We start from the raw sequence: 57671 nt of genomic DNA on the forward strand, positions 1-57671 counted from the left end.
ACGGTACGCAACGCCCGCGGCAACCCGGACGACCCGCTGACCACCGACGAGGTGGCCGCCAAGTTCCGTCGCAACGTCGAGGACGTCCTCGACCCGACGACCGCCGACGCGGTGGTGGCCGGGCTCCTCGACGGCGCTGACGGCGACACCCTGTCACGCGCGGCTACCGAGGTGATCGGCCGGTTCTGCCCGTAGGGCCCGCCCGCCGGCGCTCGTCAACCTCGGAGCGACGCCCGCCACGGCGACGTCGGACCTGTCCCGCAGGTCCTCGGCGGCCGGCGGGTGCACAGGTCCGCCGGGTCGGGGTGGCGCAGGTGATAGACCTTCCCCCATGCGCGGCCTTAGCGAGCTGATCGGCTCAAGGGTGTGGCCACGCCCGGCCAGCACCGGCTAACCCTCACACACGTATCCCCGGGTTTCCCGTGCCCCCACCTGCCAGCTCAGCTCGGGTACGGCGTGGCGGACGCACTCGGCGCCGTAGACCGCCACCGCGTCCGTCGGGCGTTGGAAGACGCTCCGTTTTCAAGGATCCCCTTGTCTGGAGGAGCATCGGCGGGCACAGTTCGAGGCGACCGATGGCCCAGATCGGGGCCAGGCTGTCGCGGGAATGGTCGAGCCGCTGCGCCCCGCGGGTGTGGGCGGCCTGGTCATGCAGCCAGGCGAGCCGTTCGTCTCCGGCGGCCAGGTAGCGCCGCGGGAAGTCCTCGTCGGACTCAGCCGTGGTGCTGAGAACCTTCCCGGCAGGTGTCCGTTCGTCCTCGTCCGACGAGATCATGTCGAGGACTTCGCCGAACGGCGCGCCGGCGACATCGCCCTCCTCGACGACGAACCGACCGCCGGCCGCCTGCGCCACCTCCTGCAACACCTCGAGGACCCGCGTCACCTCGGCCCGGAATCCGGTGGCCGGCAGCAGGGGGAAGGCGCGGCGCGTCACCGCTGCTTCGCGGGCTGGCCGAAATACTTGACCGTCGGGTCCGCGTCGCCACCGGACCGCAGATATTCCGCAAACCGGTCGGCGTTCGTCTCATGCACGAAGTTCCACGTTATCGACACGCTGGGCGTGAGGGCGACAGCCGTGTGGTACCAGCCGGCGGGGATGAAGATGGCGTCACCCGGAGAGAGCGTCGCGTCCACGACGGGCTCTATCGACCGCCACCGCGGAAAGCGCACGTCGTCCGGGTTCTCCACGTCGATCAGGGTGTCCCCGTCCGACAGGAACTCCGCCGCCTCCGGGGGATACATGACGAACCGCTTCTCTCCGGTGACCTGGCAGAGGACGGCATCACTCGCCCACGGATCGACGTGCAGCCGGGTACGACCGCCAGCGTCGCAGATGAACAGGCCTTTGGCCGGGAAGCTTTTCCTGACCGGATCGGCGTCCTGCCGGATGGCCGGAAACACGTAGTCAGTCGACGGCAACCAGGACGGAGCGGACCAGTCTCCGGCCAGTTCCTCGAACGCCTTGTCCGCGCAGATCATCTGGAACCGACGCTGCCGAACGTACCACCGCATGTACGGCACGGGCTCGTCGCCGCGCGCCCGCTTCTCCATCATCGCCACGAATTCGCTGAAATCGACCGTCCGCTGCATCTCGAACAGCGTGTCGAAGACAGGGACACGGTGGTGGCCGAATCTCTGCGCCAGCAGGTCCAGCTGCCACGGCGGCGCCATCGACCACGAACGCAGGAAGCAGTTCCGTGCGACAAACGGCCTGTTCCTGGATAGGTAGGTGTCGATGAACTCGCTCTGGTCAATGCCGGACGCCGATCCATGATCGATCATTGGGGTGTCCCTTCGTCAGGGCAGGGATCATTGGCCACCGCGACCGCCACCACCAGGTCCGCCTCGTGCGTGAGCGTCACCGTCATCTCGCCCACGCCCAGTTCCCGGGCGATCCTGCGGGCACCGCCGTGCAACGTCACGACGGGCCGGCCCCAGGAATCGCTGAGCACCTCAATGTCCCGCCAATGGATCCCCTGCCAGAATCCCCGGCCGAGGGCCTTGCAGGTCGCCTCCTTGACGCAGAAGCGGCCGGCGAGGCGCTCCACCCGACGCTCCGGCCCCATGGCGTCGGCCTGAGCGAGTTCCGCCTCGGTAAAGACCAGGGAGCAGTAACGCTGGTGCCGAGCGATCCGGGAGAACCGCCGGATGGCAAGCAGGTCGATGCCTATTCTCATGCCGGCCTGCCAACCGTGCCGGCGCGCATGCTCGGGGTTTTCACGCCACCGCGTCCGGGACCCCGGCTGTCAGGTAGTTGGCCAGGGTCCCGACCGTCCGGAAGACGTCGGGTTCCAATTCCTCCACGTCTACCTCCAAGCCGGTGGTGTCCTCAAGAGCCATCAGCAGCTCGATGACGCTGGTGGAGTCCAGGGAAAGGTCCTCGACGAGGCGGACGTCCTCACTCACCTGCGGGATCTGTCGGTCGAGCACCGTGGAGAGCGCGACCCGGATGTCCTCGATGGTCTGTTCGCGGTTCATGGGGCCTCATTCCTTCGCGCTTGCCGGCGATGCGGCGGAGCCGTACAGGTGCTGGTTTCTTAGCAGGTCTTCGGGCAGGTCACGACTGCGCACCAGGTGCGCCTCGCCGTCACGGACGAGAACCTCCGCGGGGAAACCGTGGCCCAGGAACATTCCAGGTGAGGCCGAAGGCCCGTAGGCACCCGATCGGGTGATGCCAAGGAGGTCACCCACCCGTAGCGGGGGCAGGGCGGCACGCTTGAGCAACGTGTCGTTGGGCGTGCAGAGCGGCCCGGTGACGTTCCACCTCCGCAGCTCGTCGCCGGCCGTCTCGCGGTTGAGCAACTGCACCGGGAAGTTTCGTTTGGCGAACGAGCCGATTCCGACGGCGGCCATGTGGTGGTTGGTGCCCCCGTCCGCGACGGCGAACGACTCCCCCATCGACTCCTTCACGTAACGCACGGACACGACATAGACGCCTGCCAAGGCGGTCAAGTAGCGGCCCGACTCCAGCATCAACCGGGTGCCCGGGTGGCTCCGTGCGAATTCCTCGACGAGCGGGTTGATCTCCTTGGCCACCGACGCCGCGCTGAGATCCTCCTCCCCCTCGAAGTAGGCGACCCCCAGTCCACCGCCGATGTCGACCGCCTCCAGCGGGATGCCGGTGACTGCCGCCACCCGGTCGGCCAACTCCAGGACGTACCGCGTGTTCTTCCCGACGACCTCGGCATCGAGGATCCGGGTGCCCATGTAGACGTGGACGCCGGCTAGCTGGGCGTACCGGTAGCGCGCCGTCAGGTCTCCGGCGGCGAGCACCTGGTCCTCGTCGATGCCGAACTGCCGTGGCTTGCCGCCCATGGTCAGCCGGGATCCGCTGACCAGATGCGCCGGGTTGATCCGTAGCAGGACACGCTGCCGGATGCCCCGCTCGGCCGCGAGATGTTCGATCCTGTCCACCTCGTCGAAGGACTCGGCGACGATGGCGTACACCCCCGTCTGCAGGCACGCCTCCAACTCCTGGTCGCTCTTGCCGGGGCCCAGGAAGATGACGTCCCCCGGCTCCGCCCCGCCCAGCAGGGCGGTGCGCAGCTCGAGCAGCGAGCACACCTCAGCCCGTGCGCCACCGCTGTGCAGGGTCTTGAACACGCTCACGTTCGGGTTCGACTTCAGCGAGAAGAAGATTTCGAGAGCGGGATGAAGGGCGTTGGACAACTCGGACAGACGCTCCAGCAGAACGTCACCGTCGTAGACGTAGAGCGGAGTGCCGAAGCGCTCCGCCAACTCGGTACAGGAAATCCCTTGGATCCTCACGAGCTGCTCCCGCTCTCTGCCATGACACGCAGGCACTCCTCGGTTTGGCTCCGCAAGGCGAGTGCCTCACCAGGGTCGGCAGCGATGCACACGCCATAGACGCGCCCGTGGAACGGCCCGGGCCCCGAGCCGAAACCCGAGTTCAGGGTGGCGAAGTTGTTGATCAGTACGCCCGGCAGGTTGGTCCCGTCGAACAGATGGCAGCCGAGCGCCGCGGCTACCTCCGCGAAGGAATGCGTCCTCGACAGCTTCAGGTTGAAGGTCGCGGCGACGGCGTGCCGCCCGTCACCGATGAACCGCTCCGCGAGCCGGCTCTGGTAGGTCGACATGTTGAACCGGGCGTTGATCTCCAGGCATGGGTACAAGGTCCCGTCCGGGCCGATCATTGCGTCCACGCCGGCGATCCCGTAGTAGCCGTCCGCGTGCAGCGCGCGGCCGATCACCTGAGCCGCCTCACGCAACTGGGCATTGTGCTTCTCGGACAGGGACACCGGGAAACGATGCCCCTGGTGCACGTTGTTCTGCAGCACCGCCTCCTTGACCGCCTCGAAACCGACGCGTCCGGAGCGGCTCACCAGGATCTGGTAGTTCAGTTGAACCGCGTCCTCGATCCAGGACTCGACCACCATGTCGACCCGCGCCTGTGGGCCGCGGCGGCCGATCAATCGAAGCAGCCGGTCTGCAGCGCTCGCATCGGGCACGACCGCCATACCCCGCCCGGAGACGCCCAGCGACTCCTTCACCACCGCCCGGCCGCCACCAGCGAGCTGGGCCCTGAGGGCGTCGGCCAGATCCATGACTCGCACGCACACCACACCTGGCACGGGCGTCAGTCCGAAGGCGTCAACCAGGCGGCGGCTGTAGATCTTGCCGTTCACCCTCTTGCACACTTCGGCACGCGGGCCGGCCAACGGCAGGCCCACCATCTCCGAGAGCTGTTCCTCCGCCGCGGAAATCCCCATCGGCATCAGGTGGGTCCGACCGTCCGCCAAGCCACGCAGAAAATCCAGTGTCTGGGGCGACTCCAGCACGTCCTCGGTGATCGTGCGCGACGGCAGCGACTTCTCCACCGCGACCACCTCGCCCGCCGAAGCGTCGAGCGCCCGAAGGTATGCGCCGTAGCCGTCGTCCATCGCCGACTTGAGCAGCACGATGTCCGAATCCTCGGCGAGCAGGGCGCCCATCTCCTCCATGCGGTTAACCGTCGCCGAGGCGAACGAGATGCCCGCACCGGGGAGTTTGGGTTCACCGACAGCCCAACTGCGCTCCACTTCGAAATTGTTGAGATAGACGAAGCGGGCGTTCTCGTCTTCCACGAGATCCCGCCTCAACCGTTTGGCGAAACCCACTACAACTCCTCGGTACCGCAACAGGGTCCTGCGAGACATGGCACCGCATGCAGGTGTCGACCATGCCGGGCGGGGGCACCAATCCGATACTGGCACCTGTCAGTACCTGGACGACGTGACACAGCGTCACCACTGAGCTGCCGCCCCCCGAAGCAGGACCGGCGTAGAATCACGGTGCGTGATACGAGCCCACCTTCTTCGCTGGGCGGTGCCTTCAAAGGATCTTGGTGTCGGATGATGTAGCGCGTGGGTCGTCGCTACGAGTTGTCTGACGTCGAGTGGGAAGCGCTGTCGAGGTATCTGCCGTCGGCGGTGACCGGTGGTCGGCCCCGGGTCGATGACCGGCGGGTGCTCAACGGGATCGTGTGGAAGATCCGGGCCGGAGCGGCGTGGCGGGACGTGCCCGCCCGCTACGGGTCCTGGCAGTCGATCTACACCCGTTTCCGCAGGTGAGCCCTCGACGGGACGTTCGAGCGGATGCTCGCCGGAGTGCAGGCCGACGCGGACGCGGCTGGGGACATCGACTGGCTGGTGTCGGTCGACTCGACGATTGTGCGAGCCCACCAGCACGCGGCTGGCGCTAAAGGGGGCGCCGAGAAGCGGACGAACCACAAGATCACGCCCTCGGACGAAGTCGAGGTGGGCTGATCACCAAGATTCACCTCGCCTGCGACGGCCTCGGCCGGACCCTGGCCTTCGTGCTCTCCGGCGGCAACGTCAACGACTGCACCCGCTTCACCCACGTCATGGCCGCCATCCGCGTCGACCGGGCAGGACCAGGCCGGCCCCGAGTCCGCCCGGACCACGTCATCGCCGACAAGGGCTACAGCTCCAAGGCCATCCGCGCCAACCTACGTCGACGCGGCATCGGCACACGATCCCCGAACGCGCTGACCAGCAGGCCAACCGCCGTCGGCGAGGCAACCGCGGCGGCCGGCCACCGACGTTCGACAGACAGCTCTACAAGCGGCGTAACGTCGTCGAACGCTGCTTCAACCGGCTCAAACAATGCCGCAGCGTCGCCACCCGCTACGACAAGACCGCCACGTCCTACCAGGCCACCGTCACCATCGCCGCGCTACTCCAATGGTTGTGAACCTTTGAAGACACGGCCTAGGGCGACGAGAAACTCGGGGGAACCCTCGATCGCGGATCGCCCGTGCGCCATGGTGATGTTGTCGGTTATCAGCAGATCTCCGCGGCGCCACGGAATTTCGACCTTCGTCGCGTCGTACGCGTCGTCGATCGCCGCCAAATCCTCCTCGGACAACGGCGAGCCGTCACCGAAGAAGGTGTCCATCGGGAGATGCCTGCCGAAAGCCTTGGTCATGAACCCGCGTTCCGCCGCATCCAGGCTGCCCGCGTTGAGGAAAGCAAGCTGGTTGAACCAGCATTCCTCTCCGGTCTCCGGATGCTTGACAAAGCCGGGTCGCCTGCGGACCGTATGCAGCAAGCCGCTGGGGAACCATTCGGACTGGATCTCCTCCGCTTCGAAGAGGTCCTCCAGCGCTGCCCGGTCCGGGACGGAGAACGCCTCGCGCCAGGAGAGGCCGAATCCGCCGTGGAAGTTCCGCACCATCGTCCAGCCGCTGGACCGCACGGCGTCGGCGAGATCAGTGGGCAGGTGCCGGACCATCTGGCGGGCGTCGCTGAGGTGAGCCCGCCCCGCCCCTTCCGGCGGGGTGACGCAGGCGGTGAGCACCACCGACGGGTACGTCGTGCTGAAGGAGCTCTCCTGGAGCGGGCAGATGTGCCGGTTCTGCGGCCAACTGATCGGCGAGAGGATGCCGTTGCCGAAGTCGGTGCGGCGGTTGAACACCTCGGTCGGCGTGAAGCCGCCGAACCCCAGCCGCTCCCGCGCCCGGGCCAGACTGTCCGGTCCTTCCATCGGCATGCCGTGCAGCAGGACCGCCCCGCGCGCCAGCAGCAATTCATGAATGGTCGCCGCCATGTCCTGCAGCCACGACATCGGTGAGTCGTCCGGGGCCTCGAAGGAGGGAACCGGCGCCTCGTCCGGTGACATGGGGACGATCTTGGTCACGTGACTTCTCCTGTCGACTCGGCCCGTCGATGCCCGCTCCGGTGAGACTCACTCGGCAGCCCTCGGCCGGGTTGCCCGCCGACGGCCGCACGCCGGATCCGCGCCCGGCGCCAACGACAGCCAGGCGGGCCACGGCACCGCCAGACCCATGGCCCGCCTGGTGAAGTACCGGACCGAGCAGACTAGTAGCCGGGGCGAGTCGCGCCGGTCCACCAGGAACACCAGGCGATCCATCGCCGGTGCGCGCGCCCGGGCCTCGGCCGACCCACAACCGGTGCCCGCTGCCGGGAGGGCGTTCGGCATCAACCACTTCAGTATGGATGCGGCGCACGGGCGGGACACCCTGGCAGGTGTTTGGGTGTACATCCCGGGACCAAACGGTCGCCCGCCCGTGACGTTGGGCTGGTCAGCTCATCATCAGCTATGGCACAGTACCCCCGGCGCCCGATGCCGAGCGGGGTCACCAGCCGGGTACGCCCCACAGGCCGGGCAGGCCGCCCGGCACGCCCACCAACGGCGCGGTGGATCCCACCAGGACGAGTCGTTTCGGGCTCGCGCCAGCAGCCGTCGAGCTCACTTTCTCCGCGGGGGACACAGTGGTGATGCCCACCTTCCTGAAGATCGCGACGTGGAACATCGGAGGCGGAATCCTCGGGGAATCCCATCAGCAGGGCGTAAGCCCCTCGATGGACTACTACGCATCGGTCCTGCAGCAGCACCGGCCCGACGTGATCTGCCTGCAAGAGGCGCACGATTACCACGGGAGCCGGATGGGGCAGGCTGAACACCTGGCGGGGGACCTCGGATATCCGTACTTCGCGTCCTTCCCCACCAGCGCATCCCACATGGCGGAGGATGCCTCACTGGCGCTCGGGATCGTGTCCCGCTATCCCGTCCGCGATGCCAGGTACGTGCAGTTTCCCAACCCTGAACTGCACGTGGTCGGACCGAACGGGCAGAGCTGGAAGCTGCACGACAAGGGCTATGTCGTCGGACGGCTGGAGCTGGGCGACCGTACCCTCGGCCTCCTCAACGGGCACTGCTTTCCGCTGCGCCGCTTCGGCATCAGTCCCACCGACCCGATCTTCGCCCCGATGTGGGAGATGCTGCGGACAGAACTGCTGGCCATCGGCGCGGCAGGTCCGGCGGTCGCCGCCGTCGACCTGAACCATGCGCGGCCAATGGACCTCCTAGCCGAGGTGCTGCTGCCGGGTCACTATTTCAGCGCCTTCGACGCCACCCCCACGACGCCCAACGGCATGCAGAAGGACTACATACTCTACGGGCAGACGATCCGGCTGCTCACCACCACGGTGGCGACGACCCGCTCCGACCATTCGTACTGCCAGGCGAGTTTCCTCCTGTGAGCCGGCTCGTCTCACAGGCGCGGCATCCACCCGCGCGGCGTCGTGACCACGGCGGGGGCGCAGGGGCGCACGCTCCGGCAAGCCGGTGCGGCATGGCGCGCCCCCGGCCCCGGGACTGTCCTGGCCAGCGCCGTTCAGACGGCGGAGCTGTTCAACGCCGAACGCGATGACCGCTCCGCCACCCGGTATCGGCTGCTCAGCCGCTGGTGGGACAGACTCAGGGATCGGTACCTGCCCGTCCTGACCTGACCTGACGCGCCACGCCGATGATCGCCAGTTCGTCACCGGCCTCGCTTGACTCGGGCTCGTCCTCCAAGTGGTCCTGGTCCGGCTGCCAGAAGTGGTCGTGCGAGGTTCGCCGGACCGAGCCGGACAGGTCGCCCCCGCCGTACCGCGGCGCGAGCGCATCGACGTAGAGAACGGAACCGGGACACGGGCTCATCACCGAACTCATTGCGGACGTAGAAGGCGACAACTTCCATCCGCAGCCGCTCGTTCCGTTCCCGCAGGCCTCGACTCGTGTTCGGCCGGCGCCACCGGTCGGCTTCAGTCGAGCCAGGTCAGGAAGCGTGTCAGCTCCTCCCGCAGTTGGGCCACGGACGGCCGCTGCACCTCGATCTCGGTCCTGGCCTGTTCGCCGACCGGCGACGTGCGGTAGACGTTCGTGAAGTCCTCTGCGGCAGGCTGCTGAAGGACGAGCGACGCCGCCGCCCTGCCGGCGGACCGCGAGATGCAGTGCAGTACCCGGTGATCGATGTGGTACACGGTCCCCGCAGGTAGGAGGGCCTCGAAAACCGCACTCAACTGCTCCTTGCCCTGCGCCTCCAGGGAGAAGGTGCTGGTCCCCTTCCCGATCGGCAGGTACTTGAAGTGGTAGTACTCGGTGCCCGGGCCGATCCTGAACTCCTGGGCGAAGTACTCGCCGACCACGAGTGCGGTCGTGAAGTCCCACCGATGCGAGTGGATGTCCTCTGTGATGAGGCCCGAGTCGTTCGGTTGTGGGTGCCACATGTGGAGCCGCAGCTTCCAGGGATTCTTCTCCCCGGCAAGCAGCACGATCTTCAAGAAGTTGTTCGCGTGGTAGTACGAGCTTTTGGCTATCTTGGCCAGCAGGTCGTCGTCCGAGATGACCTGACCGATCAGGGATCGCAGTTCTCCGGGCTCGGCAAGGTGGCGGACCACCGACTCCGACCCCTGGAAAGTCGACCCTTTCCCACTGCCCACGACCGATTCCAGATGGTGCCTGATCTCTTGGAGCGTGGCGACAGTCCCGATCACATGCTTTCCTTCCGTTGGCTCGCCGGTGATTCGGCTCAGCGACGTGATGCAGCGACACCGTCGACGGCAGTGCCGATTGCCTGGAGGATCTCCGCCGTGTCGGCAGCGGTGAGCGTCAAGGGCGGCGCGATGCGGATGACGCCGCGCTCGTGGCGCGTCATCACCCCTGCCCGCGCCGTGGCCTCGGCCAGGGCGGCAGCGGACTCCGGGCTGTCGGTCTCGATGGCGACCACCAACCCGAGGCCGCGGACATCGGCCATGAGGGGGGACTCGATCTTCTGCAGGCCCTCCAGCAGAGCAGCGCCCTGAGTCGCCGAGTTCTCGACGAGCCTCTCCTCGGCAATGACGTCGAGCACGGTGTTGGCGACGGCGGCGGCGACGGCGTGGCCCCCCGTGGTGTGTCCGTAGCGAAGCCCCTGGGCGACCGGCTCCTGGGCGAACGTCTCCTTCACCGGGGTGGTGACCGTCAACGCGGCCAGCGGGAGGTACCCGCCGCTGATCCCCTTGCTCATCGTGACCAGGTCCGGGGTGATGCCGTCGTGCTCGAACCCGAACATGCGTCCGGTGCGGCCGAAGCCACAGAACACCTCATCCAAGATGAGCAGTGCGCCGTGATCGTCACAGAGCCGTCGGAGCCGGGCGAGGAAGCCGGTGGGGAGCACGATGCAGCCACCGAGACCCAGCAACGGCTCGACCATGACCGCCGCGGCGGGCGGGCCGTTCTCGAGTTCCTTGGCGAACAGTGCGATCAACGCGTCCGCGCTCTCCGCGGTCCGCATCTCGCGAGGCGACGCGGGTAGTGCGACGTGGCTGATCGGGAAGGGTGCGGCCCACTCGCTGACGGTGAACGGCAACCCGGACAGCTGCTGGGCCAGGTGGGTCGTGCCGTGATAGGCGGCCGCGAAGGTTATGACCCGGTTGCGGTCCTGGCCGATGTTGCGCCAGTACTGCAACGCGATCCGCATGGCCGCCTCGGTGGCCTCGGAGCCGCTGTTCAGCAGGACGGTCTCGTTGAGCTCTCCGGGCAGGATCTGGGCGAGTCGCGAGGCCAACGTCTCCGCGGGTTCATGGGTCGACACCATGGGGTCATAGTGGACGAGCTGCTGGAGCTGCCGGGTCGCCGCCTCGATCAGCCGCGGGTGCCCATGGCCGCACGACGCGTTCAGGACGCCGGATATGCCGTCGATGTACCAACGGCCCTCCGCGTCGCGGACACGGTTGCCCTTCGCCTCGACGATCCGCGTCGAACCGGCCTGCTGGGTGATTGGCGTCCAAGGCCGCCACAAGGAACTCGTTGACGTGGCACTCTGCACTGTCTGCCTCTCCAAAGGACGGAGCGTCGGGTATTCGAGACTTCCGTTCGAAAAGCACCGAGCTGCTGCCGGAATTCAGGGCTCCCCACCAGCGATCTCATCGCAGAGCGTGAGCCGACCGCAGTTTTCCGCACGACGCCGCCAACCGCCGTGATGACGGCACTACGCCCCTCCCCGCTGGCAAGCCCAGTCTGCCCCAGATCTGTTTTCTAAAGTCCTAACAGGTAACAGGACCGGAGCGCCGAGTCGCACGGTGGAGGTGCGGGGCGGACGACCGCAGTGTGGCCGCCGGCGGGGCACCCGTGACGCCTCTGCCCCCGCCGGCCGGCACGACCGGTGCCGCTCAACGAATCAGTCGATGCGGCACTCGCTGTCCTCGACGAATCTGACATGCCGTTCATCCTGTTCGACGAAGGCCGGCGCCACGGTCAGGACCATCTCCATCGTTCCGAAGTAGTACACGCGGGTGTTCGGCGGTACCACTATCAGGTCGGTGGCGCCGACAGCGATGGCCTCACTGTTCAGGTGGAACACACCTCGACCGCTGACGATGTAGTAGATATAGGCACTTCGAACGTTGTAGAACTCCTGGAAATGACCTCGTTCGACGTGCACATGGACAACCGTTGCGGATGGATTTTCCTGACCGTAGACGGTCAGGTCGATGCCGTGCTTGGTGAACTTCTGCGCGTCCTGGGCCGCGTACCTGTACTGCACCTGCGACGCCTCCTGTCCCTCGGGCCGGTCATCGTCCGGGCGGGCCAAGAGCGCCGGCAAGCGACCCACAGGCCGAGGACGCAGGTGCCGGGCGCAGGCGACGGCGATGCCTCCCGTGCCGGCCGGCAGTCCGAGCATGCCGCACCCGAGGCACGTTCTCGTACTGATACCTGTCAGTACCTCGGCACGAGGTTCAGCCGCGTCCCGGGCGATTGAGGTCGGGCAGCAGAGCGAGGTGCTCCTCCCGCACCAGGTCGAACCGGAGCGCGAAGGCGACCAGCGCCTCCCGCTTGGAGTGCATGCGTCCCTGGTCGACATACTTGGCCCACTGCCGGACGGGGAGCTTCTGATCCGCCAGGTAGTCGATGTGGTAGTTGATGCTGCTGCGATTCGCGTCCCGGAACTGGTCGATACTCTTGAGCCGTTCCACCGCCTCCCGCACCGAGGGCACGGCAGCCATCGACGATCCGCGTAGGCGCGGTTCGCACAGGGCCACCAGGACGGCGAAGTACATGCTCGTCGCGTCCAGCTTGGATATGGCGGACTCCGACTCCAAGGCCGCCTGCTCGGGCAACAGCAGGCGAGGCGGCGGACCGAAGACGGTCAGTTCCGATATGCCCGTGCCGGTCGGAATGAGAATGCGCGAGAGTTCAAACGGCACAACTACTCCGAGTTGCCGGGGTCGCGCCTTGACCAATTCGGTCCCGCCCTCTAGATTCTCAATCACATAGGTGGTGCTGGTGGTGAGATTTGAGATGAGCAGGTGGCGGTCGGTGACCTCAAAGGCTCCGATGATCGGGGCCGCCCCGGGCTGAAGTTCGCCAGTGTATCGGGATATGCCGAAGTTCAGCTGATCACCGTCTTTGAGGTTAACGCGCTCCTTGATGCTGGTCCCGCCGGGATGGCGGGCCCTGCTTCGCCATGTCACGATAGCCTCTACTTCGGCCTCGATCGTCGTCTGCATGAAAAGCGCCCCCGTACAGAAACCCATTATGCCGGCTTTACGATTTCTCTGCCGGCGATCCGGTTGGACGTGGTCGATGTGACAACGGTCGGCACAACCGGCGACCCATTGACATGCCACCCGACCAACAGATTGATCATCGTAAGGCATGGATGCAACCTGTCAAGACCATCTCCTGGTCCGTTTTCGGCGAATTATGCACCGGTTTGCTGCCACTTCTTCGTGTGTGTGCTCGGGATCTCCCGTCCTCGCCGCCCAACCTCAGGACGGAGGAGTGCGAGCACCCACCTTGAGGGCGTCAGCGAGATCCAGCACCAGGTCGAGTGCGGCACCGCGCGGCCCCGACACGGTCACGTGCGCGCCGCCGGGATGGGCGCCGACTGATCGAAGAGCCTCGACGAACGCCCGCAACCGGGCGCCCGGCTCGAAGGGACCGGGATCACCCACCCAGCAAACCTCGGCACCCGTCGCGCGTACCTTCTCGACCAGCGGGGGCAGCAGATCCGAGGCCATCCCGGCCACGAACGTCAACCGGCCAGGCTCTCGGCAGGGATCGAGCCAGTCGATCAGCCGCAGGATTCTGTCGGGTTCGACCTCCACCCCGAGCCGGATCGCCAGGGCGTTGGGGGCACGGACCAGCGCGTCCAGCCGGTCGGGATCGGTCAGGCCGGCGTCGAGCCACAGTAGATGCCCGGCCGTGGCACAGCCCGCACAACCCGGACAGTCGTGCCCAGCGAACACCTCTCCGCCTCGGCTGAGGCGAGTCAGGCCATACCCCTTCAAAAAGGCGAGGCCGCGCGCGATCCTGGACATTTGGTCCCGGTGGCGGGCGTCGACCTGCGCACCGGCACTGCCCCACGGGATCTCCCCCAGGTCGGGACCTAGACCAGCCGTCAGCGCCCGAACAAGGTTCAGCGCGGCCGCCTGATGGTGGTATGCGCCCGCGATCAATCCCACCTTCACCACGGGCAGGCCGGTGACGTACGTCAGGATGACCTGCATCTGGGTGAGCGTGCGCAGCTGCTCGCGGACGGCCTCCCGGCCGATCTGGCCGTCCGCTTCAACGGGGCCGCCCACGTGGAGCAGCACGGCCCTCCCCGCTGCTACATCGGCGGTCCGCTGCCGCAACAGCTCACACTCGCCATCGGCGACCAGCGGGGGCAGGGCCGTCGCGCCGGTCATCGCCGGTACGCCGTCCCGCGCGCTCGCCTGGCTCAAGCTGCCCGCCCTCCCCCGCGACCTCGGCGATCGGAACCGGCTCGCGACCGGACCGCCTGGCATCGCGGGCACGACCCCCGCAGGTCGGTCACTACCGCAGAAGATCTCAGGCTTCGACGGCGTACGGCGAATCGTCTTGGACGGTCGTGAAGAACTCGCCGAGGAAGTCCTCCAGATGAGCCTGCGATTCCGCCACGAAAAGCACCTGCTGCTGGGCGTGCGAGTTGTAGTCCTGGGCGGCCATGTCGGCCACGCTCAGCGGCCTGATGTTGGCGTTCCGGAACTGTGTGAGCTCCTTGACGGAGGACATCAGGCTGGCACCCCATGCCTTCACCTCGCCCCCCTCGTTCACGAGCCCGCACTCGACACCGAACCAGAAGACGCGCGAGACGAGATCCACCGCCCTGGGGTCCTGCAGCCGCCGCACGGCGTCTCCCGCGAGCTGGTACAGCTGCGTCCAACGCTCGTTGACCAGGTGCGGGCCGTGCCCTACGACCTCGTGAATCATGTCGGGTTCGGGAGAGAACTCCGGTCGGGAGTGATGGCGGATGTATTGAGTGGCCCGGAAGCTCCGATCGGCGAGACTCTCGTAGAAGGTCCTGGCCTGGATGCTGCCGGCGACGGCAGTCATCCGGAAACCGGTCTCCTTCTCGATGGTGTCCGAGACGTCGCGAAGCTGCGGCGGACGGTGCGAGGGAAGCTGGAGCGCGCTCAGCGATTCGAGGTACGCCGCGGTCGCGTAGCTTCGGTGGAGGTCACGCAACTTCGCGGTCACCAGCTGCCAGACCTGGCGGTCACCGTCGGAGTACGCGACGTGTGAGGGCGGATCGCCGGGTCGCGCGTACAGCGCCAGGGCAGCGATCCAGCGGCGGTGCTCGATGTAGTGCTCGTCGCCGTACCCCGGATGAATGTCGGGCAGGGTCACCGACACCTCGCCGTCGCTGTTGCGGACAATTGCCGGCCCCGGCCGATTCGTCGACACCATCGAGTCAAGAGCTTGGTCAGTCATGTTGGCCACCGTAATTTTCTCGTCCTGAAGCTCGGTCCCGCTGTTTGTGGGAACTGCGGCGCCGAGCGTGAATGGGACCTGCGACAAGCGAGTCCGAGCCTCACGACGCCAGCGAGGCGTCCGGGGCAATGAAGATCTTGGGTCCGAGCGGCTCGTCCAAGCTGGCCGCCAATGCCTCGCCGAACCTGACCATCGGGTAGACCGGGCCCATCAGGTCGTCGATGTCGAGCTCGCCGACCAGGCGTATCGCATCGTCGAGCGGGCCGTAGGAGACCGAGGCCAGCGTGACGTCGTTGCGTACGGCCCGGGTAACATCCAGTGCGAGGGGCACCGCCGGGCGGCTCTTCAACACGACCACCCCGCCGGGTCGGACCAACCGGAGCGCCAGGTCGAGCGCCTCGTCGGTGCCGGCGGCCTCGACCACGAAGTCGTAGTATCCGCGAGAGGACCCGTCGGTCGCGATCTCACCAAACCGCACACCCTGCTGGCTGCCGAGGGACGGCGCGGCCTCGACGTCGGCGAAGCCGCGGGCCCGCATGATTCGGGTCGTTAGGTCCGCGATCCGTCCTGAACCCAGCACGATTCCCCTGGCGTCGGGCCGGATCGGAGCCCCGAGCACCGCGGACATCGCGGCGATCGGCTCCACGCACGCCGCCCGTTGCAGCGGCAACTCCGGCGGCACGGCACGCAGGCTAACCTCCGGCACGACCACCTGCTCCGCGAACGCGCCGTCGACGTCCACACCCAACATGAGCCGGCGTGCGCAACGGTCACCGTCCGCGCACGCCTTGCAGTCCCCGCACGGGATCAGTGGTTGCGCCACCGCCAGCCGGTCGCCGACCCGGTACCTGCTCATCGGGTCGGTTTCGACGACCTCCCCGACCACTTCGTGACCGAGGGTCCTGGTGCCTCCGAGCGGCAGGAGTCCGGTCGCCGCTTGGACGTCGGTGCGGCAGATGGCCGCCAGCAGCACTCGAAGCCTGAGCCAACCGGCGGGTCGTGACGGCACAGGAATGTCGCCGAGCTCGACACGCGTAGGGCTCCGAACGACAGCCTTCATGAAATCCGTCCTCCTGAAGGTTGATCGATGCACCAGTTCACGAAAGGAATTCCCGGCCATTCGCAGGGAGGTCATGACTGATCTTTTCCGTGGTTCGCGCTGGCCTCGCCCCAGACGTTGTACTCCATTATGGACACCATAGCCGCACCTCATCGGGCCTCGGTCCTAGCGTTTGTTAGGACCTCGGTGCCGAGCGGCGGCACCGACACCGACTCCGCCGCACGGGACGTGGACCGGTCCGAACACCCCGAGCCCAAGCCACCTCGGCTCGAATCGCGGCCCCCGACGACCGTGGCAGCGAGGCATGAGCGCGAGCCGAATCGCCCACCACCTCCGGCCTCGCCGTCAACCTAATCTTGACAGCTTGACGGCGGACCCTGATGCCCGTTAGGGCCTCGGCCGGGCGTCTCCACAATGGCCACGACATCCTGACCGGTGTCAGTACGTGCGCCATGCGCCACTCGCTAGCCTGAAGATTCGTCACAGTCGGCACCGTGCCAGATCGGGAGATCACGCGGCATCGTGAGGAGTCCCATATTCGACCCCGGAACGAGTTGGCGTCGTCGACCGTATCTGTTGCCAATTCTCTGAAGGGCCCGGTCCGACAGGTTGTCCGACGCTTTCGGAACGAGGAGTTTCCTTCGGAGGAGCAGGTGCCGATGCTCCGGCGCACAAGACACCGCGTCCTGACACCGGCAGGCGTCACGCGCATAGAGGGACCGTTGTCAGTACCTCACCCCCACGCCTCCCGGGGACCGGGTTCACCCGGCGAAGAGGCACGACCTGCCGCAGGGCCCGTCGCGAGAATCGCCCGCCGATGACCGAATTCACCGGGGAGTTCTGGCGAAAGGGCGACGCGGGGTTCGAGGACGCCGCCACCGCGCGGCTCTTCAACAGCCGCCGGCCGTCCCGTCGGCCGATGGCAGTGCTGCGCGCTGCCCACACCACCGACGTGGCAGCCGGTGTACGGCTGGCCGCGGCGCAGGGCTGGAAGGTCGCGGTCCGCGCTGGCGGGCACAGCTGGGACGCCTGGTCACTGCGCGAGGACACCCTGCTCATCGACCTGGTTCAGTTCAGCGGGATGTCGTACGACCCGGCCAGCGGGATCGTGGCGGTTGGCCCGGCGGTGCGCGGCGGGCTGGACTTGGACCCGTACCTCGCCGCGCACGGCCGGTTCTTCCCGGTGGGCCATTCCCCCACCGTGGGCCTGGGCGGCTTCCTCCTACAGGGTGGCATCGGCTGGAACTGTCGCGGCTGGGGTTGGGCCGCGGAGGCCATCGACTCGATGGATGTGGTCACCGCCACCGGAGAGCTGGTGCGGTGTTCAGAGACAGAGAACGCCGACCTGTTCTGGGCGGCGCGAGGCGGGGGCCCCGGCTTCTTCGGTGTGGTGACCGAGTTCCGGCTGCGTACACGTCCGCGGTTCGCCGAGCTGATCCAGTCGAGCTACGTCTACCCCGCCGACCTCGCGTCGGAGGTGCTGACCTGGTACCACACCGCACGCCACGACCTGCCGCCGTCCGTGGAACTCGCCGCCGTTGCCTGCACGACGCCGGGACTCGACCGGCCGGTGCTGATCATCGACGCGGTCTCGTTCGATGGCGGCCCGACCTCGCTGGCCGCCCTCGGCGCCTGCCCCGTGGCCGGCAAGGCGCTGACGGCCAAGGTGGCCCAGCCGGTACGGTTCACCGACCTGTGCGCGGAACAACTGCGGGCCAACCCCGAGCAGCACCGCTACTTCGCGGACAACGCCTTCCTCACCGGATCTTCCGCGGAGCTGGTCGCGGCGCTGCTGCCGGCCTTCACCGACTTGCCCACCGCCAGAACCTTCACCATGCTGGGCGACTTCAGCCCGCTGTGGTCACGCCGACCACCGGACATGGCCGTCTCGCTGCCGTCCGACCTGTACTTCGCGGCGTACGTGATCGGCCAGACCACGGCGGAGGACGCCCACTGCCGCTCGTGGCTGGACGTCACTATGAGTCGAGTGGCGGCGTACTCAGCAGGCTGCTACCTGGGCGACAGTGACCTGACCGTCCGGCCCGACCGGATAATGTCCGACGCTGCCTGGCTGACGTTCCAGCAGATTCGTGCCACCCGGGACCCCGAGGGCCGCTTTCCCGGCTACCTCGGCACTCCGACGCCGAGCTCCGCGACCCTGACAGTAGCCGACGGGTCACGGACCGAGGCGAAGTCGACCAGTAGTCGGTCTAGGTGAAGGTGGGGTTGACAAGGTTATGTCACTAACGTTGGCCGATCGGTTCCTGCGCGGATTGACGTTGTCCGCCGACCGTCCCGCCGTGCGGGTCGGTCCGGACGTCGTCACCTATCAGCAGCTGCACGACACAGCCCTGAGCTGGGCGGGTTCGCTCGTGTCGAACGGGTCCCCGCGTGCGGTGGGTGTCCTGGCGGGTAAGAGCGTGACCGGCTATGCGGGCCTACTGGCGGTGCTCTACGCGGGCGCTACGGTCGTTCCGCTGCATCCGAGCTTTCCCGCCGCACTCACCCGCCGCATGATGAAGGTGGCCGGGGTGGACACGGTGATCGCGGACGAGCAAGGTCTGGCGGTTCTCGGGGAGGTCACCGATCAGGAGACGCACATCCGGGTACTGGACACCGGCGGTGTCGCCGGCAGCTTCCCGACGATCCCGGTGGCGCCGCACCCGGAATTCGTGGCACCGATCCCTGTGGTGCCGTCGGACCGGGCGTACATCCTCTTCACGTCGGGTTCGACGGGGACCCCCAAGGCGGTTCCGGTCCTGCACCGCGGGTTCACGCACTACTTCGAGCAGCTCGACAGGCGGTGCGACTTCGGGCCCGACGACGTGCTCGCCCAGACGTACGACCTCAGCTTCGACCCTGCCATTCATGACGTCTTCGCGGCCTGGGGGGCGGGCGCGACGATCGTGGTGGTGCCGCCGGCGGCGTACCGGGATCTTCCCTCGTTCATCGCCGAGCACCGAATCACCATCTGGCACTCGACGCCCAGCGGGATCTGGATGGCTCGGGAGATGGGTGGGCTGGAGAAGGGCGCGCTGGGCGGACTCAAGTGGTCGATCTTCGGCGGAGAGGCGTTGCGCTGTCAGGACGTCGAGGACTGGTTGGCGGCCGCTCCCGACTCGAAGCTGGAGAACCGTTACGGGCCGACGGAGCTGTCGATCGGCATCTCCTATCACCGTTGGGCCGGCGAGGAGTCGGTCAGGCGAGGCATCAACGGAACCGTGCCGATCGGCAGGGTGCACGCCGGCCACGACTTCCGCCTCGTAACCGAGCAGGGGCAAGAGTCGTCCATGGAGGGTGAGCTGTGGGTCACGGGTCCGCAGATGACCGGTGGGTACCTCGACCCGGCTGACGACGAAGGACGGTTCGTCGAGTTCGACGGCCGGCGCTGGTACCGCACGGGTGACCGGGTCCGGGCAAACCCGGACGGCGTCCTGGCCTACATCGGCCGGATGGACTCCCAGGTCAAGGTGCACGGGTCACGCATCGAGCTGGCCGAGGTCGACCACGTCCTGCGCGAGTGCGAGGGGGTCCATGACGCGGTCACCGTCGCGCGGGCCACGGACCACGGAACCGAGCTGATCACGTTCTACACCGGCAGTGAGGTGCCGGAGTCGAAGCTGGCGGACGGTGTACGTGCCGTGCTGCCGAGCAGCGCGGTGCCGGGGCGCTACATCCACCTGGAGACGTTGCCGTTGAATGCCAACCGCAAGGTCGACCGCTTGGCGTTGCGGAAGCGGGCCGAGGCGCTGCCGGGCTGAACGACAAGTCGTGCCCGCCCGGTCCGGGGACTTGGCGGGCACGACTGTAAACGATCACACGGCTGCCAGGTCCGCCGATTCCCGGTCCCTCGCTGACGCCACGATGTCCTGCTCCGCCGTCAACTGCCCACCCAGACGTACGCCGAGCAGCGCCACGCCGACACAGCCCGCGCAGAGCAGCGCGATCCAGCCAGCCCCGAGGCCGATGGAGATCAGCCCCGTGGACAGCGCCGGGGACGCCACGAATGCCAGCGAGACCGTCCCGCTTGCCATCGCGTTGGCGCGGCCTCGGACCCGGTCGTCGGTGAGGGTGTTCACCAACGGCATGAGCGTCGGCGCGAGGATCGTCTCGCCGAGCCCGAACAGCCCCGCGAAGGCGAAGACCAGCGCGATCCGCACCCAACCCGGTGCGGGCAACGCCGACAGCCCGAAGACCGCCCAGGCCACGCCCCAGATCAGACCGATCAGCGCGAGCGCCCTACTGCGTCGCAGCGACCGCACCAGCCGGAGCATGGACAGTTGTGCGACCACGATGACGATCGTGTTCACCGTCAGCGCCAGGGCGACGGCGTTCACCGGCACCCCGGCGACCACCGAGGCGTAGGCCGGCAGTCCGGAGTCGAGGGCGGCGTAGCCAGTGAAGGAGAGCACGAGCGTAGCGATCATCACCGAGCGCAGGCCACGAGACGCGAGGACATCGCGGTATCCGGCCTTCTCCTGGGCCTGTTCGCGTGCCGGCCGCCGCACGTTCGGCAACCGGAGGATGATGCCGCAGGCCACGATCTCCAACACCGCGCAGGCCAGGAACATGGCCTGGAACGATGCGGCATGCCGCACATTCGCCACCACCCCGCCGACCGCGGCGCCCAGGCCGATCGCAGCGTTCATCCAGGTGAAGCTGACCGCGAACGCCCGCTGCTGCCGCTCCGGGTCCTCGTCGATCCCGGCCAGCAGCATGCTGAACGCCGGGAACGAGGGACCGAGCGCAGCACCCTGCAGCAGCAGGACGAGAAGCGCCGTCAGGGTGCTGTGCACCCACACCAACCCGACCGCGGCGAGCGCCTGCCCGGCGATGGCCGCGACGAGCACGGGCCGTGCTCCCACCCGGTCCAGCAACGCGCCGGCGAACGGGACGGTGACGAGACTCATGACGGCCATGGCGGCGAACAGTGACCCGATGACCGCCAGCGGGATGCCGCGAACCTGGTGCAGATAGATGAGGGTCAGCGGCACCACCAAGCCGTTACCGATGGCCAGTATGACCCTACCGGCGATGAGCAGCCGCGCGGCTCTCGTCATTCGATTCCTAACCATCCCCGCAGGATCGCAGCTTTCGGACATCGCCGACCCTGACGAACATGAGTAGCGGGCGTCGGCATGGCCGAGCGGACCGAACTGTGGGCAGCAGCCACCCCCGGACCACGGCGAGCCTCCGGACCCTGGCACCCGGACGGGGTCCAGCTACGCGGCGGAACGCATCGGCGGGGTTCCGCCTACCGGAAGGCCGTTATCCTGGCTCGATGCTGTCGGTGAGCGCCCGGCGACCGCACGCGGGGCGATCGGGTGTTCGACGACGTCGGCCGCGTCCGGCAGCGAGGTCTGCGCGAAGCCGGCGTACGCCAGCGGGCCCGGGGCCACGGCGGTGAACGTCGCCGGCCGGAGGCCCGAGATGGCCGTCGACCTCGAGCCGACCGGCCTGACGACCTCGACTCAGACGAAGGGGGCGACTGGTGGTCGCAGGCCGAGCCACTGCTCCGCCCCCCAGGCCTCGAACCGCTCCAGCTCGGAGAACCCGAGCTTCGCCGCGAGACGCATCGAGCGGACGTTGGCCGACTGGGTGGTGAGCACCACCGGCTCGCCGGGCAGGACGCCGCCGAGCCAGTCGAGTGCTGCCGCGCACGCCTCGGCGGCGTACCCGAAGCCCCATGCTCGCGGCAGGAACAGGTAGCCGAGATCGGCCTTCCCGACGGCCGCCGGCCTTCGGTGTTCCGCCGCTCTCCGGAGCAGGAGCTGGCCGATCATCACCCCGTCGAGCTCGACGACGAAGCTACCGGGCCACCGCTCGGGCACCTCGGGTAGCTCACGCTGGAGCTCGTCACGCGGCCGGGGGCCGCCGAGGTAGGCGTTCACCTCGGGCGAGGCCAGCAGTTCGATGAACGCCGCCCGGTCCCGGGCCTCGGACGCGCGGAGCACGAGCCGTTCGGTCTTGATCGGCTCAGGTGGCCAGGCTGCGAGTCCCAGATCTGACATGCGCCCAGGCTAACAGCCGAGGCGACGTCACCAAAGCCGTCAAGGATGGACCCCGATCACCGTCCACAGTGGCGGCGCACCCGTCTACGGACTCCTTCCCGGTCGGTCTCATGTCATGATTTGGCCAGCCGGATTCGGCTGTGCGCGGCATACCCGAATCCCCCACGGCCCGCTCGACACCTAAGACTCTGGTCGGGCATCAACAGGAGGAAAGAGTGGCATTGACTGTCCGCAGCCGGACTGTGACCCGTGTCCTTCTCGTCGGGGTCCGCCACCCCGGGGTCGTCCGAGCGGCCCGCAAGGCAGGGCTGCGGGTGCAGTATCTCGGCCCGCGGGAGGGCGCACCCGACTGGCTCGCCGACGGGGCGGACTCGGTCTGCCTCCTCGACGACCCGTCCTCCGAGTCCTTGCTGGCCGCCGCCTGCCGCATCCACGCCGAACAACCCTTCGGCGTGGCGGTCTCGTTGAACGATCTCTATGTGCAGATCACTGCGGAGATCAATGATGCCCTCGGACTCCACGCCAACAGCCCTGACGTGCCGCGGGCGACGAACGACAAGGCACGCATGCGTGACACCCTGCGTGACTCCACGGTCGGAACGGTCATCGCCGCCCGCGTCTCCACGATCGACGACCTGAAGGCGTTCGCCAGCGAGGTGGGGTACCCGTTCATCGTCAAGCCCGCCGACGGGATGGGCAGCCGGGGTGTGACCCTGATGTCGAGCGAGGAGGGCCTGGACGACGTCGTCGCGCGGATCAGGGGTACGGCAGGCTGGGTGGCCGAGGAGTACCTGAGCGGGCCCGAGTTCAGCGTCGAGACGTTCAGCACCGAAGGGGTGCACCACTTGCTGGCGGTGACCGGGAAGTTCAAGGGCCCGAACTTCGTGGAGATCGGACACGTCGTACCGGCGCCCCTGCCGTCGGAGACCGTGCAAGCGCTGACGGCCGAGGTGACCGCGTGCCTGGACGCCATCGGACTGCTGGAAGGTCCCGCGCACACGGAGGTCGTACTCACCGACCGGGGCCCCCGCATCGTCGAGACACACTGCCGGCCCGGCGGCGACGGGATCGCCGAGCTCGTCCGACTCGCCGTCGGGCCGGACATCCATCAGCTGGTCTTCGACTGGCTGGCAGGTCGTCCGCTGGGCCTCGACGTGGCGACCGAGACGCGGGCCGCCGCGACCTGGTTCCTGACGCCCGAGGCCGGTACGGTCACGAGCGTCGACGGCCTGCCGGAGGCGCGATCCGCAGCGGGCGTCACCGAGGCGTACGTAACTGTTTCGCCTGGTGACAGCGTCGGCGAACTGCGCAGCTCTGACGACCGCTTGGGAGCTGTCATCGCCACCGGCGACACCGCCGAGCAGGCGCTGCAACGAGCACGCGGGGCTGCCGCGCTGCTCGAGGTCACCGTCAAGTCCGACCCGGTGGTCGTCATGTGAATCCATGGCGGACCGAGCGGCCCCTGTCGGCAATTCGCGCTGTTGGGTGCGCGAGAGTCCAGCGTGGGGCCGCTCCGGTCACGGCCACCGACCGGCCCGGCGTCGTCGCCGGCACAGCTGCCCGGCCGGGCACCCCGGATTCAGCCCGGGCGCCCCTCGCCGGCGAGCCGCTTCGTCTCGGTCAGGTCGAGCAGACCGCCATGACATCGTGTGAAGACCGCGCCTCGAGCGACTTTCGTTGACTCGGACGTGCTGCCGTAACGGATGTGGTTGATCCCCCGGGCCTGCGCGTACCGGAACGGCTGGTGGAAGCCCACGCTGACGTACACGGCGAGCCGCTCATCGCTGTTCTCGCCGTGCAGGCCGACCTCGCACACCTCCATCTCGTCCTCCCAGACGACAACCGTGGCCAAGCCGCGCAGGTTGGGCGACCGGCCCGTGAACACGAAGACCTCGAGGTCCGTGTTCTCCTGCAGGTCGGAATAGCGGAAGTTAACGAACTCGGGCATCTCGGGGTCGCCCTTGACGGCGTGCTGCTCGGAAATCAACTCGGCAGCCCAGGCGCGGACCTCGTCCCAGGGCACACCGTCCGGAGCCCCTTCGGCGACGGGCGCGGTCGCGATCCGGCGTCGGTCCTGGCGGAGCGTATGCCGGACCTTACTCGGAAGTTTGCTCTCCCAGTCGGGTTCGGACAGTCCGAAAACATGGGCCTCCGATGCCATGTCGGCCCAGACGATGCGGTCATCCGTCGCCGCTGCGAGCGCGTTCCTGGCGTCCGAGTGCAGGTAGGGGAAGGCCAGACACCGATCGTCGTCGACGGCGAGCCGGGCGAGCTCCACCAGGAGACGCCGGAGGACGTCCGGCGTCCTCGCCTCCGGGTCGACGTGGAGCCCGGTGCGCCGGTCACCGCAACCGCCCACCAGCAGTGCGGCCTTCGGAGCGCACTCCTGACCGACACCGTCGGGTAGCCCCCAGGCTCGTGGGTCGTACGCCGCGTCGGGCCACGAGTTCATGCGGGACCGGTAGACCGGGACGACCGCCCGGAGCAGACTGCCCTCGGTCCACACCAGATAGCGGCCGATCCACCGGGGATCCTGCTCCTTCTGCCGAAGCCGGGCGTAGGAGGAGGCGAACCCGGCTGCGCGGTCCAGGGAGTCAAACTGCTTCTGGTCGAGGTCAGCGATCGTCGAGGTGAAGCCGATGGCCATGTGCCATCCTCCGTGAACTCGTTTTCCCGGCAGCCCGGACGGTGGTGGCCGAGGCGCAGGCGTCACCTCGAGCGGATCAGGAGCCGGCTGGACGCGGCCACGAAGCGCTGCGCCCGGCGCCGCTGTCGAGCCCAGCCCTCCCCGCAGGCGCGAAGCTAGCGGTTCATCTCCTGAAGGATCTTCAGCGAACCGTCGATGTGGTACTCGTTGAAGACGGCGGAGCTGTTGACGTGCGGTAGGGCCGCCTGCGGGACGGGAACGTCCAGGAAGGCGCAGAGCGGCTCCCAGCCGTCCTTCGGCGACCATTCCAGCAGTCGGTCGGCGGAGATGTGCGCGCGTACCTCCTTGATGTGCCGGTCCATGACCGCTGCCACGGTGTCTTCGTCGAACACCTCCGGGTGGGGACCGAACAGCTCGGCTCGCGCGTACATGCCCCGCAGCATCTTCGAATTCCGCCGTATCTCGGGATCTACGGTTTCCACGGCCGCCGCCAGGTGCCGGCTCACGGTGTCGCCGTAGGTGATACCCCAGATCGTGTCCCGTACGCTCCGGGCCCACGAGTGCCCGTCTCTCACGCTGAGCAGGACCTTCGCTTCGGGATAGGCGTCGGCCAACTCCCGCCAGTAGAACGAGGCCGGGTAGTCGACGGCCGCCGAGAATCCGGCGAAGATGGCCTCCCAGTCGGGATTCCCCTCGTATGCCGCTCTCCACTCGGACATGTGGTCCCGATTGGCGGCTACCGAGAACATGTGATAGCAGGGACCGATTCCGAGCATTTCGAGTGCGATCTTCTGAGTCAGCGTCGCCGTACGCGGGAGCCCTGCCCCAATTACCTTCATCTGACCTTCTTAGGCTCTGGTGAGTAGCAGTCGGGCGGGAGTAGCAATGGAAGGCACACTAGGCCCCACGCGCGAGAAGACGTACTGACAGGTATCAGTACCGAAAGTTGGCGTGTTTGCCGCGCAGCGGAACCACCCCGCTCGCTGGTGGCGCGCCCCTCCGCCGAGCACCGACGGTAGCGGCTCCTCCGGCCGGGAGCCGACGCCGCCGAATCGACGACAGCCGGCACGTGACCCGGGCTCGAACCCCTGCCGGTGGTTCCCTTTCCCAGCGAGGAGGAAGGCCCGATCCTGACTGTTGTCAGTACCCGCGCAGCTGCCCGATCGGTAGCTTACAGTCCGCCCGGTCACGGCCTGTAGCACCAGAGATCGCGGGACAACTGCTGAGTTCCGGCATGGATCTAGGTTATGGGGAGAGATGTCAGAACGTACGGTAATCTTGACCAACATCTGGCGCCAGGTTCTCGGCAAGCCCGACCTCGACGAGAATTCGGATCACTTCGACAACGGTGGCACGTCGCTGCACATGTTGCAGCTCATTGGCGAGGTACATCGGGAATTCGGCATCGAAGTGAAGTTGCGTGAGGTGTTCTTTCACACTTCGCCACGAAGCCTCTCGGAATTCCTGGACAGCAAGCTGGGACAGGAATCCCCCGCTTCGCACGACATCAAATCCTGACATATGCAGACGTCACATAGCCGAAGGTTGGAAGTGACAGCATCCCGGGCCAAGACCTCCCTAGGGCCGACCTCACTCGCCGAGAAGGCGCGGCTGACCGGGGCGTTCGACGACTGGCACAACCTCTTCTACCGGACGATCTGGGTGACCGGCGCCCTGGACAAGGGCGCGGTCCGTGACGCATGGCGGCGACTCTGCCAGCGTCACGATGCCCTGCGCCGGACGTACGCCTCACCCGACGAAGCACGCACGCACTCCGATGCGCTGAGCGAGGTGCAGTTCTACACCGCGGAGACCGACGAACGGGCCATCGAACTGATGCGCGACTTCCTCGGCACCCCCTTCAGCCTGGACGGCCCGGCATTCACGCGCATCGCCATCGTGCAGCGCAGCGAGCAACGACATCTCTTCGGGATCGCGCTGGACCACATCATCACCGATCTCATCTCCTGGCGACACATCCGGGAGGACTTCAAGGAGCTCTACGACCGCGCTCTCGCCGGTGATGCCAGTGACCTGCCGGAGGCGGGCAGTTACCAGCGTTTCGCCTCCGAGCAGCGCCGCTGTTTTTCCAGCCGTTGGGGCGAGGAGCGGCGGGAGTTCTGGCGCTCCTACAGCGGGGAGTTCGGGACGTACCCTTCTCCCTTCCTGCCCGATGCCAAGCACACCGGCGATTATCAGCTCAAGGTGCTCAGCCACGCCCTACCGCCGGACGCGAAGGCTCGTGTCCACGCACTCTCGCGGCAAGCTCGGGTAACACCCTTCGCGGTGGTCTCCACCGGCGTCCTCGCGGGGATGCGGGAGGTCGCCGGCATGCCCGCGCCAGGGATCTCCGTAACCCACCACGGTCGTGGGCTGCCGGGCACCGCCCAGACAGCGGGTCTGTTCGCCGAAACCGTGCCGCTCCACCTCGGGCACCGGGCCACGAGTCGGCTCGCAATGGTCCAGGAAGTCTTCTTACGCACCCTGGACATATTCGATCACGCTATTCCACTCACCGTCGCCGGAAGTTCCTGGAACGAGGTGTTTACGGGAACCGGCCAGGAGGCGCCCGGGGTCCAGTTCGAGCTGCACGAGCAACCGATGTCCTCGTTCTTCACGGCACCGTTCTCCGGCACCGAAGCGGACTATATCGACGTGGGCCTGCCCAATGACAAGATCTGGACCGAGACCGTAGTCATCTTCTGGAACCTGTACGACACGAGTCCCCACCTCGTAGCGGAGTACAACGCGAGCTACTTCCCCGAGGCGGCCGTGGAAGGGCTCCTCGACGCGGCGGAAAGGTTCGTATTCTCGGCGGGAACCTGAACGACGCAAGCCGGGCAGCGGTGGGCAGGGCTCGCCGTCGACAGCCATGACGGGGGGAAAATCGTTCGACGTTCGTCGAACGATTTTCCGCAATCTGCCCCCCGCGAATTCCCGCGACAAGTGGGAGCGCATTGGTCGCGCAGACCGCCGACGCGGCCGGAGAAGGCGACCAGTCGAGGTGGTCGCAGCGTCAGACCCGCCGCATGACGACACCGGCGGCGTCGAGTGCGGCGGTCTCGTCCTCGGGCGTCGTCTCCGGTCACGACGGTGTGCAGCGCGGACGCCGCGACGACGAAGGCGAGAGCCGTGCGGGAGAACTTGGCCGCGGCGGCAATCGCGATGACCCGGTGGGCCGAGGCGAGCATCGCACGCTTGACGGCCGCGTCAGCCAGGTCGTAAGCGGTCAGGCCGTGCGCGGCGTTGAGGCCGCGACAGCCGACGACCCCGGTCTCGAAGCGCAGCGCGGCGAGCGACGCCTACTGCCGCTGCCCCAGGAATACGCCCTGGCCCACGAGGTCGAACGCCCCCGCAACGTCTACCCGAGCGAGGACGCCCTCACCGACCCACTCGACGAGTGGCTGGCATCCGCGTTCACCCAGGACCACCTCGACCAAACGATGATCGGCTAGGAAACGGAGCCGCCCGCGGACGCGCGGATGACGGGGGTGACCTCAAACGCCTGATAATCCCCGCCGCGAGCGTCGGCCTGATCCTTGCGCACGTGCGGCCGACCGTTGGCTACGGTTGAATTTCTACACCTACTGCACTTCCGTCTGCAACGACGATCGGGCTACTGCTGAAGAGGGCGACAACTTTGGGATATTTCGCGCCCTGGACTGTAGAGCCCCCGACTCGGGGCACGGACCGGTTGCAGCGCTCAGTCGGACTTGCTCGCAAATGACTACTCGACGGCAAGCAGCTTGAGGATCGCATGCACCGGAACCAGGTATCAACGGCCGATACGTAGAAGGCGCACGGGAACTCGTTGGTTTTGGCCAGCTCGTATGCCTTCGTGCGTCCGATACCCAACATCGCCGCAGCAGTCTCCACATCGGTGGTGACACCGAGCTCCCGTACTGCATCGATCGTCCATACCTGCCCCTGCACCCGGCCCGGCACGCATCCATCGCTTGTGGTGGTTGACATTGTCGGAGTCCTCCACCGGAGCTCGTGAGAACACCGGTATCGGCGTCAGCCCTCACGATGCAATCAGCCGGTTGCCCGGTGCGTTGCCGGGTGAAGCATCCGCGACAGGTAACGGCTCAGCCGCAGCGACCAATTGCAGCTGATGCTCTACTGACCGCCGGAACGCCGGATCGTCACCGGGGTAGGCGAGACCGGAGCAGGGAAGCAGTCCGGCCAACGTGAGCGTGTTTCCACCATAGCTACGGGCCTGGGCGACCAGCTTGCGGCGTCTCCGAGTACCGCCTCCATCAGCTCCGCGGCCTTCCGTTCACTCTCCGGCAGCACATGGGTGTAGACCTCACGGGTCGTGCGGCTGTCGGCGTGACCAAGGCGCCGCTGCATCACGTGCTCGGGAACGCCAGCGTCGGCTCCGGCGGTAGCGGAGGTGTGCCGTGCATGGTGGAGCGAGATCACCGGAACGTCGGCGTCAGCGCACGCCTTCGCCCACTGGTCGGTGAAGTACTTGGGGTAGTACGGCTCCCGGTCCTCTCGGCAGAACAGGTAGCCGCCGTCGTGGTACAGGACTCCGGCATCGACCTTCTCCACCACCTGGCGCGTCCGGTGAGCGTCCAGCTCCGCTACCAGGGCTGGCCCGAGCGCTACCGCCCGCTTGCTCTTGCCCTTGGGTGACTTTTCGACCACGCCGTTGCTGGTCGTGGTCCGCTGCCAATGCAACAGCAACACGCCCCGATCGAGGTCCACGCGCGGCCACTTGAGGCCGGCCAGCTCTCCACACCGGGTGCCAACGAAGATCGCCAGGACCCAGGCGGCACGCAGCCGGTGGTCGGCGTGGGACTTGAGGAACTTTGCCGACTGCGCCGGCGTCCACACGCCCTTGCGCCCCATCGTCTCCCGCTCGGCCTGCCGAGGTTGCCGCACACCATCGACATTGACCCCGAGGTGGATCACTCGCTTGTCGAGGGCGTAGAGCTGCCGCGTACCGATGTGCGGCACCACGTAGCAGCGCATGATGTCCCGTAGTTGCTGAGCGTCGTCTCCTGGACATCCAGTTCGCGCTCGTTGAGCCAGCTCTCCAGCTCGGCGGCGACGCTGCCGTCCGCCCCGAGGTCGGCGCCGCCGTAGGCCGCGCGTGGGTCCTCTTCCGCCTTCTGCGCGGCGGCCTGATTGGGGAACCCCTGCCGCTTGTGCTGGCGGCGCCGCCCGTTCGCGTCGGGCGGGAGTCGATGATGAAGAACCAGCGGGTCTGGCCGTTGGCGAGGCGGTAGTTGTAGACAGCCATGCGGCTGCACCTCCGCAGTAACGGGATCGATGGATGCAGCCCACGTTAAGCGATCTCCATTACCGCCAGCGTTACCGCAAGGTCACACATGATCTTCTATATCCGCTGGTGAATACCAGTCGGGACGGCCGGATTCGAACCGACGACCCCTTGACCCCCAGGACGCTTCGCCACACGTCCACGCACGTCACACACGCTATCCGCAAACATCAGGCCGTGTAGTCGACGGCATGCCGACCGCCATCGCGTACGACGCTTGGTCCCCACCTGGTCCCAGGGCGCCGGCCTCTACTCGTCTAGGGCTCGATATCGTTGGAGAGGTTGATCCGAATCTCCGTGTTGCGATATCCGACGCGACCGAAAGCGGCCGCCATAGGCGCGTTGCCCAGGTCGGTGGTGGCGGTGATGCGCGACTCCCCATTGGCTGCGTGAAGGCGGGTGATCTCGGTGAGCACCTCGTCCACGTAACCGCGCCCGCGAAACTCCGGCACCACCCCGAGATAGCCGACGTTCACGTTGTACGGCGTCGCGGAGGGAATCGCCATGCCCGCCACCTCGCCCTCGCGCGTGTATGCGATCCGCCACCACTCCCGCTTGCCCGGCGCCCTGAGGTAAAAGTCCATCTCTTCGCGCGCGGTCGCGTCCACGCCCTTGGCGACTACGTTCGCACGGGTCTGGGCATCCAGGCTGCCTTCGGCGATTCTCTTAAACACCGCGAGGAACTCCTCGTCGGAGGCCTTGGCGAACTGCAGCCTGCCAGCCGCGGGGGGCAACCCGTCGGCGGGTGCCCACTCGAACTGCAGCCGCTCCACCTCCCGGGTGAGGCCCGCCGCGTGCGCCGCCGCCCGCCGCCACTCCATGGCCGCCGAGGTGGCCGGATGCTCGCGCCAGCCACCGGCGACCTTGATCTCGTACTGCACCGGCTCCGGGAACCCGGCCAGCGCGGCCCTGATCAGCTCGGCGGCGACTGCGGCACGATTGCCTACGGCAGGGTCCACGTCTAGGCAGTCGAGCGCGACCGGATGCAGGCCAGCCTTCGACCCCCACCACAACGCCCGTCCCACGACCCGCCCGTCGTGCTCGGCGATCCATGTCCATTCCGGCCGGTACATGCCCTCGGCCAGTTCGGCCACGTAACGGTCGGCGCGGATCCACCCCACAGGCTCGGTCACCACCCACGAGGTCACGCGGTTGAGGTCTGCGGCGGCAGTAGCGCGGTAGGAGATCACCTGCAGAGGCTAGCGAAGCTCCACCATGTTCCGCAGGGGCCGAGGCTGCCTTGACGACGCGAAGAGAACGATCGGGCAGGGCAAGGGCTGGCCGCCTGGCTTGACCGGCGGTCAAGCAAGCGCTACCGGGCGCCGCACTTGACCGGCGTGGTCCCCAGAACGCCGGAAAGGACCGACCCGATATCCGGATCAGCCCTTTGACCTGCGTCGGGACGGCCGGATTCGAACCGACGACCCCTTGACCCCCAGGACGCTTCACCGCACGTCCACGCACGTCACGCACGCTATCCCCAAGGTCAGGCCGTGCGGTCCACGTCGTGCCGCGCACCATCGCACAGGCCGTGTGGTCCCCACTTGGTCCCCGGCACGCCGGCATGCTCGACGGCCTCAGCACACGGTTCAAGAATTGTCGATCGTTGGTCGACGGCGATCTGCCTACGTGCTTCCCTTGCTGGTGGCGGCCTGGTCGTCGTTCTCATCGTTGACCGTGGTTGACGGCCGTTGGCCGCCGTATCGGGCGCGCAACGGGCACCCAGATTAGCCGCGCCGAGTCGGTTCGACCGCGAGGTCAGTGATGTGGGCGTCGGCGGGCGCACGTAGTGCGGCCAGGATGATCCCTGCGAGGGTCTCTGGACGCACACTGGTCGCGGGATCATGGTCACGTTCAAACGACCGACGCACCTCGCGCAGCAGCGGCGTATCCACCCCAGCCGGGTAGATGCTGGTGACGCGAAGGCCGTGCGCTGCCTCCTCGGCGCGCAGCGAATCGGCGAGCTCGCGCAGGGCTGCCTTGCTGCCCACGTACGCCGACCAGCGTGGTACCCCGGTCATTCCGTATGCGGCATTGATGAATACGACATGACCGCGAGCGGCACGAAGTGCAGGCAGCAGTGCGCGGGTGATCTCGGCAGAGGCCACCACATTGACGTCCAGGATCCGTTGCCATAGTTGCGTCGTCGTCTCCTCTACCTCGGCAAGGTCGGCAATCCCGGCACAGTGGATCAGAGCGTCGAGTCGGTCGAGGTTGGGTACGATGCTGTTGAGCCTCGCGGGTTCCGCCAAGTCTGCATAGATCGGTGTCACTCCGGGATGCGCGTGGGCAAGCTCGCTCAGACGGCTCGTGTCCCTACCAAGTGCCAGCACCCTGTATCCGGCGGCCGACAGTTGCGCCACCACGGCCAGCCCAATGCCGCCGGTCGCCCCAGTGACTACGGCGACTTGTCCCTCGACTGTCATGGGCATGAATCTAGCTTCGCCGGCTGTCCATGCCGTCAGGCAGGGATGTGTGCCACCCAGACTGCCACTCCCTGCCCTCCCGTATGCCGTCGACTCACCCTCCGGAAAGCAGGCCGACTCCGGGGCCGCCCCGACGAACGGACCGAAGACATCGCACGGACCATCGGCGGCCCCGGTGACGGTCTGCTCGACTTCGCCGGGGTCCATGGCGGCAGGGAGGGCAGCCCCTCCCGGAGCCGAGGCCCCCCTCCGGAGGTATCCGGGTTTGAACCGCCACGGAGCTGGTGCGGTCGGCCGGCGCGTGCGCGGCGGGCCAGAGGTCCAGAGCGCGACGCACCGGGACGGTAGGGGCGAGCTTGCGCGACGCGCTTTATCCAGAGAACGAAATTCGGCAGATGACTCCGGTAGCCACCTGAGACTGACCACCGGTCAAGCAGCGCCAGGCAAACTCCAACTTGCCTGATCTTGGTCCCTAGAACGGTGAAAGGGCCGACCCGATTTCCGGATCAGCCCTCTGGCCTGCGTCGGGACGGCCGGATTCGAACCGACGACCCCTTGACCCCCAGGCAACCAACAAAGCCGCGACCTGCCGCTACCTGGCTCGTGAGCTGCTATGACGATCCCCCAGAGTCCATGCTCGTCCACCCATGTGTGCGCCGGTCGTCACCCAGCTAGTCACTCATGGACGTCAGTACTCTTCACGGAGGCCTCGAAGTCATCGGGCCTCGTCCGCCGTAGAAGCTCGCAGCGCTCGGCGAAGACGTCAAACGCTCGTTGGAGGCTGCATACCTCGGCCTGGCGAATCGCCTTTACCGCCAGGACGTGCCGCCCTTGCACGATGAGCTCGTCGATCGACTGCCAAGCGTCCACGCGGTCATCATGCAGGACGACTGTCAGCCTGGGAATCGGGTTGATTGACGCCCTGCGTAGCCGTTCCGGCTTGTTTCGGGCACGGAGTGTTCCGGCTTGGGCCATCAACGTGCCCAGTGTTGGCCAGTGCTGACCGCTGCGTCGGGCACGGATCGGGCACGCCGACCACTTCGGTAGCCGCTCAGCGTGCGAACATTGCTCGATGCCAGAGCTGCCCCCGATCGACACGTTCGAGCGCCTCACCGCGAACATCCGTGGCGAAATCGTGGCAATGAACGTCCCAATGAACCTAAAGCTCGACGACGCGACGTTGGGAAACCTCGCGGAGTCCATCGCCATCAACATTACCTACGCATTCGACGTTGAGTGGGCGCCAAAGTGGGTGGAGGCCGGTCAGCCGCACAGGTGGCAGGAAGATCACCCGGGCGGCACGACGTATCACGTGGAGTGTCTAGCCTGCGGCGCAGTCTTCCGTGACGCATCGACAGAGGCGGTCGAAGGCTCGTACCACGATCACCAACGCCGCCTTCATGCTCAGGATCCAACGGACAGTGACGCTTCAGTGTGAAGGAACCACCAGCCGTCGATAAGCTGCGTCAGCAGTCGGGATGAGCTGTTCGAACCGTCCGCCGCAGTCCGTGGGCGTCCGGCGGTGCCCGCACCCATCGTCACTAAGTTGGTCACCCAGCGCCAATGTCAGACGTTGAAGCGGAACATCGAGCCGCCGTTCCACCAACAGCGGGAAGTCGACGACGCCTGCTCACGGTGTGTCTGGTGCTCGTGCCTGACCTGGTGCCCCGGTCCGTCACCGTCCGCCGACGGTCACTGGTTTGGCTGCTCGTCTGGCTGCTGGGCCTTCAGTCGCACGTGTTGCTCGTTGAGCACGTCGACCGCCTCCGTCAGGCTGACCCCTGACTCAGGAACTGCCGGGTTGTTTCTTAACCGAGATCATTATATAACTAGCCTTCAATATCGCTGGAATGGTCCCGCCCAGCTATCGCCTCACGGGAGGTCATCAGTGACGAACCAGAACCCACCTCGGCGCTCGCTGCGGCAGCTCGCAGTCCAGGCGGTCGTGATCATCGCGGCCAGCACAGGGATCGTCGCGGTCAGCGCGACTCCGTCGCTGGCCGGCTGCTCCCATAGCTCGCGCAACGGCCCCACATTTCAGTTCGAGAGCGTCACCGGCGCGGGCAGCGGCGGCGTCGCCCTCCGCTCCGGCCCTCACACCAGTTGCAATCTCTACCTGCGCATCCCCAACGGCCACCAGATGGAGATGTACTGCTACACCCGGGGCGACACCATCAACGGCTGGAACTCGTGGAGTTACGTGCGCTACAACTCCGGCTCCGGCGACAACTTCGGCTGGGTTGCCGATGCTTACCTGACCAACTCCGGCGCTTATGACGCCTGCTGATACGGGATAGTCCAGCGGCGGCTTGCCTCAAACCTTGACTCGGTCTCGTCGACGACCCCGACGAGGCCGTGGTCTTGGTCCTAAGACCAGGCGCGACCAAGCCGGAGACTCAGCCGAGTGGCGACCGATGGCGCGTCTTCCTCGACCCGGCCGGGCACCCCTTATGCCTGGTGAGAAGCCGAGCCCGATGAATGCGGACCGACGTCCGCAGAACCGGTTGCCATCCCCTCTGCCGTCGACCCGCCCTTCGGGGAGCGGGCCGCCGCCCGGTCCGCCACGTCAAGCGGACCTTGACACAGGTTCGGACGCTGGCGGGCCGGGCGGTGGTCTGCTCGGCTCGCTCGGATCGTCGGCAGGCGGGTTGGCCCTGCGTCACCACCCACGGACCGCAACGCGCCGACGGGGTTGCAGCCATCTCGGAGCCCGAGCGCCCCCGCCGGAGGCGCAGTAAGCCGCAACCCTGCGACCGCCGCCAGCTCGCCGACACGCCGGCGTGCGCTCCCCTACGCCGCGCGGGCTCGTGGCCGCGCGGCCCGGCGGGCTGCCGGCCCACCACCTCACTCATCAACGTCCTGTCGTGCTGCGGCGGCCCCTTGGGCTTCCCGCTTCCGCGCCAGCCGCCGGGCGTGTTGCGTGGCCGGAGTCGGAGCGCAGAATGTTCCGTCACGGGACATTCTTGATAGTGGCGTCCCACCAGACGCTTGACATGATCGTTGCGTCTCGTTTACGCCGGTCCCTCGGGCCGATACCAGCTCTGGCGCTCCATCCACGCCTGGTGAGCGGCCTTGATCGCAGAAGCGCCTCCGCTGCTTTCGCGCTCCGCGAGGAAGTGATCCAACAGCCTGAACAGGGCGTCGCTTGCGGCACGGTTCTGAACGTCATCGAGCGGCAGGAGCGGCGAGTACTCCCCGGGAGTAGCGAGCCGTCTGGCGAGTGCCTGCCACGTCAGGTTGTTGCCGGCGTCGAACTGGATGACCAGCCACTCGCGCCACCCGTCTAGCAGTCGAGCGTCAGCCATCCAGTAGCCCTGCAAGAACGCTGTGAACTGTCCAAAGGAGCCGTCTAGCCCGAACATGCCCGGCCGGCGGTGGAGCTTGTCGAACAACTCCCGATAGTCCATCGCCCATCCTCCCGTGCCTCCGAGCCCAACGACCACGCGCCGCCCGCCTATAGAACCTAGGTCAACGGTCATGCACCAGTTGGGACGGATGTGTCAAGCACCTGGTGGGACTAGGCACGTCGGCAGCCGGCGGAACTAGTTGCGGCGGTCGCGCTGGATCTCATCGGGATGGTGCTCGAAGACCGGCAGGTCTGGCAGATGCAGCGATGGCGCTTGGACCGTCACGGCCTCAAGCACGTCCTTGCCAGATACGTCGAATCGAGCCGGAAACCGGACCCTCCGCTGGCTGAGGCCACAGGGGCTGCCAACGATTCGGATCCCGGAATGGAGAGGGCAGGCCCCTTCGGCAGTTATCCCGGCTGGACACTCAGACTTGACCGTCGGTCAAGCAGCGCTAGGCACGCTTCAACTTGACCGATCTTGGTCCCCAGAACGGCGAGAGGGCCGACCCGATTTCCGAATCAGCCCTCTGACCTGCGTCGGGACGGCCGGATTCGAACCGACGACCCCTTGACCCCCAGTCAAGTGCGCTACCAAGCTGCGCCACGTCCCGCCCTCGCAAGGTTTCCCCTGCGACAGCCGGTACAGCTTAGCGCAGCTGCTCCTCCCAGTCCGCACAGGCCCCACCCGGGTTGTGTGCGGCGGGAACCACCGCACAACCCCTAGAGCGTCCTAGGAGGGTGGGGTAGAAAGAAGCCGGGTGGGCCGTGATCGGCCCACCCGGCTTAAGTGGCGTGACAGGTCAGCCGTGCGCCTTGCCTCGGCCGCCGGGGCCGAGCTTCTTGCGCGGGCGGACGGAGATCTCGATGGGGCTGCCCTCGTACCCGAACTCCTCGCGGAGCTTGCGCTCGACGAAGCGCTGGTAGCCGGCGTCCAGAGGGCCGGTGGTGAAGAGCACGAACCGCGGCGGCGCCACCCCGGCCTGGGTGGCGAACAGGATGCGCGGCGCGCGACCACCGCGCACGGGGTGCGGGGTGGCCTGCACCAGGGCGGTCAGCCACTGGTTGAGGTACGCGGTCGGTACCCGGGTCTCCCAGCTGGCCAGGGCCTTGTTGAGGGCCGGCGCCAGCTTGTCCACGGCGCGGCCGGTCATCGCGGACAGGTTCAGCCGGATCGCCCAGGGGATGCGGCGCAGCTCCCGGTCGATCTCCTTGTCCAGGTAGTAGCGGCGGTCCGCGTCGACCAGGTCCCACTTGTTGAAGGCGATGACCAGCGCGCGGCCGGCCTCGGTCACCATGGTCAGGATCCGCTGGTCCTGCTCGCTGATCGGCTCGCTGGCGTCGAGCAGCACCACGGCCACCTCGGCGGCCTCGATCGCGCCTGCGGTGCGCAGGCTGGCGTAGTACTCGGTGCCGCTGGCCTTGCCGACCCGCTTGCGCAGTCCGGCGGTGTCGACGAGTTGCCACGTCTGACCACCGATGTCGACCAGACTGTCGACCGGGTCCACAGTGGTGCCGGCGACCGAGTCGACGACCGCCCGCTCCTCACCGGAGAACCGGTTGAGCAGGCTGGACTTGCCCACGTTGGGTCGGCCGACGAGCGCGACCCGGCGTGGCCCGCGCGGACGGTTCTCGACGATCGCCGGGGCCTCCGGCAGCGCCGCGAGGATGGCGTCCAGCAGGTCGCCGGAGCCCCGCCCGTGCAGCGCGGACACCGGGAACGGCTCGCCGAGGCCGAGCGACCACAGCGACGTGGCCTCCATCTCGATGGAGGTGTTGTCGGCCTTGTTCGCCACCAGGATCACCGGCTTGGCGCTGCGCCGCAGCATCTTCACGGCGGCCTCGTCCACGTCGGTGGAGCCGACCATGGCGTCGACCACGAAGAGCACCACGTCGGCGGTGAGCACCGCCGTCTCGGCCTGCGCCGCGATGGCCGCGGCGCGGTCCTTCGCGTCCGGCTCCCAGCCGCCGGTGTCCACCACGGTGAACGACCGGCCGTTCCACTGCGCGTCGTACGGCACGCGGTCCCGGGTCACACCGGGTACGTCCTCGACGACCGCCTGTCGACGGCCGATGATCCGGTTGACCAGTGTGGACTTACCGACGTTGGGGCGGCCGACCACGGCCACCACCGGCTGTGGGCCGGTCGGTTCCTCGACGGTGACGTCGGGCTCACGCAACTCGACCCAACCGCCACCATCGCTGCTCATGCCACACCCCGCTCGGCGAGCAGGTCACGCAGTCGCGCGACGACCTCGTCGATGCCCAGCTCGGTGGTGTCCAGCACGACGGCGTCCGGCGCCTGGGCGAGAGGGTTGACCTTGCGCGTCGAGTCGAGCCGGTCCCGTCGCGCCAGGTCAGCGGCGGTGGCCGCCACGTCGGCGGCGTCCTCGGCGCTGCGCCGGGCCGCGCGGGCCTCCTCGGAGGCGGTCAGGAAGACCTTCAGGTCGGCGTCCGGCGCCACGACCGAGCCGATGTCCCGGCCCTCGACCACCATCCGACCAGCGTTGGCGATCATCTCGCGTTGGCGGGCGACAAGCAGCTCGCGGACCGCGGGGACCGCGGCCACGGCGGAGACCGCCCCGGTCACCTCGGCGCCCCGGATGTCGGCGTCCACGCCCACGCCGTCGACGGACACGGCGTACCCCTGCGGGTGGGTGCCGATGTGCAGCTTGACCTCGCCGGCGACCTTGGCCACCGACGCGGTGTCGGTGAGGTCCACGCCGGAGCGCAGAACGGCCCACGTGATCGCCCGGTACATCGCCCCGGTGTCCAGGTAGCGCGCACCGATGCCGACGGCGAGCCGCCGCGAGACGGTGGACTTACCCGAACCGGACGGCCCATCCACAGCGACCACACATCGCCCGGTCCGTACGTTTTCTTCCACCGTGTCCTCCTCAGCCCGTACCTCACGGATCGCCCGGTGCTGGCGCCGCAAGCGGTTGTCTATCGTCGTCAATCATGCCCGGGGTCCGTGCTGGACCCTCGCGCGCCACCGCCGGTGGCGACCCACGCCACCCGGCGGCCGCGTACCGGCCGCCACGGAGCCTACCGGCAGCCGTACCCCGTTCCCGTGGGCTCAGTCACCCACCGCGTTGAACAGGGCGGCGACCTCCGCGTTGGTCAACCGTCGGATCCGCCCGGTGCGCAGGTCACCCAACCGGATGGGACCGATCGAGGTACGCACCAGCCGGGTGACCGGGTGGCCGACCTCCTCCATCAGCCGCCGGACGATGTGCTTGCGCCCCTCGTGCAGGCTCAGCTCCACCTGGGCGGATTTGCCGAGGGTGTCGACCACCCGGAACGAGTCGACCTTGACCGGCCCGTCCTCCAGCTCGACGCCGGCGAGGAGCCGCTTGCTCAGGTTGCGCGGGATCGGGCCGACCACCTCGGCGAGGTACGTCTTGAGCACCTGGTACGACGGGTGCATGAGCTTGTGCGCGAGGGTGCCGTCGTTGGTGAGCAGCAGCAGGCCCTCGCTGTCCGCGTCGAGCCGCCCGACGTGGTAGACCCGCTGCTCCAGCCGGGCGCCGATGAAGTCGGACAGCTCGTTGCGTCCCTTTTCGTCCGCCATGGTGGTGACCACGCCGCGCGGCTTGTTCATCGCCACGTAGACCAGGCGGACGTCGACCTGGAGGCGCTCGCCGTCCACGTGGATCACGGCGGTGGCCGGGTCGACCTTGTCGCCGAGCTTGGCGACCCGCCCGTCCACGGTGACCCGGCGGCGGAAGATCAGGTCCTCGCAGGCACGCCGGGAACCGACGCCGGCGGCGGCGAGCACCTTCTGCAGGCGCTCAGCCCCCTCGAAGACAGGGGCGTCGGGTTTGGGGGAACGGTTATCGGGTCGCATCAGCAAGCTCTTCTACGTCGTCGGGCAGGAAGGGTGCGAGGGGCGGCAGCTCGTGGACGGTGTTCAGCCCGAGCTTCTCCAGGAACAGCGTGGTGGTCCGGTACAGGAACGCCCCGCTGTCCGTTTCGGTGCCGCACTCCTCGACGAGGCCGCGGGTGACAAGCGTACGGATGACCCCGTCGCAGTTCACACCCCGGATGGCCGAGATGCGCGAACGGGTCACCGGCTGCTTGTAGGCGACCACGGCGAGCGTCTCCAACGCCGCCTGGGTCAGCCGTACGGACTGCCCGTCCAACACGAACCGCTCAACGTACGTAGCGTATTCCGGCCGGGTGTACAGCCGCCAACCGCCGGCCGCCCGGCGCAGCTCGAACCCGTGCCCGGCGGCCGTGTAGCCAGCGGCGATCTCGTCGAGCACCGGCCCGATCCGCTCCGCCCGCTGCTCCAGCACCTGGGCCAGGACCAGCTCGCTGACCGGCTCGTCGACCACCAGCAGGATCGCCTCCAGCGCCCCGCGCAGCTCGGTGTCGGACAGCTCCGGCGCGGGCTCCGGCGCGGCCGTCACCCGCCGCCGCCCGCCAACAGACCGAGAGGGTACGTGCGCACCCCCGGCCTCCCCGGGCGGAACGGTCCCGCCGGCCCCGGCCAGCTCGCCGGTCTCCCCCGCCACGCCGGTCTCCCCCGCGCTCGGGGAGGGCTCCGGCCCGTGATCGCCGTCACGATCGTCCAGGGCGGGCGGCGGAACGGTCGCGACCGTGGGATCGGGTTGGTCGCTGTCGCGTTCCTCATCGGCCTCGGTGGCCTCTTCGGCGATCTCCCCGGACTCCGGGCCCGTGGGGGCGGGCAGGCGGGGGCGTTCCCACGGGGGGACCCAGGCGGCGGCCTGGTCGGCCAGTGAGTCCCGGCGTTCCTCGTCACTCATCCCGCTCATCCTCCGTCGTTCCCGTCCCGGCCGGCCCGCCGGCCTCCCCCGCCGGCTCCGACCCGACGGGCTCCGAGCCCGCTGGCTCCGGCCCGTCCGCCCCCGAGCCCGCCGGCTCCGGTCCGACCGGCTCCGACCCCACCGGCTCCGGTTGCGGGGCTCCGACCGGCTCCGGGTCGGTCGCGGTGCCGGCGTACTCGTCGACGTGCAGTTCGGTGTCACCCTCGGCCGGGCCGGTCCAGCGCACGGTCAACTCCTCCAGGGCCTGCTCCTGCACGAACGACACCAGACCCTCGCGGTACAGCTCCAGCAGCGCGAGGAACCGGGCGACCACCTCCAGGGTGGCCTCGCAGTCGGCGCAGAGCAGCGAGAACGTGGCCGTGCCGGCCCGGCGCAGGCGGTTGGCGAGGATCGCCGCGTGCTCCCGGACGCTGACCCGGACCATGTGCACGTGGGCGATCGACACCTCCGGCACCGGCTTCGGAGTCATCGCCTTGACCGCCAGCTTCAACAGCCGCTGCGGACCGATGCCCAGCACCAGGTCGGGCAGGGCCTCGGCGTACCGGGGTTCCAGGCTGACCGCCCGTGGATAGCGGCGACCGCCGACCGCCTCCAGCTCGGCGATGTGCGCGGCCGCCTCCTTGTACGCCTTGTACTGCAACAGGCGGGCGAAGAGCAGGTCCCGTGCCTCCAGCAGGGCGAGGTCCTCCTCGTCCTCCACCTCGGCGGCGGGCAGCAGCCGGGCTGCCTTCAGGTCCAGCAGGGTCGCGGCGATCAGCAGGAACTCGCTGGCCTCGTCGAGGTCCCAGTCGTCGCCCATGGCCCGGATGTAGGCGATGAACTCGTCGGTGACCGTGTGCAGGGCCACCTCGGTCACGTCGAGCTTGTGTTTGCCGATGAGTTGCAGCAGCAGGTCGAACGGGCCGGTGAAGTTGGCCAGCCGCACCGTGAACCCGGCGGGCGACACACCGTCGACCACGGCCGGAGCAGCGGTCTCGGGCGGGTCGAGGGGCGGCGCGGTCACCGCACGACCGTTTTGCACGCGATGGACACCGGGCGTTCCGGCTACCGCTCCGACTGGGCGGCGATCACCTCGCGGGCCAGCTGACGGTAGTTGCGCGCCCCGGAGGACGCCGGGTCCATCGTCGTGATCGGCGCACCGGCCACGGTGGACTCGGGGAACTTCACCGTCTTGGTGATGACCGTCTGGTAGACCTTGTCGCCGAACGCCTCGACCACCCGCTGCAACACCTGGCGGCAGTGGGTGGTGCGGCTGTCGTACATGGTGGCGAGGATGCCTTCCAGCTCCAGGTCGAAGTTGAGTCGCTCGCGCACCTTGTCGATGGTGTCCAGCAGCAGCGCCACACCACGCAGGCTGAAGAACTCGCACTCGAGCGGGATGAGCACGCCGTGCGCGACGGTCAGCGCGTTGATCGCCAGCAGGCCCAGGGAGGGCTGGCAGTCGATCAGGATGTAGTCGTACTCCTTGCGGACCGACCGCAGGACCCGGGCCAGGGCCATCTCCCGGGCGACCTCGTTGACGAGCTGTATCTCGGCGGCGGAGAGGTCGATGTTGGCCGGCAGCAGGTGCAGGCCCGCCACGTCGGTCTTGATGAGGACGTCCTCGGCGGTCACGTCGTCCTGCATGAGCAGGTTGTAGACGGACAGGTCGAGGTTGTGCGGGTTGACCCCCAGGCCCACCGACAGCGCGCCCTGCGGGTCGAAGTCGACGAGCAGCACCTTGCGGCCGTACTCGGCAAGGGCGGCACCCAGGTTGATGGTGGTGGTGGTCTTGCCGACGCCACCCTTCTGGTTGGCCATCGCGATGATGCGCGCCGGGCCGTGCCGATCGGTGGGCATCGGCTCGGGGATGGGCTTGCGCATCGTGTAGGCCGCCGGATCCGCCGGACCGAGGTCCGCACCGAGCGTGGCCTGCTGCTCGCGGAGCTCCGACGTCCAGGTCTCGGCACGGTCACCGTTGCCAGCCATGTGCTCGTTGCCCCCTCCCGACGACCCCACCCGGCGTCGGAGCCGTCCGACGTCCTTCGCGGCGCCGCTGCGCACCCCGGTCGTGTCGCCCCAGGAGGTCCGCGCCGATGCCGACTGTACGCCACCGACCAGCAGGGCGTTCGGCACCGGCCCGGCGTGTCGGGACCGACCGTGACCCGGCGGCCTCAGCCCCGGGCGCGCGGGTGGGCGGTGGCGTACACCTCGCGCAGCCGCTCGACGGTGACGAGCGTGTAGACCTGGGTGGTGGTCACCGAGGCGTGGCCGAGCAGTTCCTGGACCACACGCACGTCCGCGCCGCCGTCGAGCAGATGGGTGGCGTACGAGTGGCGCAGGGTGTGCGGGGACACCGCGGCGGGTCCGTCGACCGGCAGTCCGGCCTGGGTGGCGGCCCGGCGCAGGATCATCCAGGCGCCCTGCCGCGACAGCGCGCCACCCCGGGCGTTGAGGAACACCGCGGGGGTGCCCCGGCCCGCCGCGGCCAGCCCGGGCCGGGCCCGCACCAGGTAGGCGCGCACCGCCTCGACGGCGTACCCGCCGATCGGCACCAGCCGCATCCGGCCGCCCTTGCCGCGCAGCAGCACGGTGCCCTCGTCGACGTCCAGGTCGTCGACGGCGGCGCCCACCGCCTCGGAGATCCGCGCGCCGGTGCCGTACAGGAACTCCAGCAGCGCCCGGTCGCGCAGCGCGAGCGGCGCGTCAACGCCGGTCGCGGTGACCGCTCCGGCGGACTCCAGCAGCCGGACCACGTCGTCGACTCCCAGCGCGCGGGGCAGCCGACGTGGTGGGGTGGGCGGGCGGACGTCGCGGCTCGGGTCGGCGCCGGTCAGGCCCTCGCGCAGGGCGAAGCGGTGCAGGCCGCGGACCGCGCTGGCCGCCCGGGCGGCGGAGGAGACCGCCAGCGGCGGGTGCTCGTCGTCGCCGGCGCGCAGCCGGGCCAGGTGCGATTCGACGACGCCGGCGCCGACCGACGCGAGGTCGGCGACGCCGGCGTCGGCGAGGGTCGCGAGGTAGCGGTCCAGGTCCCGGCGGTACGAGGCCAGGGTGTTCGCGGACAGGCCGCGCTCGACGGTCAGGTGGTCGAGGTAGGCGCGTACCGCACGACGCAGCGCCGGCGCGGACCGTTCGTCCGCGCCGGCGGAGCCCGCGATGCCGGTCAGCCCGCCACCGCTCAGTTCAGCGCGTCGGCCAGCGGGAGCACGTCCATGCCGTGCGCCTCGGCGACCGGGCCGTAGGTGACCCGACCGGCGTGGGTGTTCAGGCCCAGCGCCAGCGCCGGGTCGCTGCGCAGCGCCTCCCGCCAGCCCTGGTTGGCCAGCTCCAGGGCGTACGGCAGCGTGACGTTCGTCAGCGCGTACGTGCTGGTGTTCGGGACCGCGCCGGGCATGTTCGCCACGCAGTAGAAGATCGACTCGTGCACCTTGTAGACCGGGTCGGCGTGCGTGGTGGGATGCGAGTCCTCGAAGCAGCCGCCCTGGTCGATCGCGATGTCGACGAGCACGCTGCCCGGCTTCATCCGGGAGACCAGCTCGTTGGAGATCAGCGTCGGGGCCTTCGCGCCGGGCACCAGCACCGCGCCGATGACCAGGTCGGCGTCGAGCACCGCCCGCTCGACCTCGTACGCGTTCGACGCGACGGTCTGCAGGTGACCCCGGTAGATGGCGTCGGCCGACCGCAGCCGGGCGACGTTCTTGTCCAGCAGCAGCACCTCGGACTGCAGGCCCAGCGCGATGGCGGCGGCGTTCATGCCGGAGACGCCGGCGCCGATGACGACGGTCTTGGCGGCGTACACGCCGGAGACACCGCCGGGCAGCACACCGCGCCCACCGCCGGTACGCATCATGTAGAAGGCGCCCACCTGCGGGGCGAGCCGGCCGGCGACCTCGGACATCGGGGCGAGCAGCGGCAGCGACCGGTCGGGCAGCTCGACGGTCTCGTACGCGATGCCGGTGACCCTGCGGTCGATGAGCGCGTCGGTGCACTCCTTCGAGGCGGCCAGGTGCAGGTAGGTGAAGAGCACCTGCCCCTCGCGCATCCGGTGGTACTCCTCGGCGATCGGCTCCTTGACCTTGAGCACCAGCTCGGCGGTCTCCCACACCTCGTCGGCGGTGGCGAGGATCTTCGCGCCGGCGGCGGCGAACTCCTCGTCGGTGATGCTGGAGCCGACCCCGGCGCCGGACTCGACGAAGACCTGGTGACCGCTGCGGGTGAACTCGTTGACACCCGCTGGCGTGATCGCCACGCGGTACTCGTGGTTCTTGACCTCGCGTGGGATTCCGACCTTCACGATGCAGACACCTCTCTTCGGGGCTGCTCTCCCCCGACTGCTCGGTGCCGCGATGGCCCCATTGCCACCGCGGTCCACCGGTCCCGCCGGCGGCAGTCTAGGCGCGCCCGAAGCCGCCGCCAGCCAGCACAGTGGCATCCGGTGACCGGGTGTCCTGACGATGTGTCAGGGCACCGGCCCGGTACGGCGGTGGAGCGTCGCCTCAGCCGTCAGGACAATCTTCGGCCATTATCGTCCCATCTGCCGGGTGGCGGTGCGGACAGCAGCCGAGTGGATCACTAATGTGACCGCCCATGACCACTCCTCCTTACCAGCCCGGGTACGCCCCGGGTTACTCCGACAAGAGCAAGGTCGTCGCGGGCATCCTCGGCATCCTGCTCGGCACCTTCGGTGCCGGTCGGTTCTACACCGGACACACCAAGATCGCCGTTCTCCAGCTCGTCGTGAGCATCGTGACCTGCGGTGTCGGCGCCCTCTGGGGCGTCATCGACGGCATCCTCATCCTGGTCAACGGCGGCACCGACGCGCAGGGTCGCCCGCTGCGCGACTGACCGCCCGCACCGACGAAGGGGCCCCGCGGCTGACCGCGGGGCCCCTTTCGCGCGTACCCCCGCCGGGTGGACCGGCGGCGGGGCTCAGCGTGGCAGCGGCGCGTCCGCCCGGCGCAGCGCCGTGAAGCCGGTGTCCCGGGCGCGGGCCGCGGCGAGCAGCCCGGCCACCGCCGACGCGTTGGTGACCTCGCCGGCCAGGACCATGGCGACCGCCTCGTCCAGGTCGATCCGCACCACCTGGAGGTCGGCCTCCTCGTCGTGGCGCTCGTGCCGCTCGTCGACAGGTACGTCGCCGAGGTCCCGGGCCAGGAAGACCCGGACGATCTCGTCGGTGAACCCGGGCGAGCTGTGCAGGTCGACAAGCACGTCGACCCGCCCGGCGGTGAGGTCGGCCTCCTCGGCCAGCTCCCGCAGCGCGGCAGCCGGCAACTCCTCGCCGGAGACGTCCATCAGCCCCGCCGGCAGCTCCCACAGGTGCCGACCGACCGGATGCCGGTACTGCCGGATCAGCACCACCTGACCGGCGTCGTCGAGCGCCACCACGGCGACCGCCCCGACGTGCCGGACGAGGTCACGCACCCCGGTCCCACCGCCCGGCATGGTCACCTCCTCGGTGACCACGTCGAAGATCCGCCCCCGATACCGCTCCTGGCGGGAACGGACCTCGTAGCGGTGCTCCAGGTCGCTCACGAGGTCGACGCGGCCTTCGACGCGGCGCCGTTGCGGGCGGCCTTGCGCGTCGTCGGGGCCTCCGTCGCCGGGTCCAGGTCGACGGGCAGCTGGTCGGCCTGCGAGTACGCCACGGCGGCCTTCACGAACGAGGCGAACAGCGGGTGCGGGCGGGTCGGGCGGCTCTTCAGCTCCGGGTGGGCCTGCGTGGCCACGAAGAACGGGTGCAGGCTCCGGTCCAACTCGACGAACTCGACAAGCCGGCCGTCCGGCGAGGTGCCGGAGATGTGCAGGCCGGCCTTGGTCAGTGCGTCCCGGTACGCGTTGTTCACCTCGTAGCGGTGCCGGTGCCGCTCGCTGATCTCGGTGCTGCCGTACGCCTCGGCGACGATCGAGCCCTCGGTCAGCGTCGCCGGGTACGCCCCGAGCCGCATGGTGCCGCCCAGGTCGCCCTTGCCGGCGACGATGTCCTCCTGGTCGGCCATGGTGGCGATGACCGGGTGCGCGGCCTGCTCGTCGAACTCGAGGGAGTTCGCGCCGTCCAGGCTCGCCAGGTGCCGGGCCACGTCGATCGTCATGCACTGCAGGCCGAGGCAGAGGCCGAGCAGGGGGATGCCGTTCTCGCGGGCGTACCGGGCGGTGCCAATCTTGCCTTCGATGCCGCGTACGCCGAAGCCGCCGGGGATGAGGATGCCGTCCACTCCGGCCAGGGCCGCCGCCGCGCCGGCCGGGGTGACGCACTCGTCGCTGGGAACCCACTTGAGCTGCACCCGTGCCCGGTGGCCGAAGCCCGCCGCGCGAATCGCCTCACTCACCGACAGGTACGCGTCGGGCAGGTCGACGTACTTGCCGACCACCGCCACGGTGACCGTGTGCCGGGGCCGGTGCACCCGCTCCAGCAGGTCGTCCCAGCTGGTCCAGTCCACGTCCCGGAAGGAGAGCCCGAGCCGGCGCACCACGTACGCGTCAAGCCCCTCGCGGTGCAGCACCTTCGGGATGTCGTAGATGCTCGGGGCGTCCGGGGCGGCGACGACCGCCTCGGCGTCCACGTCGCAGTAGAGCGACAGCTTCTCCTTGAGCTTCACCGGGATCTCCCGGTCGCAGCGCAGCACGATGGCGTCCGGCTGGATACCGATGTTGCGCAGTTGGGCGACCGAGTGCTGCGTCGGCTTGGTCTTGAGCTCCCCCGACGGCGCCAGGTACGGCACCAGCGACACGTGCAGGTAGAAGCAGTTGTCGCGGCCCAGGTCGTGGCGGACCTGACGGATCGCCTCCAGGAACGGCAGCGATTCGATGTCGCCGACCGTGCCGCCGACCTCGGTGATCACCACGTCGGGCTGCTGGCCGTCCTCGTCCGGGTCGGCCATCGCCCGGATCCGCGACTTGATCTCGTTGGTGATGTGCGGGATGACCTGGACGGTGTCGCCCAGGTACTCGCCGCGCCGCTCCTTGGCGATCACGTCGGAGTAGATCTGGCCGGTGGTGACGTTCGCCTTGCCGGACAGCGCCCGGTCCAGGAAACGCTCGTAGTGCCCGACGTCGAGGTCGGTCTCGGCGCCGTCCTCGGTGACGAAGACCTCGCCGTGCTGGAACGGGTTCATCGTCCCCGGGTCGACGTTCAGGTAGGGGTCGAGCTTCTGCATCACCACGCGCAACCCGCGCGCGGTCAGCAGGTTGCCGAGGCTGGAGGCGGTGAGGCCCTTACCCAGCGAGGAGGCGACGCCCCCGGTGACGAAAATGTGCCTGGTCGTCCGTGCTGATGGGGCCAAGGCCTGCTCCCGTGTCGTCTGTCGCGGTCATGCAGACCGCCGTGCTTGATCAGCAAAAGTGATCACGCGATCCACGGGATTCGACGGTAACACCTCCCGGGCCGTCACCCACAGGCCGCACCCCGGCTGCGACACCACCGGGGTCCCCCGCGACGGGACCTGACGCTCAGGGAGCGGCAACCTCGGTCGATGACCGGGTCACCTGCCGGGGCGGCACCACGGCGGTCGGCTCCCCGGCGGTCGGCTCCCCGGCGTCGTCGACGTCCGGTCGCCGCTGGACCGCCGTGTCGACAGGTGGCCGCGGCGGGCTCGCGGGCGGGCCGCTGATCGGGCGGGGATGCACCGCGCCCAGCGGGCCACCACCGCCGGTCGGGCCGCCGCCACCGGCCGGACCGACACCGCCGGAACCCGTGTCGCCGGGCCCCGCGTCGCCGCCCGGGTCCGTGTCGCCGCCGGGGCCAGAGTCGCCGCCGGGGCCTGCGGCATCGCCGGCGCTGTCGGCGGAACCCGCGCCGTCGGCGCGTGGGCGGCCCAGGTTCGGACGGGTCCGGTCCGCGGCGTGCCCGAGCACCCGCAGCGAGGCCAGCGCCGCCATCGGCACCACAAGCGCGGCGGCGGCCCCGGCGACGTCGAGCGCCGCGCCGTCGAGCACCCCACCGAGAACCGCGGCGACGGCCGTGCCGGCAAGCGCCGCCCGGACCGCCGGGTAGATGCCGAACAGCCGCATCAGGCCGCCCCACGGCTGCAACAACGCGAACCACACCAGCAGCCCACCGGCCAACGCCAGCACCGTCAGCGGACTGTTGACGAGTGTCTCGAAGTTCTCCGTGCTCGACCGGTGCACGGCGAACCCACCGGTGCCGTCGCCGATGGCCGACAGGAACCGGCCCAGGCTGCCCCGCTCCGCCGGTGGACGGCGCAGGTCCACCACGGCGAAGCCGACACCCACCGCCAGGGCGGCCATCGACGCCCACGCCAACCTGCTGATCGTCAGCCAACCGCCGGCGCTGATCGCCGCGGCCACACTCAGACCTGCGGTGAGCGCGATCGCCCCCACCGGATCGGCGCCCAGGTACGGGCTGCCGACGACCACCACGGCGAGGCCGCCCACGGCCATCATCACCGCGGGTCGCCAGCCCCGGGGAACCCGCTGGGCGAGCCAGCCCCCGCTCAGCAGCGCCCCGGCGAGCAGCACGCCCAACCCGACGGTGCTCAGACCCGCGTACCGGCCACCCTGAAGGGCCGAATAGCCCACCACGCCGTTGAGTTGCAGCCGCGCCCCGGTGAGCACGTCCAGCCCCACGACGAGCGTGGTGAGGCCGGCCACCGCGCCGAGAGGGCCGAGGGTGCCCGCGTAGCCGGGGGCGAAGCGGACCGCCGCCGTACCGGCCGCCACCAGCAGCGCGGTCACGCCCGCGAAGATCCAGCCGGGATGCTCGCCACGCCACCAGGGCACCGCGTCGGCGAGCAGCGCCGCCGGCACCGTCAACGCCGCCGCCACCAGCAGCACCTCGACCACCGCCACGAGCCGGGCCGGCGCCGGCGTCGGACCGGCCGGCCCGGCGTGCGGCCGCGCCCGGCGCAGCAGCGGCAGCACCGCCAGGGCCAGCAGCACCTGCACCACGGCGAGCACGGTGAAGAAGCCGCCGGAGACGGTCCGTTGGGCGGCCGCCTCCCGGTCGGCGTCCGCCGGGGCGGTGACGGCGTCGGTCAGGTCGGCCGGACGGTCACCCGTGCTGACCGCCGGCCGGCCAAGGAAGAGCCGCTCCGGCATCGGCCGGCCCAACGCGGCGAGCGCGGTCGGCGCGAGGTCGACAAGTTGCAGGTACCCGTCCCGGCCGGTGCTGGCCGACGTCAGCCACCCCCGATCCCAGCCCGGGCCGTCGGCGACCACCACGTGCAGCCGCGACGGCAGGGCGGTGTCGGAGATGCCGGCGACCATCACCAGCGACCGCGGTGGGCGGGCAGCCACCACCCGGGCGAGCTGGACGTCCGCCGCGCGGGCCTGCTCGGCGCGCGTCGCCGGATCGGTCCCGGCGACCGTGCCCAGGTCGACGATGCTCAGCACACACGAGCCGAGCAGCGCACGCGGGTCGTCCGGCAGCGCCGAGGCGTACCGGTCGACCCGCCCGAACGGTCGCGCGGCGGCCACGGCCGCCCCCGGACCCACAGCGACCGAGCAGCGCACCGACTCCGACAGCGACCCGGGCATGGTGTTCCACGGCAGCCGCTGCTGGTTGTACTGGACCACGCTCTCCTGCTCCGGCAGGTTCGCGCCGATGCCGTCCGGCTGCTCCACGGCCACCCCGGCGGCCGGGCAGCCACCGTCGGGCCGGCTGCCGTTCCACCCGGCGAAGCTGCCCGCGCCGAGGGTCAGCCACCCGTCCACCGGGCAGGTGGGCCGGTGCGCCGACCGCACCGACAGCGAACCGATCGCGCCCTGCTGGGCCATCCGCCACAGCGTCGGGGTGCGCTGCGGATCCACGTCCTCCCAGCGCAGACCGGCGACACCGGCGAGGACCACGAAGTCGGCGGTGCGCTGCGGAGTGCCCTGCGGCGGCCGCACGGCCAGACCGGCGACACCCAACGTCACGACGAGCAACGTCAACACGGCGGGCGCGAGTCGACGCAACATCAGCGCTGTCCCGTTCTGGGCGCCCGGGTGGCCGCCGGACCGGCGGGGGCGGCGGTCAGCTCGGCGTACAGCGCCGTCAGCGCGGCCACAGTGTCCACCTCAGTGGGCCAGGTCAGGGCCCGCTCGGCGCCCCGGCGTCCCAGCTCGGCGCGGGCCGCCGGATCGTCGAGCAGGGCGCGCACCGCCGCGTCGAGGGCGTCCACGTCACCGGGCCGAACCAGCGCCGCGGCGTCCCCGACCAGATCCGGCAGCCCACCGACGGCGGTGGCCACCAGGGGTACGCCGGCACGCAACGCCTCCTGCGCGAACAGTTGCCGCGCCTCCCAGTCGCTGCTCACGACCGCCAGGTCGGCGCCGGCGAGCAGATCCGCCACGTCGGTGCGGTGCCCCAGCAGGGTCACCGGCGCGCGGGCCGCGGACGTCCGGGCGGCCAGCGGAAGGTACGCCGGGCCGCTGCCGGCGATCACCACCACCGGTGGCGGTGTCCGGGTACGCCAGCGGGCCGCCGCGTCGATGAGCACGTCGTAGCGCTTCTGCGGGTGCAACCGGCCCACCGACACGATCAACGGTTGGTCCGGTCGTACGCCGAACTCGGCCCGGACCGCCGCCGGACGCCGACGGGGCGCGGGCAGGGTCGGCGCGGCGACCGGGGCGAGCCGGGCGTCCGCGGCACCCAGCGCCGAGGCCCGGTCCACCAGGTCCTCGGACGCGCCCAGGGCCACCCGGGCACCCCGGGCCACCACCCGCTCGACGAGGCGGGACACCCCCCCGCGCAGCCCACCCGCGAGGACCGCGTTGTGCCAGGTCACCACGAGCGGGGCAGACGGACGGGCCAGCACGGCGACCAGCCCGGCGCGCAGGCCGTGGGCGTGCACCACGTCGACCCGGGCGTCGGCGAGTACCCGACGCACGGCGAGCACCGCGCGCGCGTCGGCGGGCGTCGGGCTGGCCGGGATCTCCACCGGCTCGAACCGCGCGCCGACGCCAACGAAGTCGAACTGTTCCTGCGTCGCCGCCGGCCCGCACACCAGCACCCGCGCTCCGGCCTCGACGAGCCCGCGGGCCACCGAGCGGACGTGCTGGCCGACGCCACCGGTGCTGGAGGCGAGTAGCAACGCGACACTGCCCGACCAGCCGGCCGGCAGAGCTGGCTCACGTCCCCCGCTCACTGGCCCACCGTCTCCTTCCCGTCGCCCCGCTCCGGCGCGGTCGGCGTCGACCCGCCGTCGGGCTGTCGCGGCCCCCGCCGGGTCAGGCGGCGCAGCGCCCCGGCGAGCAGCGGCCGTACGTCCCGCCGGTCGACGAACCAGACCACGGCGAGGAACACCACCCCGACCAGAACCCCGGACAGCATGCCCTGACCGAGTGCCGCAGCCATCGTCGGGGTGCCGCCGTCCGGCGTGTCGAGCAGCCGGGTGACCCCCAGTCCGGCGAGCGCGGCGAGCGCCCCGGCGAGGGCACCGGCCGTCCCGGCCCGCGCCGCGCCGCGAAGTGCCGCGCGGCCGGCGCTGCGCCGCACCGCCGTGAGCAGCAACGCCCCGAGCACCAGCATCCCCACCGAGTTGGCGGAGGTGACCGCGAGGACCCGGTCCCGTACCGGCAGGAGCGCACCGAACAGCAGGACGACGGCCGGCACCACCAGGAAGCCGACGGCCGTCGCGCCGGTGGCCGCCCGGGTCTCGCCCCGGGCGTAGAGCGCCCGGGTGAGCACCGCGAAGAGGCCGTACCCGAGAAGGCCGGGGGCGTACCCGATGATCGCGGCGGCGGCGGTCGAGGCGGCCGTGGCGGACCCGGGGAAGAAGAAGTGCCCGACCGGCCCGGCGGTCCCGACCAGCGCGGCCGCGCCGAGGCAGCTGAACAGGAGCACGCCGCGCACGGCGGGGGCGAGCGTCGAACGGTACGTGTCCTCGTCGCCCGTCGTGTGCGCCGCCGCCAGGGTCGGGTACGCGGCGATGGCCAGCGGCACCGCCAGCACCGCCCACGGCAGCAGGTAGACGGTCTGCGCCAGGTTGTAGACGCCGGGGTTGCTGACCGCGCCGACGGTGACCTGGTTCAGGCTGACGATCAGCGCGAGCTGCTGCGTGGTGACGGTGACGGCGCCGGCGACCGCCAGGGCGCCCACCCGGGCCCGCGCGTCGGCAGGGAACCCGAAGCCGGCCCGCAGCCCCAGCCGCAGTTGCCGGACCGGGATCAGCAGCGACAACGACAGCACCACCACACCGAGGGTGGTGCCGGCGGAGAGCAGCAGCTCACCGTCGGGGCTGACACCGCCCACCGTCGCGTACCGGCCCTGGGTCGCGGTGAAGCCCAGGTAGACCACGATCACCGTGAGGCTGGACAGCAGCGGGGCGAGCACCGGCCAGGCGAAGCGACGGTGCGCCTGGAGCACACCGGCGAGCACGATGCCGACGCCGTACAACGGCAGTTGCGGCGCGAAGACCCGCAGCATCCGTACGCCGCTCTGCTGCTGGGCGGCGCTCAACCCGTCGCCGAGCAGCCCGATCACCGGCCCGGCGGCGAACACCACGAGCAGCGCGAGCGGCACCAGCAGGGCCAACGTCCAGGTCAGCAGCGCGCCGGTGGTGCGGGCCACCGCCGTCCGGTCGCCGGCCGCGACCGCGCCGGCCAGCAGCGGTACGACGAGACTGGCCAGGGCTCCCCCGGCGACGATCTCGAAGATGAAGTTCGGTACGGCGTTGGCCACCACGTAGGCGCCGCCGAGGTCGGTAGGCGCGAGGCTCCAGGTGAACACGGCGGTACGGCCGAAGCCGGCGAGCCGGCTGGCCACGGTGAGGGCGGCGATGAGCGCGGCTGCCCCGGCCAGCCGGCCGGCGCCGGCGAGGGGTGCCGGTCTGGTCACGTCAGTCGGCGCGCCGGCCCAGTGCGTCGAGCTCCCGCAGCCCGGGGGTCTGCTGGATCACCGAGGTGAAACTGACCTTCTCGCTGGCGGCGGTGAGCCCGGCGAGCACGGCCAGCGCACCGGCCCGGCCGAGGGGGCCGGTGCGGGCGGCGAGCGCGACGCCGAGCAGCGCCCCGAGGGCGTTCGCGCCGCTGTCGCCGAGCATGACGTCCTCGGCCAGGTCGTCGCGGAGCAGGCCCGCGGCCGCGCCGGCCGCCCCGGCGGCGATCCCGCCGTGCGGGCCGCCGGCCAGCGGCGCGGCGAGCAGCAGCCCGGACTTGATGGCCCGGCCGGGCCGCAGGTCGAGCAGGTTGAGCAGGTTGGCGGTGCCCGCGATCACGCCGGCGCCGAGCAGCACGTCGACGCCCCGAGCGAACGTGCCGTGGCGTTGCCGACGCGGGTGCGCCGCGACCCGGGGGTCGGCGGCGAGCAGCGCGGCGGCGCCCAGCCCGGCGGCGCCCACGCCGACGACCTTGACCATGCCGGCGGTGACCCGTCCCTCGCGCAGGGCGGCGAGATGACCGGCGAAGCCCTTCGCCGCCTTCTGCTCCGGCCGGCCGCCGACCACGTCGTCGTACAGCCCCACGCCACCCGCGCCGAGGCCGGCGACCAGGGCCGCCCCACCCGAGGCGCCGCTGGTCGCGCCGAACGCGCCGACGGTGGCCGCGCCGACGGCGAGCGCCGGCCCGGCGGCCAGGGTCACCGCCCGGCCACGGAAGTTGGTGCGCTCCAGCGCGGGCCCGACCGGGGCGCCGCGCACCTCGCGCAGCGCGTACCGGGCCACCGCGGCACCAGCGCCGGCGATCAGCAGCCGGCCCAGCGCCCTCACGCCGCCACCTTCTCGATTACGGACACGGAGGTACGTCGTTCGCTCACTGGGGCAGTCTAGGCAGCAGGGAGGCGGCGTTGTCGCCCACGCCGTACTGGCCCGCCTTCTTCTCGGTGAGCTGCTGCACCAGGGCGAGGCTGGTGACCAGCTGGCCCTGCACGGTGTTGGCGTTGTCGACCGTGGAGATCGTCTGCGCGAGTACCGGGTCGCCACGGACCACGGAGACCAGGTTGCCGCCGACCGAGCCGTTGCCGCCCACCACGATCGAGCCGGTCCGGTCGAACTGCTCGGCGATCTTGACGACCGACTCGTCCCGCTTGTCGGAGTCCTTGTCCACGTACGGCTGTCCGCTGACCACGACGACCGCCTCCGCCGAGCCGGTGACCTTGTTGCTGTCGGTGGTCAGGTAGCCGGCGTTGTTGTACGCGGCGAGCACCGCCCGCCGGTCGGCGTCGCTGACCGGCGCGGTGCCCTGTGTGCGGTCCAGCAGGACGCTCGCCAGCAGGGCGCTGGAGGTCTCCACGCCGTGCCCGTTGCCGGGCAGGCCGGTGGTCTGCGCGGTCGGCCGGGCGGCGGTGACGGCGAGTTCCAGAAGGTTGGAGTTGTTGTCCGGGTTGATGAACTTGTCCTGCAAATCGACCCGGCCGGTGATGGTGGCGCCGGCGAGCTGGAGCTTCTTGAGCACGCCCTCGGTGTGGTCACGCCCGTTGGGCAGGCTGAGCACCACGACCCGGCGTCCGGTGAGGGTGCCCGGCAGGACGACCTGGGACATCTCCTCGGCGAACTCCTCCTCCAGCCCGAGCTGCTTCTCCATGTTGCTGACCGTCTGGCGCCACTGCTGGTTGTCCTTGCGCAGCCCGGTGACCTGCTCCTTGAGTGAGTCGGCGACCGGGCCGTTGAGGGCGGCCGTGCCGACCACCAGGCCGATCGCCAGAGCCAGGAAGACCGCGGTGAGGGACACCACGTGGTAGCGGAAGTTGATCACGCTTGCAGCCTCTTGATCGCTCGGGAACTAGAAGAGCCGGTACAGCTGGAACACGAAATTGTCCCACCACTCGGCGACCACGCCCAGGTACGCCTTGCCGACGGTGGAGACGGCCACCGCGGACGCCATCGCCGCGATCGCCGACAGCACGAGCAGCAGCAGCGACGAACCGGAGATGCTCTGCCGGTAGAGCCGGCTCACGCCCTTGGCGTCGACCAGCTTGCCGCCGACCTTCAACCGGGTCAAAAACGTGGAGGCCATCCCGCCACGACCCTTGTCCAGGAATTCGACGAGCGTGGCGTGGGTGCCGACGGCGACCAGCAGCGACGCGCCCTTCTCGTCGGCCAGCAGCATCGCCAGGTCCTCGCTCGTCGCCGCGGCCGGGAAGGTGATCGCCGGCACGCCGAGGCCGTTGACCCGGGGCAGACCGGGCGCCCGCCCGTCCGGGTAGGCGTGCACGATCACCTCGGCGCCGCAGCGCAGCACGTCGTCGGTGACCGAGTCCATGTCCCCGATGATCATGTCGGGGGTGTAGCCGGCCTCGACCAGGGCGTCCGCGCCGCCGTCGACACCGATCAGCACCGGCTTGAACTCCCGGATGTACGGGCGCAGCACGTCCAGGTCGGCCTTGTAGTCGTAGCCGCGCACCACGATCAGGCAGTGCCGGCCCTGGATCTGGGTCTCGATGTCGGGTACGCCCACACCGTCGAGCAGCAGGTCGCGCTCCTGGCGCAGGTAGTCCATCGTGTTGGCGGCGAACGCCTCCAACTGCACCGACAGACCCTCCCGCGCGTCGGCCATCGCCTTGGCGACCGACTCGGCGTCCTGCAGGGTGCCGTGCGCCACCGGCTCGTCGCCGGCGAAGACCGTGTTGCCCTCGATGCGCACCTGGTCGCCCTCGCGGATCCGCTCGAAGACGCCCTCACCGAGGTCGTCGAGCAGGGGAATTCCGGCGGCGACCAACACCTCCGGGCCGAGGTTCGGGTAACGCCCGGACACCGAGGGCTTGGCGTTCAGGACCGCCGCGACACCGACGGCGACCAACGAATCGGCCGCCACCCGGTCCAGATCGACGTGGTCGATGACCGCGATGTCACCCGGACGCAGCCGGCCGACCAGGCGCTTTGTCCGGCGATCGAGGCGCGCGGTGCCGAGCACTCGGCCCGGCTCGGCGTTTCGGTTCCGGCGCAACGTGGGTAGACGCATCGTGACCATCCTGGCATGTGAGGCAGGCTTTTCTGTCGCGACATGCCTGAGCAGGGCCGCCTACCCAGGGAAGCACACACCGGCGCAAGCCGGTGTGCTTGCGCTCACAATACGCGGTGTCACGGCCGCCTTTCCTTCGCGGCTACCGCGAGAAGCTCCTCGGCGTGGGCGATACCCAGATCCGAGTCGGGCAAACCAGCGAGCATCCGGGCCAGTTCCCGGGCCCGCTCGGTGTCCTCCACCACCCGTACGCCACTGGTGGTCACCGCGCCACCGGTGTCCTTCGCCACCACCAGATGCCGGTCGGCGAATGCGGCCACCTGCGGCAGGTGGGTGACGACCAACACCTGGTGACTGCGGGCCAACCGGGCCAACCGCCGGCCGATCTCCACCGCCGCCTGACCGCCGACTCCGGCGTCGACCTCGTCGAAGACCAGCGTGGGCGGGCCACCCGAGCCGGCGAAGACCACCTCGATGGCGAGCATCACCCGGGACAACTCGCCACCTGACGCGCCGCGCTGCAACGGCAACGACGGGGCGCCCGGGTGAGCGAGCAACCGCAGCTCCACCTCGTCACCGCCGTCCGGGCCGACACCCACCTCCACCCCGTTGACCGACAGCGCCGGCTCGGCGCGACCCGCCGGGCGGGGCAGCACCGCCACCTCGATCCGGGCGTGCGGCATGGCCAGACCGGCCAGCTCGACAGTGACCTGGTCGGCGAAACGCACAGCCGCCTCCTGCCGCGACGCCGACACCCGGCCGGCCAGCTCGGCCACCTCACCGGCCAACCGCTGGCCCTCGCGCTCCAACTCGTCGAGCAGGTCGTCGGACATGTCCAGATCGGACAGACGGGTGCGGGCCCGATCGGCCCACGCGATCACCCCGTCGACATCGTCGGCGTACTTGCGGGTCAACGCGCGCAGCGCGGCCCGCCGCTCGTAGACGTGCTGCAACCGGGCCGGATCCGCGTCGAGCGTCGCCAGGTACGCCGACAGCTCCGCGGACACGTCGGTGACCAGGGTCGCGGCCTCCTCCAGCCGGGCCGCCAACTCGCCCAACGCCGGATCGGTGCCGGCCTGCGCTTCCAGGGTGCGCCGGGCCGTGCCGAGCAGAGCCGCCGCGTCAGGTGTCTCGTCGGCCGCCTCCGCGCCGCCGGCCACGCACACCTGGGCCAGCTGCGCGGCCGTCCGCAGCCCCTCGGCGTGCTCCAGCCGCTGCGCCTCGGTCTTCAGCTCGTCGTCCTCACCGGGCTGCGGGT

General features: G+C 69.4%; 50 protein-coding genes, 1 tRNA gene and 4 pseudogenes (1 of these 55 running past the window's edge). 13 read left to right on the plus strand and 42 right to left on the minus strand.

Features of this window, described 5'->3' with window-relative positions; translation table 11 throughout:
- Positions 1–195, plus strand: a pseudogene (locus tag ABZS77_RS26795) (hypothetical protein); the annotation flags it as partial.
- Positions 196–397: 202 nt separating this feature from the next.
- On the opposite strand, the gene ABZS77_RS26800 reads toward ABZS77_RS26795, so the two are convergent.
- From ABZS77_RS26800 to ABZS77_RS26825, 6 genes are read right to left on the minus strand one after another with little or no spacing between them, the layout of a single operon-like run.
- A complete protein-coding gene (locus ABZS77_RS26800) occupies positions 398–934 on the minus strand; it encodes a hypothetical protein (RefSeq protein WP_354828284.1) in 537 nt (178 codons plus the stop codon).
- Positions 931–1782, minus strand: coding sequence for a cupin-like domain-containing protein (locus ABZS77_RS26805; RefSeq protein WP_354828287.1), 852 nt, complete (start codon positions 1780–1782; stop codon positions 931–933). Before ABZS77_RS26805 ends, ABZS77_RS26800 begins: the two co-directional genes overlap by 4 nt.
- Complete coding sequence (acpS, locus tag ABZS77_RS26810; protein ID WP_354828290.1) at positions 1779–2177, minus strand: holo-ACP synthase; 399 nt, start codon at positions 2175–2177, stop codon at positions 1779–1781. The genes ABZS77_RS26805 and acpS overlap by 4 nt, the downstream gene beginning before the upstream one ends.
- Positions 2178–2217: 40 nt before the next feature.
- Complete coding sequence (locus ABZS77_RS26815) at positions 2218–2478, minus strand: phosphopantetheine-binding protein (protein WP_354828293.1); 261 nt, start codon at positions 2476–2478, stop codon at positions 2218–2220.
- A gap of 6 nt (positions 2479–2484) precedes the next feature.
- On the minus strand, positions 2485–3768 hold the full coding sequence (locus ABZS77_RS26820) for a type III PLP-dependent enzyme (protein ID WP_354828295.1): 1284 nt from the start codon (positions 3766–3768) through the stop codon (positions 2485–2487).
- Positions 3765–5084: an ATP-grasp domain-containing protein gene (locus ABZS77_RS26825; protein WP_354828297.1), complete on the minus strand. Its 1320-nt coding sequence runs from the start codon at positions 5082–5084 to the stop codon at positions 3765–3767. The genes ABZS77_RS26820 and ABZS77_RS26825 overlap by 4 nt, the downstream gene beginning before the upstream one ends.
- Before the next feature lie 279 nt (positions 5085–5363).
- Between ABZS77_RS26825 and ABZS77_RS26830 the strand changes: the two are divergent.
- Positions 5364–6213, plus strand: a pseudogene (locus tag ABZS77_RS26830) (IS5 family transposase).
- Here the strand turns inward: ABZS77_RS26830 and ABZS77_RS26835 are convergent.
- Together ABZS77_RS26835 and ABZS77_RS26840 are read right to left on the minus strand one after the other, a co-directional pair.
- The gene (locus ABZS77_RS26835) at positions 6196–7158 is read right to left on the minus strand and encodes a TauD/TfdA family dioxygenase (RefSeq protein ID WP_354828300.1); all 963 of its coding nucleotides are present in this window, start codon (positions 7156–7158) and stop codon (positions 6196–6198) included. The pseudogene ABZS77_RS26830 and the gene ABZS77_RS26835 sit on opposite strands and share 18 nt — an antisense overlap.
- Positions 7159–7206: 48 nt before the next feature.
- Positions 7207–7392 (minus strand): hypothetical protein, encoded by a 186-nt coding sequence (locus ABZS77_RS26840; protein ID WP_354828303.1) that lies wholly within the window; start codon positions 7390–7392, stop codon positions 7207–7209.
- A 368-nt stretch (positions 7393–7760) separates the two neighbouring features.
- Between ABZS77_RS26840 and ABZS77_RS26845 the strand changes: the two genes are divergently transcribed.
- Positions 7761–8525 (plus strand): endonuclease/exonuclease/phosphatase family protein, encoded by a 765-nt coding sequence (locus tag ABZS77_RS26845; RefSeq protein ID WP_354828305.1) that lies wholly within the window; start codon positions 7761–7763, stop codon positions 8523–8525.
- A gap of 546 nt (positions 8526–9071) precedes the next feature.
- Here the strand turns inward: ABZS77_RS26845 and ABZS77_RS26850 are convergent.
- The 7 genes from ABZS77_RS26850 to ABZS77_RS26880 form a co-directional block, all read right to left on the minus strand.
- Positions 9072–9803 carry a hypothetical protein gene (locus ABZS77_RS26850; RefSeq protein ID WP_354828308.1) on the minus strand — a complete coding sequence of 244 codons (732 nt, stop codon included), beginning with the start codon at positions 9801–9803 and terminating at the stop codon, positions 9072–9074.
- Between the two features lie 35 nt (positions 9804–9838).
- On the minus strand, positions 9839–11116 hold the full coding sequence (locus tag ABZS77_RS26855; protein WP_354828311.1) for an aminotransferase class III-fold pyridoxal phosphate-dependent enzyme: 1278 nt from the start codon (positions 11114–11116) through the stop codon (positions 9839–9841).
- Positions 11117–11467: 351 nt separating this feature from the next.
- Positions 11468–11971: a cupin domain-containing protein gene (locus tag ABZS77_RS26860; RefSeq protein ID WP_354828314.1), complete on the minus strand. Its 504-nt coding sequence runs from the start codon at positions 11969–11971 to the stop codon at positions 11468–11470.
- Between the two features lie 55 nt (positions 11972–12026).
- The gene (locus ABZS77_RS26865) at positions 12027–12797 is read right to left on the minus strand and encodes a hypothetical protein (protein WP_354828317.1); all 771 of its coding nucleotides are present in this window, start codon (positions 12795–12797) and stop codon (positions 12027–12029) included.
- Positions 12798–13058: 261 nt separating this feature from the next.
- Positions 13059–14015, minus strand: a complete 957-nt coding sequence (locus tag ABZS77_RS26870) for a 3-deoxy-7-phosphoheptulonate synthase (protein ID WP_354828320.1) — start codon at positions 14013–14015, stop codon at positions 13059–13061.
- A gap of 106 nt (positions 14016–14121) precedes the next feature.
- Entirely contained in the window at positions 14122–15024 is a 903-nt protein-coding gene (locus ABZS77_RS26875) for a hypothetical protein (RefSeq protein ID WP_354828323.1), read from the minus strand.
- Positions 15025–15124: 100 nt separating this feature from the next.
- Positions 15125–16159 (minus strand): alcohol dehydrogenase catalytic domain-containing protein, encoded by a 1035-nt coding sequence (locus ABZS77_RS26880; RefSeq protein ID WP_354828325.1) that lies wholly within the window; start codon positions 16157–16159, stop codon positions 15125–15127.
- Between the two features lie 742 nt (positions 16160–16901).
- Between ABZS77_RS26880 and ABZS77_RS26885 the strand changes: the two genes are divergently transcribed.
- Both ABZS77_RS26885 and ABZS77_RS26890 read left to right on the plus strand, forming a co-directional pair.
- The gene (locus tag ABZS77_RS26885) at positions 16902–18302 is read left to right on the plus strand and encodes an FAD-binding protein (protein ID WP_354828327.1); all 1401 of its coding nucleotides are present in this window, start codon (positions 16902–16904) and stop codon (positions 18300–18302) included.
- 31 nt (positions 18303–18333) lie between these two features.
- On the plus strand, positions 18334–19845 hold the full coding sequence (locus ABZS77_RS26890; protein WP_354828329.1) for an AMP-binding protein: 1512 nt from the start codon (positions 18334–18336) through the stop codon (positions 19843–19845).
- Positions 19846–19899: 54 nt separating this feature from the next.
- Here the strand turns inward: ABZS77_RS26890 and ABZS77_RS26895 are convergent, their stop codons facing one another.
- Positions 19900–21144 (minus strand): MFS transporter, encoded by a 1245-nt coding sequence (locus tag ABZS77_RS26895; RefSeq protein ID WP_354828332.1) that lies wholly within the window; start codon positions 21142–21144, stop codon positions 19900–19902.
- A 411-nt stretch (positions 21145–21555) separates the two neighbouring features.
- The gene (locus ABZS77_RS26900) at positions 21556–22095 is read right to left on the minus strand and encodes a GNAT family protein (RefSeq protein ID WP_354828334.1); all 540 of its coding nucleotides are present in this window, start codon (positions 22093–22095) and stop codon (positions 21556–21558) included.
- Between the two features lie 242 nt (positions 22096–22337).
- Between ABZS77_RS26900 and ABZS77_RS26905 the strand changes: the two genes are divergently transcribed.
- Positions 22338–23534, plus strand: coding sequence for an ATP-grasp domain-containing protein (locus tag ABZS77_RS26905; RefSeq protein ID WP_354828336.1), 1197 nt, complete (start codon positions 22338–22340; stop codon positions 23532–23534).
- Positions 23535–23674: 140 nt separating this feature from the next.
- On the opposite strand, the gene ABZS77_RS26910 is transcribed toward ABZS77_RS26905, so the two are convergent.
- Complete coding sequence (locus tag ABZS77_RS26910; protein ID WP_354828339.1) at positions 23675–24742, minus strand: hypothetical protein; 1068 nt, start codon at positions 24740–24742, stop codon at positions 23675–23677.
- 155 nt (positions 24743–24897) lie between these two features.
- Entirely contained in the window at positions 24898–25581 is a 684-nt protein-coding gene (locus ABZS77_RS26915) for a sulfotransferase family protein (RefSeq protein WP_354828342.1), read from the minus strand.
- 439 nt (positions 25582–26020) lie between these two features.
- Here ABZS77_RS26915 and ABZS77_RS26920 point away from each other — a divergent pair, with 439 nt between their 5' ends.
- A complete protein-coding gene (locus ABZS77_RS26920) occupies positions 26021–26260 on the plus strand; it encodes an acyl carrier protein (protein WP_354828345.1) in 240 nt (79 codons plus the stop codon).
- Positions 26261–26293: 33 nt separating this feature from the next.
- On the plus strand, positions 26294–27568 hold the full coding sequence (locus tag ABZS77_RS26925) for a condensation domain-containing protein (RefSeq protein ID WP_354828347.1): 1275 nt from the start codon (positions 26294–26296) through the stop codon (positions 27566–27568).
- A gap of 190 nt (positions 27569–27758) precedes the next feature.
- On the opposite strand, the pseudogene ABZS77_RS26930 reads toward ABZS77_RS26925, so the two are convergent.
- Positions 27759–28044 (minus strand): annotated as a pseudogene (locus ABZS77_RS26930) (decarboxylase); the annotation flags it as partial.
- On the opposite strand from ABZS77_RS26930, the gene ABZS77_RS26935 reads away from it, so the two are divergent.
- The gene (locus ABZS77_RS26935; protein ID WP_354828348.1) at positions 27979–28197 is read left to right on the plus strand and encodes a hypothetical protein; all 219 of its coding nucleotides are present in this window, start codon (positions 27979–27981) and stop codon (positions 28195–28197) included. The pseudogene ABZS77_RS26930 and the gene ABZS77_RS26935 overlap by 66 nt on opposite strands.
- 664 nt (positions 28198–28861) lie before the next feature.
- Here ABZS77_RS26935 and ABZS77_RS26940 read toward each other — a convergent pair.
- The 3 genes from ABZS77_RS26940 to ABZS77_RS26950 form a co-directional block, all read right to left on the minus strand.
- A complete protein-coding gene (locus ABZS77_RS26940; protein ID WP_354828351.1) occupies positions 28862–29710 on the minus strand; it encodes a site-specific integrase in 849 nt (282 codons plus the stop codon).
- Positions 29711–30289: 579 nt separating this feature from the next.
- Entirely contained in the window at positions 30290–31222 is a 933-nt protein-coding gene (locus ABZS77_RS26945) for a GNAT family N-acetyltransferase (protein ID WP_354828354.1), read from the minus strand.
- Positions 31223–31759: 537 nt separating this feature from the next.
- Positions 31760–32458, minus strand: coding sequence for an SDR family oxidoreductase (locus ABZS77_RS26950; RefSeq protein ID WP_354828356.1), 699 nt, complete (start codon positions 32456–32458; stop codon positions 31760–31762).
- Between the two features lie 1072 nt (positions 32459–33530).
- Here ABZS77_RS26950 and ABZS77_RS26955 point away from each other — a divergent pair.
- The 3 genes and pseudogenes from ABZS77_RS26955 to ABZS77_RS26965 form a co-directional block, all read left to right on the plus strand.
- Positions 33531–33896: a hypothetical protein gene (locus ABZS77_RS26955; protein WP_354828358.1), complete on the plus strand. Its 366-nt coding sequence runs from the start codon at positions 33531–33533 to the stop codon at positions 33894–33896.
- Between the two features lie 450 nt (positions 33897–34346).
- Positions 34347–34745 carry a hypothetical protein gene (locus tag ABZS77_RS26960; protein ID WP_354828361.1) on the plus strand — a complete coding sequence of 133 codons (399 nt, stop codon included), beginning with the start codon at positions 34347–34349 and terminating at the stop codon, positions 34743–34745.
- Positions 34746–34804: 59 nt separating this feature from the next.
- Positions 34805–34936, plus strand: a pseudogene (locus ABZS77_RS26965) (VOC family protein); the annotation flags it as partial.
- A gap of 533 nt (positions 34937–35469) precedes the next feature.
- Here ABZS77_RS26965 and ABZS77_RS26970 read toward each other — a convergent pair.
- The 10 genes from ABZS77_RS26970 to ald all read right to left on the minus strand — a co-directional run bounded on the left by ABZS77_RS26970 (position 35470) and on the right by ald (position 44870).
- Positions 35470–35865: a hypothetical protein gene (locus ABZS77_RS26970; RefSeq protein ID WP_354828364.1), complete on the minus strand. Its 396-nt coding sequence runs from the start codon at positions 35863–35865 to the stop codon at positions 35470–35472.
- 479 nt (positions 35866–36344) lie between these two features.
- Positions 36345–36418, minus strand: a tRNA-Pro gene (locus ABZS77_RS26975).
- Between the two features lie 189 nt (positions 36419–36607).
- The gene (der, locus tag ABZS77_RS26980; RefSeq protein WP_354828366.1) at positions 36608–38014 is read right to left on the minus strand and encodes a ribosome biogenesis GTPase Der; all 1407 of its coding nucleotides are present in this window, start codon (positions 38012–38014) and stop codon (positions 36608–36610) included.
- Positions 38011–38691, minus strand: a complete 681-nt coding sequence (cmk, locus tag ABZS77_RS26985) for a (d)CMP kinase (protein WP_354828370.1) — start codon at positions 38689–38691, stop codon at positions 38011–38013. Before cmk ends, der begins: the two co-directional genes overlap by 4 nt.
- 192 nt (positions 38692–38883) lie before the next feature.
- Entirely contained in the window at positions 38884–39654 is a 771-nt protein-coding gene (locus tag ABZS77_RS26990; RefSeq protein ID WP_354828373.1) for a pseudouridine synthase, read from the minus strand.
- Complete coding sequence (gene scpB, locus ABZS77_RS26995) at positions 39641–40576, minus strand: SMC-Scp complex subunit ScpB (protein ID WP_354828376.1); 936 nt, start codon at positions 40574–40576, stop codon at positions 39641–39643. Before scpB ends, ABZS77_RS26990 begins: the two co-directional genes overlap by 14 nt.
- A complete protein-coding gene (locus tag ABZS77_RS27000) occupies positions 40569–41555 on the minus strand; it encodes a segregation/condensation protein A (RefSeq protein WP_354828429.1) in 987 nt (328 codons plus the stop codon). The genes scpB and ABZS77_RS27000 overlap by 8 nt, the downstream gene beginning before the upstream one ends.
- Positions 41556–41641: 86 nt before the next feature.
- A complete protein-coding gene (locus ABZS77_RS27005) occupies positions 41642–42565 on the minus strand; it encodes a ParA family protein (RefSeq protein WP_088990243.1) in 924 nt (307 codons plus the stop codon).
- Between the two features lie 185 nt (positions 42566–42750).
- Entirely contained in the window at positions 42751–43734 is a 984-nt protein-coding gene (locus tag ABZS77_RS27010) for a site-specific tyrosine recombinase XerD (protein WP_354828432.1), read from the minus strand.
- 20 nt (positions 43735–43754) lie between these two features.
- Positions 43755–44870: an alanine dehydrogenase gene (ald, locus tag ABZS77_RS27015; protein WP_354828379.1), complete on the minus strand. Its 1116-nt coding sequence runs from the start codon at positions 44868–44870 to the stop codon at positions 43755–43757.
- Between the two features lie 293 nt (positions 44871–45163).
- On the opposite strand from ald, the gene ABZS77_RS27020 reads away from it, so the two are divergent.
- Positions 45164–45421 carry a TM2 domain-containing protein gene (locus ABZS77_RS27020; RefSeq protein ID WP_252417702.1) on the plus strand — a complete coding sequence of 86 codons (258 nt, stop codon included), beginning with the start codon at positions 45164–45166 and terminating at the stop codon, positions 45419–45421.
- Between the two features lie 84 nt (positions 45422–45505).
- On the opposite strand, the gene ABZS77_RS27025 is transcribed toward ABZS77_RS27020, so the two are convergent.
- From ABZS77_RS27025 to recN, 9 genes are all read right to left on the minus strand, one after another.
- Positions 45506–46111: an NUDIX hydrolase gene (locus ABZS77_RS27025; RefSeq protein ID WP_354828382.1), complete on the minus strand. Its 606-nt coding sequence runs from the start codon at positions 46109–46111 to the stop codon at positions 45506–45508.
- Complete coding sequence (locus ABZS77_RS27030) at positions 46108–47859, minus strand: CTP synthase (RefSeq protein WP_354828384.1); 1752 nt, start codon at positions 47857–47859, stop codon at positions 46108–46110. The genes ABZS77_RS27025 and ABZS77_RS27030 overlap by 4 nt, the downstream gene beginning before the upstream one ends.
- 166 nt (positions 47860–48025) lie before the next feature.
- The gene (locus tag ABZS77_RS27035; RefSeq protein ID WP_354828387.1) at positions 48026–50494 is read right to left on the minus strand and encodes a hypothetical protein; all 2469 of its coding nucleotides are present in this window, start codon (positions 50492–50494) and stop codon (positions 48026–48028) included.
- Complete coding sequence (locus tag ABZS77_RS27040) at positions 50494–51663, minus strand: glycosyltransferase family 4 protein (RefSeq protein ID WP_354828389.1); 1170 nt, start codon at positions 51661–51663, stop codon at positions 50494–50496. The genes ABZS77_RS27035 and ABZS77_RS27040 overlap by 1 nt, the downstream gene beginning before the upstream one ends.
- A complete protein-coding gene (locus tag ABZS77_RS27045) occupies positions 51660–53354 on the minus strand; it encodes a lipid II flippase MurJ (RefSeq protein WP_354828392.1) in 1695 nt (564 codons plus the stop codon). The genes ABZS77_RS27040 and ABZS77_RS27045 overlap by 4 nt, the downstream gene beginning before the upstream one ends.
- Position 53355: 1 nt before the next feature.
- Complete coding sequence (locus tag ABZS77_RS27050) at positions 53356–54222, minus strand: hypothetical protein (RefSeq protein ID WP_354828395.1); 867 nt, start codon at positions 54220–54222, stop codon at positions 53356–53358.
- Between the two features lie 43 nt (positions 54223–54265).
- Positions 54266–55207: a copper transporter gene (locus ABZS77_RS27055; RefSeq protein ID WP_354828398.1), complete on the minus strand. Its 942-nt coding sequence runs from the start codon at positions 55205–55207 to the stop codon at positions 54266–54268.
- 27 nt (positions 55208–55234) lie between these two features.
- Entirely contained in the window at positions 55235–56413 is a 1179-nt protein-coding gene (gene steA / locus ABZS77_RS27060; RefSeq protein WP_354828401.1) for a putative cytokinetic ring protein SteA, read from the minus strand.
- 119 nt (positions 56414–56532) lie between these two features.
- Positions 56533–57671 carry the 3' portion of a DNA repair protein RecN gene (recN, locus tag ABZS77_RS27065; RefSeq protein ID WP_354828404.1) on the minus strand. It continues 619 nt past the right edge of the window, so 1139 of the gene's 1758 nt are visible here — the last part of the coding sequence; its start codon lies off the right edge, out of view; it ends in the stop codon at positions 56533–56535.

Origin of the sequence: Micromonospora sp. NPDC005298, from assembly GCF_040607375.1 — a bacterium.
Classification (GTDB): Bacteria; Actinomycetota; Actinomycetes; order Mycobacteriales; family Micromonosporaceae; genus Micromonospora.

Bases quoted from the DNA above. Each gene is read 5' to 3' on its own strand.
- ABZS77_RS26805 (WP_354828287.1), bottom strand. From the start codon at position 1,782: ATGATCGATCATGGATCGGCGTCCGGCATTGACCAGAGCGAGTTCATC.
- acpS (WP_354828290.1), bottom strand. From the start codon at position 2,177: ATGAGAATAGGCATCGACCTGCTTGCCATCCGGCGGTTCTCCCGGATC.
- ABZS77_RS26815 (WP_354828293.1), bottom strand. From the start codon at position 2,478: ATGAACCGCGAACAGACCATCGAGGACATCCGGGTCGCGCTCTCCACG.
- ABZS77_RS26840 (WP_354828303.1), bottom strand. From the start codon at position 7,392: ATGGATCGCCTGGTGTTCCTGGTGGACCGGCGCGACTCGCCCCGGCTA.
- ABZS77_RS26845 (WP_354828305.1), top strand. From the start codon at position 7,761: ATGCCCACCTTCCTGAAGATCGCGACGTGGAACATCGGAGGCGGAATC.
- ABZS77_RS26860 (WP_354828314.1), bottom strand. From the start codon at position 11,971: ATGCTCGGACTGCCGGCCGGCACGGGAGGCATCGCCGTCGCCTGCGCC.
- ABZS77_RS26865 (WP_354828317.1), bottom strand. From the start codon at position 12,797: ATGCAGACGACGATCGAGGCCGAAGTAGAGGCTATCGTGACATGGCGA.
- ABZS77_RS26875 (WP_354828323.1), bottom strand. From the start codon at position 15,024: ATGACTGACCAAGCTCTTGACTCGATGGTGTCGACGAATCGGCCGGGG.
- ABZS77_RS26880 (WP_354828325.1), bottom strand. From the start codon at position 16,159: ATGACCTCCCTGCGAATGGCCGGGAATTCCTTTCGTGAACTGGTGCAT.
- ABZS77_RS26885 (WP_354828327.1), top strand. From the start codon at position 16,902: ATGACCGAATTCACCGGGGAGTTCTGGCGAAAGGGCGACGCGGGGTTC.
- ABZS77_RS26895 (WP_354828332.1), bottom strand. From the start codon at position 21,144: ATGACGAGAGCCGCGCGGCTGCTCATCGCCGGTAGGGTCATACTGGCC.
- ABZS77_RS26900 (WP_354828334.1), bottom strand. From the start codon at position 22,095: ATGTCAGATCTGGGACTCGCAGCCTGGCCACCTGAGCCGATCAAGACC.
- ABZS77_RS26910 (WP_354828339.1), bottom strand. From the start codon at position 24,742: ATGGCCATCGGCTTCACCTCGACGATCGCTGACCTCGACCAGAAGCAG.
- ABZS77_RS26915 (WP_354828342.1), bottom strand. From the start codon at position 25,581: ATGAAGGTAATTGGGGCAGGGCTCCCGCGTACGGCGACGCTGACTCAG.
- ABZS77_RS26950 (WP_354828356.1), bottom strand. From the start codon at position 32,458: ATGACAGTCGAGGGACAAGTCGCCGTAGTCACTGGGGCGACCGGCGGC.
- ABZS77_RS26955 (WP_354828358.1), top strand. From the start codon at position 33,531: ATGCCAGAGCTGCCCCCGATCGACACGTTCGAGCGCCTCACCGCGAAC.
- ABZS77_RS26970 (WP_354828364.1), bottom strand. From the start codon at position 35,865: ATGGACTATCGGGAGTTGTTCGACAAGCTCCACCGCCGGCCGGGCATG.
- der (WP_354828366.1), bottom strand. From the start codon at position 38,014: ATGAGCAGCGATGGTGGCGGTTGGGTCGAGTTGCGTGAGCCCGACGTC.
- ABZS77_RS26990 (WP_354828373.1), bottom strand. From the start codon at position 39,654: ATGCGACCCGATAACCGTTCCCCCAAACCCGACGCCCCTGTCTTCGAG.
- scpB (WP_354828376.1), bottom strand. From the start codon at position 40,576: ATGAGTGACGAGGAACGCCGGGACTCACTGGCCGACCAGGCCGCCGCC.
- ABZS77_RS27005 (WP_088990243.1), bottom strand. From the start codon at position 42,565: ATGGCTGGCAACGGTGACCGTGCCGAGACCTGGACGTCGGAGCTCCGC.
- ABZS77_RS27020 (WP_252417702.1), top strand. From the start codon at position 45,164: ATGACCACTCCTCCTTACCAGCCCGGGTACGCCCCGGGTTACTCCGAC.
- ABZS77_RS27035 (WP_354828387.1), bottom strand. From the start codon at position 50,494: ATGTTGCGTCGACTCGCGCCCGCCGTGTTGACGTTGCTCGTCGTGACG.
- steA (WP_354828401.1), bottom strand. From the start codon at position 56,413: ATGCGTCTACCCACGTTGCGCCGGAACCGAAACGCCGAGCCGGGCCGA.